Annotated in this window: 59 protein-coding genes, 2 pseudogenes and 2 riboswitches (2 of these 63 only partly in view); of the genes and pseudogenes, 47 read left to right on the forward strand and 14 right to left on the reverse strand. The window is 36.2% G+C overall.

The features are described 5' to 3' along the window. From R4Z10_RS03625 to R4Z10_RS03665, 9 genes are all read left to right on the forward strand, one after another. On the forward strand, positions 1–212 hold the 3' end of the coding sequence (locus R4Z10_RS03625; RefSeq protein ID WP_338471870.1) for a GntR family transcriptional regulator. Its footprint begins 505 nt before the window's first position; only the last 212 of its 717 coding nucleotides appear in the window; its start codon lies off the left edge, out of view; it ends in the stop codon at positions 210–212. Positions 213–453: 241 nt separating this feature from the next. Continuing rightward, positions 454–1,089, forward strand: coding sequence for a bifunctional 2-keto-4-hydroxyglutarate aldolase/2-keto-3-deoxy-6-phosphogluconate aldolase (locus tag R4Z10_RS03630; RefSeq protein WP_338473154.1), 636 nt, complete (start codon positions 454–456; stop codon positions 1,087–1,089). A 59-nt stretch (positions 1,090–1,148) separates the two neighbouring features. Further along, positions 1,149–2,567 (forward strand): glucuronate isomerase, encoded by a 1,419-nt coding sequence (gene uxaC, locus R4Z10_RS03635; protein ID WP_338471871.1) that lies wholly within the window; start codon positions 1,149–1,151, stop codon positions 2,565–2,567. Positions 2,568–2,584: 17 nt separating this feature from the next. Beyond that, a complete protein-coding gene (gene uxuA, locus R4Z10_RS03640) occupies positions 2,585–3,631 on the forward strand; it encodes a mannonate dehydratase (protein WP_338471872.1) in 1,047 nt (348 codons plus the stop codon). Positions 3,632–3,669: 38 nt separating this feature from the next. Further along, positions 3,670–4,524, forward strand: a complete 855-nt coding sequence (locus tag R4Z10_RS03645) for an SDR family oxidoreductase (protein ID WP_338471873.1) — start codon at positions 3,670–3,672, stop codon at positions 4,522–4,524. Between the two features lie 151 nt (positions 4,525–4,675). Continuing rightward, the gene (locus R4Z10_RS03650; protein WP_338471874.1) at positions 4,676–5,518 is read left to right on the forward strand and encodes an HAD hydrolase-like protein; all 843 of its coding nucleotides are present in this window, start codon (positions 4,676–4,678) and stop codon (positions 5,516–5,518) included. Positions 5,519–5,536: 18 nt separating this feature from the next. Then, on the forward strand, positions 5,537–7,285 hold the full coding sequence (locus R4Z10_RS03655; RefSeq protein ID WP_338471875.1) for a glycoside hydrolase family 3 N-terminal domain-containing protein: 1,749 nt from the start codon (positions 5,537–5,539) through the stop codon (positions 7,283–7,285). 333 nt (positions 7,286–7,618) lie between these two features. After that, on the forward strand, positions 7,619–8,260 hold the full coding sequence (locus R4Z10_RS03660) for an FMN-dependent NADH-azoreductase (RefSeq protein ID WP_338471876.1): 642 nt from the start codon (positions 7,619–7,621) through the stop codon (positions 8,258–8,260). 243 nt (positions 8,261–8,503) lie between these two features. Then, complete coding sequence (locus R4Z10_RS03665; protein ID WP_338471877.1) at positions 8,504–9,844, forward strand: amino acid permease; 1,341 nt, start codon at positions 8,504–8,506, stop codon at positions 9,842–9,844. Between the two features lie 146 nt (positions 9,845–9,990). Here the strand turns inward: R4Z10_RS03665 and R4Z10_RS03670 are convergent, their stop codons facing one another. Next, a complete protein-coding gene (locus R4Z10_RS03670; protein WP_338471878.1) occupies positions 9,991–11,238 on the reverse strand; it encodes a DUF445 domain-containing protein in 1,248 nt (415 codons plus the stop codon). A 690-nt stretch (positions 11,239–11,928) separates the two neighbouring features. Between R4Z10_RS03670 and R4Z10_RS03675 the strand changes: the two genes are divergently transcribed. The 8 genes and pseudogenes from R4Z10_RS03675 to R4Z10_RS03710 all read left to right on the forward strand — a co-directional run bounded on the left by R4Z10_RS03675 (position 11,929) and on the right by R4Z10_RS03710 (position 18,620). After that, positions 11,929–13,173: a hypothetical protein gene (locus R4Z10_RS03675; RefSeq protein WP_338471879.1), complete on the forward strand. Its 1,245-nt coding sequence runs from the start codon at positions 11,929–11,931 to the stop codon at positions 13,171–13,173. A gap of 53 nt (positions 13,174–13,226) precedes the next feature. Further along, on the forward strand, positions 13,227–13,529 hold the full coding sequence (locus R4Z10_RS03680) for a zinc ribbon domain-containing protein (protein ID WP_338471880.1): 303 nt from the start codon (positions 13,227–13,229) through the stop codon (positions 13,527–13,529). Between the two features lie 724 nt (positions 13,530–14,253). Then, positions 14,254–14,724 carry a PDC sensor domain-containing protein gene (locus R4Z10_RS03685; RefSeq protein ID WP_338471881.1) on the forward strand — a complete coding sequence of 157 codons (471 nt, stop codon included), beginning with the start codon at positions 14,254–14,256 and terminating at the stop codon, positions 14,722–14,724. Positions 14,725–14,870: 146 nt separating this feature from the next. After that, positions 14,871–15,601: pseudogene (locus R4Z10_RS03690) on the forward strand (GGDEF domain-containing protein). 124 nt (positions 15,602–15,725) lie between these two features. Then, the gene (locus R4Z10_RS03695; protein WP_338471882.1) at positions 15,726–16,025 is read left to right on the forward strand and encodes a HesB/YadR/YfhF family protein; all 300 of its coding nucleotides are present in this window, start codon (positions 15,726–15,728) and stop codon (positions 16,023–16,025) included. Between the two features lie 253 nt (positions 16,026–16,278). Further along, a complete protein-coding gene (locus R4Z10_RS03700) occupies positions 16,279–16,506 on the forward strand; it encodes a DUF1450 domain-containing protein (RefSeq protein WP_338473155.1) in 228 nt (75 codons plus the stop codon). A 182-nt stretch (positions 16,507–16,688) separates the two neighbouring features. After that, positions 16,689–17,654 (forward strand): rhodanese-related sulfurtransferase, encoded by a 966-nt coding sequence (locus R4Z10_RS03705; protein WP_338471883.1) that lies wholly within the window; start codon positions 16,689–16,691, stop codon positions 17,652–17,654. 354 nt (positions 17,655–18,008) lie between these two features. Continuing rightward, positions 18,009–18,620 (forward strand): superoxide dismutase, encoded by a 612-nt coding sequence (locus R4Z10_RS03710; RefSeq protein ID WP_338471884.1) that lies wholly within the window; start codon positions 18,009–18,011, stop codon positions 18,618–18,620. A gap of 221 nt (positions 18,621–18,841) precedes the next feature. Here R4Z10_RS03710 and R4Z10_RS03715 read toward each other — a convergent pair whose 3' ends face one another. From R4Z10_RS03715 to R4Z10_RS03725, 3 genes and pseudogenes are all read right to left on the reverse strand, one after another. Beyond that, positions 18,842–19,471 (reverse strand): metalloregulator ArsR/SmtB family transcription factor, encoded by a 630-nt coding sequence (locus R4Z10_RS03715; protein WP_338471885.1) that lies wholly within the window; start codon positions 19,469–19,471, stop codon positions 18,842–18,844. Between the two features lie 171 nt (positions 19,472–19,642). Further along, a pseudogene (locus R4Z10_RS03720) lies at positions 19,643–19,783 on the reverse strand (DUF350 domain-containing protein); the annotation flags it as partial. A gap of 120 nt (positions 19,784–19,903) precedes the next feature. Next, positions 19,904–20,101, reverse strand: coding sequence for an IDEAL domain-containing protein (locus R4Z10_RS03725; protein ID WP_338471886.1), 198 nt, complete (start codon positions 20,099–20,101; stop codon positions 19,904–19,906). Positions 20,102–20,851: 750 nt separating this feature from the next. Between R4Z10_RS03725 and R4Z10_RS03730 the strand changes: the two genes are divergently transcribed. From R4Z10_RS03730 to R4Z10_RS03745, 4 genes are all read left to right on the forward strand, one after another. Continuing rightward, positions 20,852–21,802, forward strand: coding sequence for an ABC transporter permease (locus R4Z10_RS03730; RefSeq protein WP_338471887.1), 951 nt, complete (start codon positions 20,852–20,854; stop codon positions 21,800–21,802). Further along, complete coding sequence (locus R4Z10_RS03735; RefSeq protein WP_338471888.1) at positions 21,795–22,739, forward strand: iron chelate uptake ABC transporter family permease subunit; 945 nt, start codon at positions 21,795–21,797, stop codon at positions 22,737–22,739. The genes R4Z10_RS03730 and R4Z10_RS03735 overlap by 8 nt, the downstream gene beginning before the upstream one ends. A gap of 17 nt (positions 22,740–22,756) precedes the next feature. Next, the gene (locus R4Z10_RS03740) at positions 22,757–23,515 is read left to right on the forward strand and encodes an ABC transporter ATP-binding protein (RefSeq protein ID WP_338471889.1); all 759 of its coding nucleotides are present in this window, start codon (positions 22,757–22,759) and stop codon (positions 23,513–23,515) included. Positions 23,516–23,784: 269 nt separating this feature from the next. Further along, positions 23,785–24,741, forward strand: coding sequence for a siderophore ABC transporter substrate-binding protein (locus R4Z10_RS03745; protein WP_338471890.1), 957 nt, complete (start codon positions 23,785–23,787; stop codon positions 24,739–24,741). 197 nt (positions 24,742–24,938) lie between these two features. Here the strand turns inward: R4Z10_RS03745 and R4Z10_RS03750 are convergent, their stop codons facing one another. Next, on the reverse strand, positions 24,939–25,463 hold the full coding sequence (locus tag R4Z10_RS03750) for a QueT transporter family protein (RefSeq protein WP_338471891.1): 525 nt from the start codon (positions 25,461–25,463) through the stop codon (positions 24,939–24,941). A gap of 7 nt (positions 25,464–25,470) precedes the next feature. Next, a riboswitch (PreQ1 riboswitch) is annotated at positions 25,471–25,515 on the reverse strand. A gap of 390 nt (positions 25,516–25,905) precedes the next feature. Here R4Z10_RS03750 and R4Z10_RS03755 point away from each other — a divergent pair. Further along, on the forward strand, positions 25,906–26,715 hold the full coding sequence (locus tag R4Z10_RS03755) for a TerC family protein (RefSeq protein ID WP_338471892.1): 810 nt from the start codon (positions 25,906–25,908) through the stop codon (positions 26,713–26,715). A gap of 545 nt (positions 26,716–27,260) precedes the next feature. Here R4Z10_RS03755 and R4Z10_RS03760 read toward each other — a convergent pair. The 3 genes from R4Z10_RS03760 to R4Z10_RS03770 all read right to left on the reverse strand — a co-directional run bounded on the left by R4Z10_RS03760 (position 27,261) and on the right by R4Z10_RS03770 (position 29,718). Then, positions 27,261–27,998 carry an ABC transporter ATP-binding protein gene (locus R4Z10_RS03760; RefSeq protein ID WP_338471893.1) on the reverse strand — a complete coding sequence of 246 codons (738 nt, stop codon included), beginning with the start codon at positions 27,996–27,998 and terminating at the stop codon, positions 27,261–27,263. Then, on the reverse strand, positions 27,998–28,693 hold the full coding sequence (locus tag R4Z10_RS03765; RefSeq protein WP_338471894.1) for an ABC transporter permease: 696 nt from the start codon (positions 28,691–28,693) through the stop codon (positions 27,998–28,000). Before R4Z10_RS03765 ends, R4Z10_RS03760 begins: the two co-directional genes overlap by 1 nt. Before the next feature lie 113 nt (positions 28,694–28,806). Next, a complete protein-coding gene (locus tag R4Z10_RS03770; RefSeq protein WP_338471895.1) occupies positions 28,807–29,718 on the reverse strand; it encodes a substrate-binding domain-containing protein in 912 nt (303 codons plus the stop codon). A gap of 221 nt (positions 29,719–29,939) precedes the next feature. On the opposite strand from R4Z10_RS03770, the gene rodA reads away from it, so the two are divergent. Beyond that, a complete protein-coding gene (gene rodA, locus R4Z10_RS03775; RefSeq protein ID WP_338471896.1) occupies positions 29,940–31,112 on the forward strand; it encodes a rod shape-determining protein RodA in 1,173 nt (390 codons plus the stop codon). A gap of 95 nt (positions 31,113–31,207) precedes the next feature. On the opposite strand, the gene R4Z10_RS03780 is transcribed toward rodA, so the two are convergent. The 3 genes from R4Z10_RS03780 to R4Z10_RS03790 are packed head-to-tail and all read right to left on the reverse strand — an operon-like array spanning position 31,208 to position 32,040. Next, a complete protein-coding gene (locus R4Z10_RS03780) occupies positions 31,208–31,552 on the reverse strand; it encodes a spore coat protein (RefSeq protein WP_338473156.1) in 345 nt (114 codons plus the stop codon). Positions 31,553–31,596: 44 nt separating this feature from the next. After that, entirely contained in the window at positions 31,597–31,896 is a 300-nt protein-coding gene (locus R4Z10_RS03785; RefSeq protein ID WP_338471897.1) for a hypothetical protein, read from the reverse strand. A gap of 12 nt (positions 31,897–31,908) precedes the next feature. Further along, positions 31,909–32,040, reverse strand: a complete 132-nt coding sequence (locus R4Z10_RS03790; RefSeq protein WP_338471898.1) for a YuzL family protein — start codon at positions 32,038–32,040, stop codon at positions 31,909–31,911. Positions 32,041–32,265: 225 nt separating this feature from the next. Between R4Z10_RS03790 and R4Z10_RS03795 the strand changes: the two genes are divergently transcribed. The 21 genes from R4Z10_RS03795 to yunB all read left to right on the forward strand — a co-directional run bounded on the left by R4Z10_RS03795 (position 32,266) and on the right by yunB (position 54,052). Then, complete coding sequence (locus R4Z10_RS03795) at positions 32,266–34,650, forward strand: 3-hydroxyacyl-CoA dehydrogenase NAD-binding domain-containing protein (RefSeq protein ID WP_338471899.1); 2,385 nt, start codon at positions 32,266–32,268, stop codon at positions 34,648–34,650. A 43-nt stretch (positions 34,651–34,693) separates the two neighbouring features. After that, the gene (locus tag R4Z10_RS03800; protein WP_338471900.1) at positions 34,694–35,869 is read left to right on the forward strand and encodes an acetyl-CoA C-acetyltransferase; all 1,176 of its coding nucleotides are present in this window, start codon (positions 34,694–34,696) and stop codon (positions 35,867–35,869) included. Between the two features lie 55 nt (positions 35,870–35,924). Then, positions 35,925–37,709, forward strand: a complete 1,785-nt coding sequence (locus tag R4Z10_RS03805; RefSeq protein ID WP_338471901.1) for an acyl-CoA dehydrogenase family protein — start codon at positions 35,925–35,927, stop codon at positions 37,707–37,709. 150 nt (positions 37,710–37,859) lie between these two features. After that, the gene (locus R4Z10_RS03810; RefSeq protein WP_338471902.1) at positions 37,860–38,216 is read left to right on the forward strand and encodes an arsenate reductase family protein; all 357 of its coding nucleotides are present in this window, start codon (positions 37,860–37,862) and stop codon (positions 38,214–38,216) included. 43 nt (positions 38,217–38,259) lie between these two features. Next, a complete protein-coding gene (gcvH, locus tag R4Z10_RS03815; RefSeq protein WP_338471903.1) occupies positions 38,260–38,640 on the forward strand; it encodes a glycine cleavage system protein GcvH in 381 nt (126 codons plus the stop codon). A 77-nt stretch (positions 38,641–38,717) separates the two neighbouring features. After that, a complete protein-coding gene (locus R4Z10_RS03820; protein WP_338471904.1) occupies positions 38,718–39,086 on the forward strand; it encodes a toprim domain-containing protein in 369 nt (122 codons plus the stop codon). After that, positions 39,079–39,393, forward strand: a complete 315-nt coding sequence (locus R4Z10_RS03825) for a thioredoxin family protein (RefSeq protein ID WP_338471905.1) — start codon at positions 39,079–39,081, stop codon at positions 39,391–39,393. Before R4Z10_RS03820 ends, R4Z10_RS03825 begins: the two co-directional genes overlap by 8 nt. Positions 39,394–39,565: 172 nt before the next feature. Continuing rightward, positions 39,566–39,934, forward strand: a complete 369-nt coding sequence (locus R4Z10_RS03830) for a hypothetical protein (RefSeq protein ID WP_338471906.1) — start codon at positions 39,566–39,568, stop codon at positions 39,932–39,934. A 110-nt stretch (positions 39,935–40,044) separates the two neighbouring features. Next, positions 40,045–41,343, forward strand: coding sequence for an O-acetylhomoserine aminocarboxypropyltransferase/cysteine synthase family protein (locus R4Z10_RS03835; protein ID WP_338471907.1), 1,299 nt, complete (start codon positions 40,045–40,047; stop codon positions 41,341–41,343). 116 nt (positions 41,344–41,459) lie between these two features. Continuing rightward, a riboswitch (SAM riboswitch) is annotated at positions 41,460–41,567 on the forward strand. A 113-nt stretch (positions 41,568–41,680) separates the two neighbouring features. Further along, positions 41,681–42,706 carry a methionine ABC transporter ATP-binding protein gene (locus R4Z10_RS03840; protein WP_338471908.1) on the forward strand — a complete coding sequence of 342 codons (1,026 nt, stop codon included), beginning with the start codon at positions 41,681–41,683 and terminating at the stop codon, positions 42,704–42,706. Beyond that, positions 42,699–43,367: a methionine ABC transporter permease gene (locus tag R4Z10_RS03845; RefSeq protein WP_338471909.1), complete on the forward strand. Its 669-nt coding sequence runs from the start codon at positions 42,699–42,701 to the stop codon at positions 43,365–43,367. The genes R4Z10_RS03840 and R4Z10_RS03845 overlap by 8 nt, the downstream gene beginning before the upstream one ends. 15 nt (positions 43,368–43,382) lie before the next feature. Then, positions 43,383–44,222, forward strand: a complete 840-nt coding sequence (locus R4Z10_RS03850; protein WP_338471910.1) for a MetQ/NlpA family ABC transporter substrate-binding protein — start codon at positions 43,383–43,385, stop codon at positions 44,220–44,222. A 361-nt stretch (positions 44,223–44,583) separates the two neighbouring features. Further along, the gene (gene sufC / locus R4Z10_RS03855) at positions 44,584–45,369 is read left to right on the forward strand and encodes a Fe-S cluster assembly ATPase SufC (protein WP_338471911.1); all 786 of its coding nucleotides are present in this window, start codon (positions 44,584–44,586) and stop codon (positions 45,367–45,369) included. 17 nt (positions 45,370–45,386) lie between these two features. Continuing rightward, on the forward strand, positions 45,387–46,697 hold the full coding sequence (gene sufD / locus R4Z10_RS03860) for a Fe-S cluster assembly protein SufD (RefSeq protein WP_338471912.1): 1,311 nt from the start codon (positions 45,387–45,389) through the stop codon (positions 46,695–46,697). Next, positions 46,697–47,926: a cysteine desulfurase gene (locus tag R4Z10_RS03865; RefSeq protein ID WP_338471913.1), complete on the forward strand. Its 1,230-nt coding sequence runs from the start codon at positions 46,697–46,699 to the stop codon at positions 47,924–47,926. The genes sufD and R4Z10_RS03865 overlap by 1 nt, the downstream gene beginning before the upstream one ends. Next, positions 47,916–48,368 (forward strand): Fe-S cluster assembly sulfur transfer protein SufU, encoded by a 453-nt coding sequence (gene sufU / locus R4Z10_RS03870; protein WP_338471914.1) that lies wholly within the window; start codon positions 47,916–47,918, stop codon positions 48,366–48,368. The genes R4Z10_RS03865 and sufU overlap by 11 nt, the downstream gene beginning before the upstream one ends. A gap of 69 nt (positions 48,369–48,437) precedes the next feature. After that, positions 48,438–49,835 carry a Fe-S cluster assembly protein SufB gene (gene sufB / locus R4Z10_RS03875; RefSeq protein ID WP_338471915.1) on the forward strand — a complete coding sequence of 466 codons (1,398 nt, stop codon included), beginning with the start codon at positions 48,438–48,440 and terminating at the stop codon, positions 49,833–49,835. A gap of 650 nt (positions 49,836–50,485) precedes the next feature. Continuing rightward, positions 50,486–51,304 carry a sulfite exporter TauE/SafE family protein gene (locus tag R4Z10_RS03880; RefSeq protein WP_338471916.1) on the forward strand — a complete coding sequence of 273 codons (819 nt, stop codon included), beginning with the start codon at positions 50,486–50,488 and terminating at the stop codon, positions 51,302–51,304. Positions 51,305–51,371: 67 nt separating this feature from the next. Continuing rightward, complete coding sequence (locus tag R4Z10_RS03885) at positions 51,372–52,742, forward strand: bifunctional UDP-sugar hydrolase/5'-nucleotidase (RefSeq protein ID WP_338471917.1); 1,371 nt, start codon at positions 51,372–51,374, stop codon at positions 52,740–52,742. Between the two features lie 70 nt (positions 52,743–52,812). Further along, complete coding sequence (locus R4Z10_RS03890) at positions 52,813–53,115, forward strand: DUF1805 domain-containing protein (RefSeq protein WP_338473157.1); 303 nt, start codon at positions 52,813–52,815, stop codon at positions 53,113–53,115. A gap of 163 nt (positions 53,116–53,278) precedes the next feature. Further along, on the forward strand, positions 53,279–54,052 hold the full coding sequence (yunB, locus tag R4Z10_RS03895; protein ID WP_338471918.1) for a sporulation protein YunB: 774 nt from the start codon (positions 53,279–53,281) through the stop codon (positions 54,050–54,052). A 60-nt stretch (positions 54,053–54,112) separates the two neighbouring features. Here yunB and R4Z10_RS03900 read toward each other — a convergent pair whose 3' ends face one another. After that, positions 54,113–55,108: a M23 family metallopeptidase gene (locus tag R4Z10_RS03900; RefSeq protein WP_338471919.1), complete on the reverse strand. Its 996-nt coding sequence runs from the start codon at positions 55,106–55,108 to the stop codon at positions 54,113–54,115. Positions 55,109–55,301: 193 nt separating this feature from the next. Here R4Z10_RS03900 and lipA point away from each other — a divergent pair, with 193 nt between their 5' ends. Continuing rightward, a complete protein-coding gene (gene lipA / locus R4Z10_RS03905; protein ID WP_338471920.1) occupies positions 55,302–56,222 on the forward strand; it encodes a lipoyl synthase in 921 nt (306 codons plus the stop codon). 114 nt (positions 56,223–56,336) lie between these two features. Beyond that, positions 56,337–56,612, forward strand: a complete 276-nt coding sequence (locus R4Z10_RS03910) for a YutD family protein (protein ID WP_338471921.1) — start codon at positions 56,337–56,339, stop codon at positions 56,610–56,612. 25 nt (positions 56,613–56,637) lie between these two features. On the opposite strand, the gene R4Z10_RS03915 is transcribed toward R4Z10_RS03910, so the two are convergent. Together R4Z10_RS03915 and R4Z10_RS03920 are read right to left on the reverse strand one after the other, a co-directional pair. Next, entirely contained in the window at positions 56,638–56,913 is a 276-nt protein-coding gene (locus R4Z10_RS03915) for a cytosolic protein (protein WP_338471922.1), read from the reverse strand. Between the two features lie 91 nt (positions 56,914–57,004). Beyond that, complete coding sequence (locus tag R4Z10_RS03920; RefSeq protein ID WP_338471923.1) at positions 57,005–57,271, reverse strand: DUF3055 domain-containing protein; 267 nt, start codon at positions 57,269–57,271, stop codon at positions 57,005–57,007. 281 nt (positions 57,272–57,552) lie between these two features. Between R4Z10_RS03920 and R4Z10_RS03925 the strand changes: the two genes are divergently transcribed. Then, positions 57,553–57,671, forward strand: the 5' portion of a protein-coding gene (locus tag R4Z10_RS03925) for a DUF86 domain-containing protein (RefSeq protein ID WP_338471924.1). 322 nt of this gene lie beyond the right edge of the window; only the first 119 of its 441 coding nucleotides appear in the window; its start codon is at positions 57,553–57,555; its stop codon lies beyond the right edge, outside the window.

Here is a 57,671-nt window from a genome sequence, read left to right on the forward strand (position 1 = left end):
TTCTTTCCGAAATGCAGCATCATTTTGATGAGGCGATTATACAACACGGAAAAATTGTTGAAATTCTTGAAAATAAAGATTGTGAACAAGTTGAGGAAATTGTTAGACAACATATTATCGAACCGATCAAATTATGGGACGAATTTATTCAGGATAACAGCCCTTATCATAATTATTTTAAACAACCTGATCAAAAACCAGCATTCTTTTAGGATGCTGGTTTTTAAATTTTACGAAGTTGTGTCAATTAGTAAATTTTATCAGTACACACTTGAAATACCAATATAGGCATGCTAGTATACAAGTATACAAGAAACATTTTCATAAATATCTTTTTAAAAGGTTATTTGTATATATCGTATAAATCAGCAGTTTTTAACCAACCTAATATCATAAATATGAAAAAATTATCCTTAAGAAGCTTTTAATTATATTTACGAGGTGAAGTAAATGTTGCAAAAATTTGAAGTGTTAAATGAAATACATAAGGGATATCTAGTTGCCGTTATTCGTGGAAAAAATAAAGAAGATGCAGTAGAAATTTCTAAACAAGCTTATCAAGGTGGAATTCGCTCTTTAGAAGTAACGTTCTCAACACCTGGCGCTGAAGAAGCAATCGCAGAATTGGTACGAATTGGCGATTCTAACATGATTGTTGGGGCAGGAACAGTATTAGATGGAGAGACAGCAAGGATCGCGATTATGAAAGGGGCTCGTTATATTGTAAGTCCTCATTTTAGTCCTGAGATTGCAACGGTCTGTAACCGTTATGCTATTCCTTATTTACCAGGCTGTGGTTCAGTTACAGAGATTATGCATGCGTTAGAATCTGGGGTTGATGTTGTAAAGCTATTCCCTGGTAGCTTAATGGGCCCAGGATTTATTAAAGATGTAAAAGGTCCGATTCCACATGTTGAAATCATGCCTTCCGGTGGAGTAAGTATTGATAATATTGATAAGTGGGTAAACAATGGTGCATTTGCAGTTGGAATTGGCAGTGCATTAACAAAAGGTGTTACCAATGGCGATTACAGTTCTGTCCAACAAGTCGCTAGAACATTTGCTGATAAATTAGCTTCTATTAAATAGAGCTTTATAAGCAGCACCTAAAAAATGTTAATCCAAAGTAAATAGGAGGGGAAGGCGTTATGAGTCCATTTATTCATGATAATTTTATGCTGAATAACCAAACAGCAGTGGATTTATATCATACATATGCAAAAAAAATGCATATCTATGATTATCACTGCCACCTATCACCAAAAGAGATTGCAGAAAACCGTAAATTTAACAATATTACAGAACTATGGCTAGAAGGCGACCATTATAAATGGAGAGCCATGAGAGCACATGGAATTGATGAGAAATATATTACTGGTGATGCTGACCCTAAAGAAAAATTTAAAGCTTGGGCTAAAACGGTTCCATATACCCTTGGAAATGCATTGTATCACTGGACCCACATTGAGTTAAAAAAATACTTTGGGATTGAAGAATTACTAAATGAAAACAGTTGGGAACAAATCTGGGACCGTTGTAATGAATTGTTGAAACAGGATGATTATTCTGTTCGGGAAATTATAAAACGTTCAAATGTGAAGGTTATTGGAACAACCGATGATCCGACTGATGATCTTCAGTATCATGAACAAATTGCTCAGTTATCAGACTTTCCAGTAAAAGTGCTTCCGTCATTTCGTCCTGATAAAGGGTTGGAAATCAATAAGGACACATTTGTTCCTTTTGTCGAAGCTCTTGAAAAAATTGCAAATAAATCTTTTCCAAGTTACTCAGACTATATTGGAGCCTTATTAGACAGAGTTCAATACTTCCATGAAAAAGGTTGTAGAATATCTGACCATGGCTTATCTGAAATTCCGTTTGCTGAATTCGAAGAAGCTGAATTAGATGGAATATATCAATCTGGCCGCAAAGGCAATCATGTAAGTTTAGAGGATGAAAATAAGTTTAAAACCGCTATTTTACTTTCACTTGCCAAAGCCTATAAAGAAAGACAGTGGACAATGCAAATTCATTTTGGAGCGATTCGTAATAACAATACGAAAATGTTCCAAAAATTGGGTCCTGATGCTGGTTTTGATTCCATTAGTGATCAAGGTGAAGTTGCACAACCATTAAATGCTTTATTAAATGCTTTTGAAATGCAGGATTCATTGCCTAGAACCATCGTTTACAATTTAAACCCCGTCTACAATGAACTGATTGGCACAACCATACAGAACTTCCAAAGTAATGAAGACGGAATCGCTGGTAAAATCCAATTTGGTTCTGGCTGGTGGTTTAATGATACAAAACCAGGAATGATCCGCCAGTTAACAGCCTTAGCTGATCAAGGGTTATTAATGCACTTTGTTGGGATGCTGACAGATTCACGGAGTTTTATCTCATATAGCAGACATGAATACTTCCGTCGAATTCTATGTAACTTAGTTGGAACATGGGTGGAAGATGGGGAGATTCCTAACGACCCATCATTGCTGCAACAACTAGTTGAAAACATTTGTTATTACAACGCTAAAAATTACTTCGCTATCGAAGTTGAATAATAAGGAGGAAATTAATTATGGAAATGAGTTTTCGTTGGTATGGAAAAACAGATTCGATTCCTTTGGAGTATATTCGTCAAATTCCAGGAATGAAAGGAATTGTAACAGCTATTTATGATATCCCGGTTGGGGAAGCTTGGCCGTTGGATAAAATTGAAGAGTTGAACAAAGCAGTAGAAGATGCTGGCTTACACATTTCAGTGATTGAAAGTGTTCCTGTTCATGAAGACATCAAAATCGGGTTGCCAACTCGTGATAAATACATTGAAAACTATAAAACAACTTTACGCAATCTAGGAAAAGTTGGTATCCCAGTTGTATGTTACAACTTTATGCCAATTTTCGACTGGACACGTACGGATTTAGAGTACCGTCTTCCAGATGGCTCGACTGCACTTATTTTTGAAGAAGAAGTAGCTAAGAAAATGGATCCTTTAACAGGTGAATTATCACTTCCAGGTTGGGATTCTAGCTATAAGAAAGAAGACTTACAACAATTATTTGATCACTATAAAAATGTAGATCATGAAAAGCTTTGGGAAAACCTAGAGTATTTCATTAAAGAAATCATTCCAGTAGCAGAAGAAGCTGGCATTAAAATGGCAATCCACCCAGATGATCCTCCGTATGATATCTTTGGATTACCACGTATTATCACGAACAAAGAGAACTTAGAAAGATTTATTAACCTATATGATAGTCCAAATAACGGGTTAACAATGTGTAGTGGATCTCTTGGTGCAGAACCTAAAAATGACTTCCCAGAAATGTTACGTTATTTCGGCAAGAAAGATCGCGTAAACTTTGTACATGCTCGTAACATTAAACTAACAGGCGGATTATCTTTTGAAGAAAGTGCGCATCCATCTGAATACGGTTCAATTGATATGTATGAGGTCATTAAATCAATGGCTGACTTCAACTATGAAGGCCCAATTCGCCCTGACCATGGAAGAATGATTTGGGGAGAAACGGGTAAACCAGGTTACGGATTATATGACCGTGCTTTAGGCGCAACATATCTATATGGACTATGGGAAGCAGAACAAAAAGGTAGAAAATAATTAAGTGAAATAAACCATTCCTTGAGGAGGATTTAAACATGGCAGTTCCATTTAAAGTGGATTTAACAGATAAAGTAGCTGTTGTAACTGGCGGCGGCGGTGTATTAGGTTCTTATTTTGCAAAAGCTTTAGCAGAATGTGGAGCAAAAGTAGCTGTTTTAGATCGTACCAAAGAATCAGCCGATATAGTGGCAGCTGAAATAAACGAGGCTGGCGGAAAAGCGATTGGTGTTGCAGGAAACGTATTAGATAAGGCAGCTCTAGAACAAGCTAGAGAAATCATTGTAAAAGAATTAGGTACAGTTGATATTCTTCTAAACGGTGCAGGTGGAAACAATCCAAAGGGTTCAACGGAAGATGAATTCTATAATGAAGAAGAAGTAAAACAAAATCCAGAATTGAAAACATTCTTTGATTTAGATCCTGAAGGGGTTGGATTTGTCTTTGACTTAAACTTCTTAGGAACATTGCTTCCATCCCAAGTTTTTGCGAAAGATATGATTGGTAAAAAAGGTGCAAACATCATTAACGTATCCTCAATGAATGCTTATACACCATTAACAAAAATTCCTGCTTATAGTGGGGCAAAGGCTGCTATCAGTAACTTTACACAATGGTTAGCGACTTACTTTGCAAAAACAGGCATTCGTGTAAATGCGATTGCACCAGGCTTCTTAGTAACAAAACAAAACGAAAAATTATTATTCAATGAAGATGGAACACCAACTGCTAGAACTGGAAAAATTATTAGCAGTACTCCAATGGAAAGATTCGGTGAGCCAGAAGAGTTAGTCGGTGGACTTCTTTACTTAGCCAGCGAAGATGCCGCAAGCTTCGTAACTGGTGTTGTTCTTCCAATTGATGGTGGATTCTCTTCTTATACAGGAGTTTAATTTCAATTTTATATTAATGAAGGCTGCTAATCCGAATGATATGGATTAGCAGCTTAATCAATTTTATATTTAAATTTACATATTTTTGTAAGGGTATTCAAACACTTTCTTGAAAAGCGAATAACAAATCCAATGAAAAGAGGGTTTTAAAATGAACGATAAGATAGAAAAATTTCAAAAAACAAAGGATTTTTTGATTTGTGTCGACTCTGATGGCTGTGCCATGGATACAATGGATGTCAAACATATCGAGGCATTTGGACCAGAGGCGGTAAATACTTGGGAACTCCATCAAATTAAGGATCGTTTCCTTAAAGTATGGAATGATATTAATTTATATACAAAAACGAGAGGAATCAACCGTTTTAAAGGGGTTGTCACTACTTTCGAAGCATTAGAAAAAGAAGGTATTGAAATGCCTGATATTTCTTCTTTTAAAAATTGGACTGAAACTACGAGTGAACTTTCTAATCCATCTCTTGAAAAAGCCATTGCAGAAACCAATGATGAGCAATTAAAGAAAGCGCTTGAATGGAGTCATGCAGTTAACCGTACGATTGAAGAAAAACTAGCTGGAAACGATAAGCCAGTTGAAGGTGCAAAGGAAGGTTTAGAAGCCGCCAATAATGTTGCCAACGTAGCCATCGTTTCGTCTGCTAACGGTGCAGCTGTGCTTGATGAATGGACGAGACATGACCTTTCTGTTCACGTTGATGTGATGCTCGGGCAGGAAGCTGGCACAAAAGCGTATTGCATCGGAGAAATGAAAAAGTTCGGCTTTGATGAAACACATGTATTAATGGTCGGCGATGCTCCTGGAGATTTAGCGGCTGCCGAGATAAATGGCGTTCTTTTTTATCCAATTTTAGTTGGGAAAGAAAAGTTCTCTTGGGATCGTTTCAAAAATGAAGCGATAGGGAAATTCCTTGATGGAAGCTTTGCAGGTGAATACCAACAAATGCTGACTGATGAATTTAATAACAACTTGAAATAAAATCAGGAGGGAATAACGATGATACAAAAAATCGCCAAAAATATCCCCATGCCAAAAGTAGATTTAAAAGCAAAACCATATAATCTATCTGATGAAGATATTGAATGGGTAAAAGATACAATTGCTGGCATGTCTGATGAAGAAAAAATTGGTCAGTTATTTATTAACCTATTTTTCTTTGGAGAAGATAAATTTAGTGGTAATAATTTTACAAACAAAGAACTTCTTGAAAAATATCACATTGGTGGAGCGCGTTACCAAGGTGGTACATCAGATCAGGTTCAAGATTTAATAAACAGCTTACAAAAGGATTCAAAAATTCCGTTACTAGTAGCTGCTAACTGTGATGCTGGCGGTAATGGTGCAATGAACGATGGTACATATGTAGCTGCAGCTGCAATGTGTGAAGCTTCAGGCGATGAACAGGTGTCTTATGATGCAGGTTATGTCAGTGGCCGTGAAGAACATGCAATTGGTGTTAACTGGAACTTTGATCCATGTGTGGATATTTTAAAAAACTGGAGAAACACAATTGTTAACACACGTGCTTATGGTACAAATGCTGAAACGGTTATAAAGCATACAAACTCCTATATTAAAGGTTTAACAGAAAGTAATATTGGTGTATGTATTAAACACTGGCCTGGTGATGGAACTGAAGAACGTGACCAACATTTAGTTATGGGTGTTAATGAATTATCTGTAGACGAATGGGAAGAATCTTTCGGTAAAGTATACCGTAATCATATTGAAAATGGTGTTCATTCTATTATGGCTGGCCATATTGCAGTACCCGAATACCAAAAAGCACTTGTTCCGGAATTAGAAGATCGTGATATTTTACCAGCTACACTGGCACCAGAATTAATTAATGGATTACTAAAAGGAAAATTAGGCTTTAATGGCTTAGTTCTTACAGATGCGACTCATATGTTAGGAATGACAGCAGCAATGAGACGTGAAGAGTATGTTCCGCAATCGATTGCAGCTGGCTGTGATATGTTCTTATTCTTTAACAATATTGATGAGGATTACAACTTTATGTTAAATGGATACAAAAATGGAATCATCACAGAAGAACGTCTTCAAGATGCGTTAGAAAGAATTTTGGGCCTTAAAGCTACCCTTGGCCTACACAAAGCACAAAAAGACGGCACAATATTCCGTACAAGAGATGATTTAAAAGTTGTTGGCTGTGACGATCACATTGAACGTGCAAAACAAGCGGCTGATAAAGGAATTACACTTGTGAAAAACACGTTAGATCAATTGCCAATTCGTCCAGAAACACATAAGCGCCTTCGTCTGTACTTCTTAGAAGGAGAAGTAGGAGGAATATATGAACCTAATGAAAAAACGCTAAAATTCATTGTTGAGGAATTAGAGCGACGCGGTTTTGAAGTGACAGTTAACGAAGGCAACTCTCGTGTTAAAGGCCCTACTTTAAAATACCGGGAAGAAGTCGATGCAGCCCTTATTTTTGCAGATGTAGTAGGTTATGGAGCTGAAAATAATTATCGTATTAGATGGAAAACTGCGATGTCTAACGAGGTACCTTGGTATGTACATGAGGTTCCAACTGTATTCATATCATTAAACTTCACAACCCATTTAACAGATGTACCAATGGTAAAATGCTATATTAATGCATACAAAGATGATGAAATTACAATCAAAGCTGTAATTGATAAAATCATGGGTGAATCAGAATTCAAAGGAACACCAAATGAAAATGTTTGGTGTGGTAAATGGGATACAAGACTTTAATAATTCTCAAAAAAAACGAAGGCTTTTTAAATAAGTCTTCGTTTTTCTGTCTAAATAATTGTATAAAGTCAGTTAATCAAGGCGGGTAATATAAGGTATAGATATGGCTGAAAAGAGACAGGGTTAATATCTAAATGGTGCGTTTGAAAAGATGCAGTTCTTGGGAGCTGCATCTTTTTTTATATCACAATAACAGTTACCAATTGAAATATATGATATTGATTTATTAAATGTAATAGAGGAATAAAGTACCATTGACCTTAACATAATATTAATATATCATTAATTCGAGATATTTATTATAAAGATAATAAAAAGGAGAGTAATATTATAATGAATGTACTAGTAGTAAAAGCAAACAATCGTCCTGCTACAGAAGCAGTTTCAAGTAAAATGTATGAAACATTTATGGAAGAAGTTAAAGGGGCAGATAACCTAAATGTAACAGTTTATGATGTATATGAAGAAGATACACCATACTTCGGACAAGAACTGTTTGACGCCTTTGCTAAAGTAGAAAAAGGCGAAGAATTAACAGATTACGAACAACGCTTATTAAATGCTAAACAAAAAGCGATGGACCTTCTTACTGCAACAGACTTAGTTGTCTTTGCATTCCCATTATGGAACTTAACGATTCCAGCTAAATTACAAACGTTTATTGATTATGTTTATGCAGCAGGATTTGCTTTTAAATATGATGAAAATGGTAACATGGTTCAATTAATGACTGATAAAAAAGCTATTTTATTAAGCGCACGTGGTGGCATTTATTCAACTCCAGAGGCTGCTCCAATGGAAATGGCTGCTACTTATATGCGTAATGTATTCGGTGGGGTTTTCGGAATGGAAATCATTGATGAAGTAATTATTGAAGGCCATGCTGCTGCACCAGACAAAGCTGATCAAATTGTTGCAGCAGGTTTAGAAAAAGTGAAAGAAGCAGCTCGCAAATTAGTTGCTGTTAAGGCATAATATCATATTGTGAAAAAATAGGGACAGAGCATATGCTCTGTCCCTATTTTTTTTAGCTTCTGCATAAATTTGTAAATTGACAGTTTACTAAAATATGATATTCTAGGATAGTGTTGCTTTAACGCTAAAAAGCGTTTAGGTCGCAAATTAGTCGGGGTAAATTTAATATAAAGTAGTGATTATATTGGATGTCTCTGTACGATCGGGGAAAAATAAACATAAATTATAGTAAGGTGTGAAATAATGTCTGAAAATCAACATGAGTTAAAAAGGGGATTAAAACCACGACATGTTCAATTCATCGCTTTAGCAGGGATGGTTGGAACCGGGATTTTCAAGGGAAGCTCTGACACATTAAATATGGCAGGCCCAAGTGTTGTCGTTGCATATATGATAGGGGGGCTGCTCTTATTTATTGTTATGGCGGCCTTAGGAGAGATGGCAACTGTTTATCCTAAATTAAATGTACAGACTCTTATTCATAAAGCTTTTGGCTTTCGTCCTTCCTTTATTATCGGATGGCTATATTGGATTAACTGGGTGGTCGTAACAGCGGTTGAATTAATTGCGGCCGGGAGCTTTCTACAGTACTGGTTTCCTCATATTCCGTTATGGGTTTTAAGTATTCTTTGTGCGGTAGTTATTATTACAATCAATTTATTTGAAGTTAAAAGCTATGGGGAAATGGAATTTTGGTTTGCAAGTATCAAGATATTTACATTAGTAGCCTTCATTATTTTGGGGGCCTTCATCCTAGTTGGTATCTTCCCAACAGATTCAAGTGCTTCATTTTCAAACTATACGGCATATGGCGGATTTTTCCCTAATGGGTTAGGTGGAATGTTCAGTGCCTTTTTAGTTGTAGTGTTTTCTTATGGTGGTGCTGAGTTAATCGGTGTTGCTGCGACAGAAACGAAGGATAGCGAAAAGGTTCTCCCGAAGGTTATTAAAACAACTGTGTTTCGAGTCATCATTTTTTACGTATTGCCAATTCTTATTATTTGTGGAATTATTCCGTGGAATCAAGTAAGTGGGCAAGAAAGTCCTTTTGTTCAAGTATTTACATTATCAGGGCTGTCAGGAGCGGCAAGTATTATGAACTTTGTTTTATTAACAGCCGTTTTATCAGCTGCCAATTCAGGCATTTATGCAACATCAAGAACTTTATATACAATGGCTAAAAATGGGGAAGCCCCTAAAGTCTTTTCGAAAATTACTACAAAAGGGATTCCGCTTAACGGTATTTTAGTTACAACTACCTTTATTTTAGCTGGTGTATTTTTGTCTTATTTAACACCAGATGAGGTGATTAGCTATTTAATGTCGATCCCTGGATTTACAGTCCTCATCATTTGGATCGGAATCTGCTTAGCCCAATTGAAGTTGCGTAAATCGTATTCAAGAAAACCGACGTTCCGAGTAAAATGGTTCCCATTCACTACTATATTCGGAGCATTATCACTTTCTGCTATCTTTATAGCATTTATATTTAACCAGAATAACATAATTGGGACTGTTGTATGTTTGACCGTTCTAATTGTATTAATTACACTTTCATTTCTTGTTAAAAAACCAATAAAATAAAGTAAAACTTCCGTCTGTGGGGGCTTTTCACCCCGGTGATGGAAAGGTTTAGGCAGAGCTTGTTGATCACATAGGCGTTGCCGTAAGCGTATTTAAATCTGATAAACAAAAAATGCCAGATACCTACTTAGGTACCTGGCATTTCTTTATCCAATAACTAGCTTCATCCCTGTTAGCAAGATTCCGATAACAAATCCACAGAATGCGCCATTCACACGAATCCATTGTAAGTCTTTGCCTATATTATTTTCAACTAAATCAATGAGAGTGTCATTGTCAAGTTTATTTAAGTTTTCTCTAACTAGGTCGCCTATTTTTGAATGATTTTCTTCTACAAGTAGGATAATTTGTTGTTGAATCCAATTATTGACTTCCGAACTTTTTTCCGATAGATGGTTTAATCCTTTCTCAAGCATAGGAATTGCCTTGGATTCCATAAATCCTGGATGTTCTACGATAGTCACAAGCTTTTCTTTAAGCTGTCCTAATTTGTCAGTAATCATATCGTCTGAGACCCAACCCTCAAAGAGTTCGTCTCTCCATTTTTCTACGGTACTAATTAAATTAGTTTGGTTCTCTATATCCTCTAACTCCCTATGTATAAAAGCCAGTATTGCTAATCGGTTTGGATTGCCCTCTATTTGTAGATTTCGTAAAACCCGAAGTAACAGCCCCTGTATCATTTGTCCTAGATTCTCTGCCGTTAGAAGGGTTTTTATCGATTTGAAGGCGAATTTCCGTAGACCACTTACTTCCATAGTATTTATTGCATTCATCGAAATTTTTCCAAGCTTCATCTCTGTTTGTTTGCTCTTTAGCCAGACTTCGGTTTTTGCCAATGCATAATCTAATGCTTTTTGATCCATTTTATCGAGAATAAATTGATCTCTTACAGTTTGTAGGGTGGGTACAACATCAACACGTGATAAAGTGAAGATAAGCTGTTTCTTGATAAAAGGAGTAATTTTTTCGATCTCTATGTTTTTTATTGCATTTGTAACTATATGGATAAGCCTTGTTTTAAAGGACTCTTTATGGATTTCTTTATTAATGATACCGACTAATCTATCTATAAATGGAATATCTTTTAACTTATTTTGGATACTTTCTTTAGAAAGCCACTCATTTCTGACGACACTAACAAGTCCTTCTGTCAGGCGCTGTCGGTTATTTGGCAGTAGCGCTGTATGGGGGATGGGAATTCCCAGTGGATGACGAAATAGGGCTGTAACAGCAAACCAATCGGCCAATCCACCAACAAGCCCTGCCTCAAACCCTCCATGTATTAAGCTAATCCAAACAGAATCTTGAAAAGGTGTCGTAGCTAAAAAACCTGCAGCCATAAATATAAGTGAATATGTGGCGATTCTTTTTGAACCTTTTGATTTGCTCATTCTGTTTCCTCTTCGTATAAAAAGATTTCAATGCTTTATTATAATCAAAGCATAAGTGTCATTTATTTTCAAATATCATCTTAATAACGAGTAATTTATTACTTCCCCATTTCTAACACTTCATTTGCTTGTATGTTATACAGTATCCTTCGTTTAGGATAACCGGCGAGAATCCTCCCTATTTCAATAGGGAGATGAATCGCCTTTTTTTAATTATTAACTATACATATAGTATAAAGAGTCGAACTGTTGTTCCTTATTTGATTATTGTGTATAATATATATGGAAAATAAATCCAGTAAAACAAATTTAACCCACGCTAGATCCTATGTGTATAACGTCAATTATCATATTGTTTGGTCCGTTAAATATCGAAGACAAGTATTAACTCTGGAAATTGAACACTACTTACAGGAGCTATTTCAAGGATTGCAGAAGATAAAGGTTTTGTTGTTTCAATGGTTGTTGGAGAACAAGATCATGTTCATGTTTTTTGCCTCCACACACCCAAATGTTTCTCATCTTACATCGATAAAATGTTGAAAGGGATTTCAGGTAAAAAATTGTTTCTGAACTATCCAGAGATAAAAGAACAGCTATGGAAAGGAAGGTTATGGAACAGTATTTTTTATCTTGAAACAGTCGGTTCTTAAATATATTGAAAAACAGAATAATAGGGGGGTGAGGGATATGGCAGAAACAAGGTCTGTATTTTTACATGGTAAACCCACCATTCATAAAATGAATCTGTTAAAAAACACTCAAAAAGAATACACAAATCTCATTAGTAAATTTATAAATAGGATGGGTCAAGATCCTACTTATCTACTAGATTTGTTAACTAACAATAAACAGTCACCAAAGGTAAGAAATCTGGAAAAAGAAGTACGTAAAAGTCATCAACTTGGTTCAGCGTATGGACAAAATGCAGTGGACATGGCCGTTAAAGAACTGCATAATCATGTCATTCGTATTCGGAATAAGGTTTACGGGTTTATCCAACAGCATCATCCAGAAATGGAGGTGTATATATCTTTTCTATCCTTATTGAATGCGACCGTTATGAAAGCGGATGAAATGGCGATGATTCAAGGTTTAATCGAGAAGGAAAATCAAAAAGAGAAACCTTCCAAATCCAAAGTTGATGATTATCAAAAGCTATTGATGAAGTTAAAGGCATTAAGTGAAGAAAAACGTGAGTATTATAAGGAAACAGTCGCAAATCTCTTTCTGGACAAGCTAAAATACATGAAATTGCCCTTTTTGGCAAAAAGTGTCACCCTTCAATTGGATACTCGCCTCTCAACATTAGAAAGGTCCCATTCCACAAAAGAAGATTTTATTGTATATGTAAAATTACTTGGAGAAAAAGACCGGGTAGCTTTTCCGGTAAGTACTTCAAGAAATGGATTACGCCGAATGAAACAGTATGATACAGGATCAATGACGATCAAGTTAACGGATCATGGAAAGGTTCGAATTGGAGTTCCATTTACGAAAAAAATTGAAACGAAGAAAATTCCCAAAAAGAACATCCTTTCCTTTGATGCGGGTATTACAGATTTAATCTTTACAAATACAGGAAATCCTTACGGTAGTTTTTGTGGAATGAGGCAGCTTTATGAAGAGGTCGTAGAAATAAAATTAGGTCATCGATCTTCCTTACGAAATAAAATGAGAGACTATCAAAAGGAATTAAAGAAAAGTACGAATCCCTATGAAAAGGTAAGGTTAAGAGAAAAAATCCAAAATATCGCTTGTTCACTTAGTGGGAAAAAGAAAAAGGACAAAGGCCCTCGTCAATATGCTCATCAAGCGGATTTACGTGTAAATGAGGCGGTTGGCTTATTTATAGAAGAAGCGAAAAGATCTCATTCCATTTGTGTATATGAAGACTTAGATATTACTGAGTTTGGACCGGGGAAGGAAAAATAACGAACGGGATAGTATGTGGGTCCGAGGCCAATTAACGAAAAAATTAATCTAAATTGAACTGGCTAGGCATTCCACATATTGCTGTAGATCCTGCTTATACTTCAAAAATGTGTCCTAAATGCTTCAATATTGATGATAAAAATCGTAAAGGGAAGTCTTTTGTTTGTACCGTGTGCAAACATGAAGATGACGCAGACCATAATGCGGCTGTCAATATTGGGCAACGCGCCTTTGATGATGAGGTTAAGAAGCTCTTTGAAAAGTACCCATATAATACCAATAAAAGGCACGCAGCACTAAAAGAATTATTTAAACAACGTCACCGTAGCTATATGAGTATTAAGCCAGTGGCTTAGATCCTTATATAGCCCAATGAACCTCTTACCCATTCATTGGGGGAAAATCTTCGAGTTCATCATTACTCATTTGTAATGCGCTGTCCGAAGGTGTATCAGCTAACGATCGGATGTGTAGGTCTGTTTTTTGACCGCATGTTTGAAAAGTTAAAAGATACTCGGTATTTCAATGCCGAGAGGTTCACCAACACTTAGCAAATCATTACTCTAGAAAATAATAAAATCAAAGCACGCTCTTTTTTTAGTAAGCTTAACGGGCAGTAGGACTCCAGCTCAAGACTCTAAGAAAAATATAAGAGGAGGATGAAAGAAACTCTGAAAGAAGTTTGACTTTTATTGAGAAATTCATCCGAAATTTTAAGTAAACCTATTTAACTTTGCTGCAGTTATTAAAATCTCTATGATGTGAAAAATTAGACTTAGCAAACAATTCTAAATTAATAGGTTAAAAGAACTATTAATAAAGTTAGTTATTTGATAGTCTTATAGTAGGATTATTCAAATTTAGCGCTAGAGAGGACTGCAAGGCATATGTTAAAAAAAAAGGGGTTAAACTTAGGTTTGCCATAAGCTTACTTGTTATCCTAACAGCATTTAGTATAACCGCAGTGATTGGTATTCTTCCATTTATGCATTAAAGCAAAACTTAACAGAAACCTATCTTGAAAATAATAATCAATATGCGAAAAAAATTGCCTCAAGTGCAGACAGTCTATTTTTCAGTATGCAAAAAAATATAAACTCTTTGGCTTACATTATTGGTCGTAAGGGTATTACTCAAGAAGAGTTGGAAAAGTGGCAAAAAAACAGCAATTACTTTAACTCGGTGTTTACTACAGATTCTAATGGAGTCGTACAATATATGTATCCGTTGGAAATGAATGGAAATATGAAACCTGGGACAAAAATACAATCAGATTTAATGAAACAAGCCTTGCAGAACAGACAGCCATTTATCTCGCATCCTTATTTAGCGCAAACGGGTAATCTAGTTTTACTAGTATCCGCTCCTATTTTCGATGAGAGCGGAAATTATCAAGGGGTTGTGGATGGAACTCTTTATTTAAAAAGTGATAATGCACTTAAAAAATTCTATACGATCATCAGTTTAAAGATGGGTCATCTGTTTTTGTGGTGGACAAATCAGGAAAGATTATTTATCATCCCAATGAAAGAAGGATCAATGAATCAATAGCAGATCATCCGCTAGTTCAAAGTGTAATGGATGGGAAAAATGGGGCCAGTCAAATTATTAACAGGATGGGAGTGGAGTATTTCTCCGGTTATGCCTCCATCGATTATACGGGTTGGGGAATCATTGTGCAAACACCTACATATATCATGAAAGAGCCCTTTCGAGAGTTAACGTTACGGGTAATCCTTCAATCCTTGCCGCTACTATTCATCATTCTAAGTATCGGAGGGTTAATCGCCAACAACCTTACCAAACCACTCAACCAGTTAGCTAGATTTGCTGAGAAAGCGATCAAAAAGGAAAAATCGATTCATTCCTTTAGTCAACTGAATAGCAAATCAAATATTTATGAAATCAACCAGCTTTATCACCATGTTTATAATTACCTAGTCTTATTAAACAAGCAAGTTCAGCGAGATGGATTAACAAATTTAGGCAATCGAAGGTCCTTTAATTTAATGATTAAAGAGTGGTTTGAGCACCAAGTTCCATTCACGATCATTTTATTGGATATTGATCATTTTAAAAAGGTGAATGATACATTTGGACACTTAGTAGGAGATGATGTGTTAAGGCATCTTTCTACTTTATTGCAAAATACATCAAGACAAGAAAATTTTTGTTTTCGGTATGGTGGAGAGGAATTTGTAATTATCACTAATGTTAAAAGTGAAGAAGATGCTTATAAAATTGCTGAACGCATAAGAATACAATTCGAGGAAACGCCTATCCAACAGGACAGAAGATCACCATTTCACTAGGGATTTCTTCTTATCGAGATGAAGACAAACAACCAGAAGATGTTGTGAAAAGAGCGGATTTGGCCCTATACCAATCCAAGTCAAATGGAAGAAACCAGAGCACTATTTTCTATTAAGTCTTCACAAACCCTTAAACTTTTTGAGATAAAAGCAAAAATAAGGAAGAAATCTTCACATAATGGTAAGATGACCGAGGAAAACTAACGAAATAAGTCATTTTCATCAAAGGGAGGACCATATATGAATATAACAGTTAGCCAAGAGGCGTTAAACTGGTTTAAAGAAGAAATAGGACTTAAAAAAGGGGACTATTTAAAGTTTTTTCCAAAGATTTATGGATCAAGTCCTGTCCAAGAATCATATGCATTAGGATTCGCTAAAGAAGACCCTATTGATATCATTGCTAGTACGGAAATAGAGGGGATGATTTTCTTTGTAGAATCAACGGACTTATGGTTCTTCAATGGACATGATCTTCAAGTAGAATATAATGAAAAAATTGATGAACTCGAGTTTACGTACACAATATCAAATAACTAATGCATTTACCTTGTGAACTAGTGAAATTTTATTCAACCAAACGTTACAAGGTATTACTTATGAACGCACTAAAGAGAATATATAGGCGAGATCGTATAAGGTTAAAAGATGCAGCCCTATCTTTATTAGAAGAAAGATGATAGAACGAGTCACTAATTTTCTTCGGTTTTTTTGGGGTAGGATGATATAGTAAAATGTCGGGACTATATGAATAAAGGGGGCCAAGAGTACCATTAGCGTTATTATTGTTGAAATATGTGAAAGTAATACAATAACAAAATTTGACTTGGAAACGATACTTGAATCTGAGTATCCTGAGGTCTCTGTACTTGAAACAGATTGCCTTTCTTTTTGTGGGATGTGTGCACGCAGTCCTTATGCCATGGTAAATGGAAAACGTATTTTTGCTAAAACCCCGGAAGAGTGCTTGGTAAAAATCAGAAAGCAAATACAAGAGGAATTGGCTTTTTATCATGGATAATTCACTTTGGTCCTTATGACTACAAAGTGAATTTTTTTATGTTACGTAAGCGGATTGATATAAACTTATCATTATACATTGAAAAATATATGTTATTAAACTATAATTATTTATACTTTTTTATATAAAAAGTATTAGGAAGATATTAATGAATGAATCTAAATTAGATAGGTGATTTTAAAATGAAACAATATAGAGTATTGCTGTATTATAAATATGTCCATATAGAAAACCCTGAAGAGTTTGCAAGTCAGCATTTAGCTTTTTGTAAAGAGATTGGTCTGAAGGGCAGAATTCTTGTGGCGGAAGAAGGGATTAATGGTACAGTATCTGGAACAGTGGAACAAACCGACGAGTATATAAAAAACATGAAGGCAGATTCACGTTTTTCAGATATCGTATTTAAAGTAGATGAAGCCGAAGGTCATGCATTCAAAAAGATGCATGTTCGTCCTCGAAAAGAAGTTGTTACCCTTCGTTTAGAAGATGATGTTAACCCAAATGAAACGACAGGTAAATACCTTGAACCAAAAGAATTCTATGAAGCCATGCAAGACGAGGATGCGGTCATTATAGATGCTAGAAATGATTATGAATATGATCTTGGTCATTTTAAAGGTGCTATTCGTCCTGATATTAAGGCCTTCCGTGAACTACCAGAATGGATTCGGGAAAATAAAGAACAGCTTGAGGGAAAGAAGATTCTTACTTATTGTACAGGCGGAATCCGGTGTGAAAAGTTTTCTGGCTGGTTAGTTAACGAGGGTTTTGAAGATGTTTCACAATTACATGGTGGAATCGTGACATATGGAAAGGACCCCGAAGTCCAAGGACGCCTGTGGGATGGTCAATGCTATGTATTTGATGAAAGAATTAGTGTTCCTGTAAACCAAGTTGAACATGTTATTGTTGGGAAGGATTATTTTACTGGGGAGCCTTGTGAACGATATGTGAACTGTGCAAATCCTGAGTGTAATAAACAAATTCTATGTTCGGAAGAGAATGAGCATAAATACCTTCGTGGATGCACACATGAATGTAGAGTGCACCCTCGTAACCTTTATGTGAAGGAACATGAATTAACACCACCAATAATAGAGGAAAAATTAAAAGCGATTGGAGAAGAATATTCTTTAGAATCGGTGTAATACTATTTAAGGGTCTGTAATAAAAGTTTTATGTCGCAGCCTTAAATGATAAAGTGAAACTTCCATCAGTGGGGGATCTTGCCCACTGAGGGTTAGGTTTAGGCCAGCTGCATGCTGATAACGCAGACATTGCCGTAGGGCGTATCTAGTCTGTGTTCAGCTTCTGGAGCTTTACGGGCTGTTGATCCCTACCTATCTTCTTTTATTGCATTTAGAATCTTGAGATGGGGAGCTTACTGGCCGTTAAGCCTGATAAAATTACTTTTATGCTTATTAGTTGAAAAAGTAAATGATATTAATTATAATTTAAATATAATTAAAAATTATAAGTTACATAACTAGGAGGAATTTATAATGGCTAAATACGAATTACCTGCATTACCTTACGCTGCAAATGCACTTGAACCACATTTTGATGAGCAAACAATGACAATCCACCATGATCGTCACCATGCTACATATGTGAATAACTTAAACGCTGCTCTTGAAGGACATGATGATCTTTCTAGCAAAACAATTGAAGAACTAGTTTCTAATTTAGATGCAGTTCCTGAAAACATCCGTACAGCTGTACGTAACAACGGTGGCGGACATGCTAACCACAGCTTATTCTGGGAAATTCTATCTCCAAATGGCGGAGGCGAACCAACTGGTGAAGTTGCAGCTGCTATTAACGAAGCATTCGGAAGCTATGATAAATTCAAAGAAGAATTCACTAAAGCAGCTACAACTCGTTTCGGTTCTGGCTGGGCTTGGTTAGTAGTAGATGGCGGAAAGGTAGCGATCACTAGTACACCAAACCAAGACACTCCATTAATGGAAGGCAAAACTCCAATCCTTGGCCTTGACGTTTGGGAGCATGCTTACTACTTAAAATATCAAAACAAACGCCCAGATTATATTTCTGCATTCTATAACCTAATTAACTGGGATGAAGTTAATAAGCGTTTCGCTGCTGCGAAATAATTTAAATCGATTCGGCATTCATCCCCCACTTGTAAAAGTGGGGGATGAATCATTTGCCCTTGGGGTCTAAAACTCCACTGGAATGCTCTATCTCCGGCGGATGTCTCAGATTTTTTAGGGGACTCATCGAGCGAGCTGAAAAATTCGGATGCAAATTCGACGAGTGAAATTAATCTAATAAAACCCACTAAGGATTTGTTTCCTAAGTGGGTTTTTGGTGTTTAAGGAAAAGAGATCAAAAATGTACAATGGTGATCTCCATCTGTTTTACAAGTGGTTCGTTCTATATTATCCGTTTTTAACACATTTCTTAATAATTGGGTTTCACATTGACAAGCGATTTTAAACTGATTGGCAACAGAGAGAATTGGACAATTATGTTCAATGACCTTATATGTATTCTGATCAACTTGGATCATGTCTGCCATATAGCCTTTTTCATTTTGAATATCTACGAGTTCTTTTACTTTATCAGGGATCGATTCGGATTTAATTTTTTGTGAATACTCATTCGTTAAGCGGTTTTCTCTTGTTTCGAACAATCCAATAACAGCTTCTTCCCCATATAGCTCTTTTAAATCATGTAGAAATTCGATCGTAATGCCTTCATAGTTTTTGGGAAATAGTTTTTCACCTATTTCTGTTAGAAAATAGACTTGCAAAGGTCTTCCTATTGGCTGTTTCATTTCTTTCGAGGAGATGAACCCATCCCTTTCCAGAGAACTTAGATGTTTACGGACGGCCATATGGGTGATGGTCAAGTAATCGCTAAGCTCGTTTACAGATAGAGACACCTTTTTTTTCAATAATTGAAGAATTTTATCCTTTGTTGATTTATTGGCGTATTCCATCTTTCACCCTCGTTTCTATTGGCCCATAATATACAAAAAGTAGTGCATAAAAGTTGCACTACTAATATCCCTTTTATTCAATATATTATATTATAAAGTATAAAAAATGAAAAGGATACATTAAGAGATGAAAAGACTCATCACAAGAAAGCTTATGATAAGTCCTTTGTTTTAATAGGTTAAACTACCTGCTGCAACTAAACCAACTGCAATTCCAGCGGCAAACAAACTGAAGCCAACTGCCATATTCCCTTCCTCTACCTTTTTCGCTAGATCGGTTTTTGGGGTTAAAATATATTCAATTAAAACATAAACACTTCGATCCTCATCTATTTCTGCAGAGTCCCGTTCCCACCCACTTATTAAAGAGTTTTCAATCCAAAACAATAAGAAACCCGATTTCATTTGAAATCGGGTATGTTCGTGCTAATCTTATTCAAGATATTTCTGTAATTCTTCCGTTAATCGTATAAATACTTCTTTATTTTTGGTTTCTAATGAATAGTCGATTTCCTTTAATAAGCGCTCTTTCTGAAAATCTCTCAGCGCCTTGTCTAGCACCATTTCGGCAAGTGTCGAATGATCAGTTACCATAGGATTTTGAGGGGCATTCAGATAATACTTTTTCATATGGAAATCAACTCCTTAACCTTTTTTCTATTATAACAATTGTTTTCTGATAATTCAAACACTTTTGCTCTAAATGTTTAATAATTATTTCTTCTATATTATATAAAGCTTTGCGAATGAATCTTGTTTTTGAAGAAGGTGCATACTATCTAAAATAATTTATCTGGTTTAACGGTGATTAAGTCTCCCACATAAAGGTTCCGATTACAATAGAGGATAGCTGGATGATCAGCTGCCCGTTAAACACAGAAAGTTGAACACAGATTAAATACACCTCTGGCAACGTCTACGTGACCAGCAAGCTATGACTTAAACCTTTCCGTCAGCAGGGCTAATAAAACATCCATTTATGGAAGTTTCACTTATTAGATACTTATGACTTTAAATATCTAATATTAGTAAATTTTGCTTACGGTACTATAAAAATATTTTATAATAGTGTGAATAAAATGAAAACGTTTTAAATTCTGTAACTTTTTTTTACTGGTTATGTATTGACACTCATTTATTTCATGGTAGAATTTTAAGTATAGAGCAAATGATAATCAATATCAGTTAATGTTTAATGAATGATTCCACTATATAATTATTGGAACAAATTTTTTTGAAACTAAATGATAATGAGTCTCAATTGCATTGATTATTTTTTTAATTATTAATGATAATGAATCTCAATTAATAAAAGATTAAGAGAATAATATTTTAGAGTTACATATGCCCAAGTCAAAAAAGAGAGTAAGGGACAGTCCTATGAAGAAAAGATACCTATTTATCGCACTCATTATATTATCTATTATATCGCTGTTTATTGGGTCAACAGATATTTCACCGCTCGATCTGTTTACGATGACTAGAGAGCAATCGATGATTTTCTGGAGTAGTAGAATACCACGCCTTGTCAGCATTATTACTGCAGGGGTGGCCATGAGTATAAGTGGACTCATCATGCAGCAGTTAAGTCACAATAAGTTTGTCTCTCCAACAACTGCAGGTACTGAAGACTCAGCTCGATTTGGAATTCTAATCACGATGATGTTTTTACCAGCAGCAAATCCAATAATAAAAATGGGATTATCGTTCACCTTTGCTTTACTAGGTACTTTTATCTTTATGAAGATTTTAGACAAGATTAAATTCAAGGATGCGGTATTTATACCTCTTGTAGGATTAATGTTTGGAAATATAATTAACTCCATTACTACTTTCTTTGCTTATAAAAATGATTTAATTCAAAATATGACATCTTGGCTACAAGGTAATTTCTCACTGATTGTGAAGGGTCAATATGAACTTATTTATATCAGTATCCCACTTGTTATCCTTTGTTATCTATTTGCAAATAAGTTTACAGTGGCTGGCATGGGAGAAGAATTTGCGATTAATCTAGGGCTTAATTATCGGACAATTGTCAACATCGGATTAGGACTTGTTGCAATGATGACTTCTGTTGTAATTTTAACCGCTGGAATGATTCCATTCTTAGGATTAATTATACCAAATATCGTCTCTATCTATGCGGGCGATCATCTACAAAAGAATTTGTCTCATACAGCTTTACTTGGAGCCGTTTTCATTTTGGCCTGTGATATATTTGGTCGACTAATCATTTACCCATATGAGATACCCATCGGTTTAACAGTCGGCGTTATCGGTAGTGCCATTTTCATTTATTTATTGTTTAGGAGAAGAGCTTATGCGTAATTGGACAAAAATAGGAATACTAACCATTGTAGCTATTGCTCTTATCGCCATTTTTCTGTTTACAGATGTTAGAGGATCTTGGGATTATGTTTTGGGAAAAAGAACGGAGAAAATATTCGCAATGGTGTTGACGGGTGCAGCAATTGCCTTTTCAACAATTGTTTTTCAAACCATTACGAATAATAAAATTTTAACACCAAGTATTATCGGGCTTGATCAATTGTATATGTTGATCCAAACTATTTTAGTCTTTGCTTATGGAGCGACACTTACAACCATGAGTAAAGGAATTAACTTCTTTATTTCAATAGGACTTATGATTGCATTTGTAGGAGTTCTCTATAAGATTATTTTTAAAAGAGAAGGAAATAATATTTACTTTCTCTTACTCGTAGGAATTATATTTGGAACCCTGTTTCAAAGTCTCTCAACATTTATGCAAGTATTGATCGATCCAAACGAATTCATGATGATCCAAGATAAGATGTTTGCCAGCTTTAACAATATTAACGCTGATTTACTATATATATCTACGATTGTTATTCTGGTGGTATCCTTGTATTTTCTACGATATTTCAAATATTTAGATGTATTAGCACTTGGCAAAGAACATGCGATTAATTTAGGGGTTGAATATGATAAAATCGTCAAACGTTTGTTGGTCGTAGTTGCCATTTTAATTTCAGTTTCAACCGCACTTGTGGGGCCAATTACGTTTCTTGGTTTATTAGTTGTTAATGTAACGTATCAATTATTTAAAACTTTTCGTCATTCGGTTTTGATCATTGGTTCAATCTTGATAAGTATTATCTCACTGGTCGGTGGTCAGTTTATTGTTGAAAGGATATTTACTTTTTCAACAACATTAAGTGTCATTGTTAACTTTATTGGCGGTGTCTACTTTATCTATCTTTTATTAAAACAAAGGAAAGCCTAAAAAAAGGGGAGAAAGATATGCTAAGTGTTAGAAATCTTACAAAACGTTTTGGAACAAAAAAAGTGGTCGATGGTGTAACAATGAAAGTTCAAAAGCAAAAAATCACCTCTTTTATTGGTCCAAACGGAGCCGGAAAAAGTACAGTTTTGTCAATGATCAGCCGTTTAATTTTGGCTGACGAAGGAATGGTTCATATTGATGATAAAGAATTATCATCTTGTAAAAACATTGAATTAGCAAAGAAAATCTCCATATTAAAACAATCCAACCATATAAATGTTCGTTTAACCGTAAGAGAGCTTGTTTCCTTTGGCCGTTTTCCTTACTCGCAAGGTAAACTTACAAAAGAAGATTGGAAATTTGTAGATGAAGCCATTAACTATATGGAACTTGAAGAAATGCAAGATAAATACTTAGATGAACTGAGCGGCGGGCAGCGTCAAAGAGCTTATATTGCGATGGTTATTGCGCAAGATACTGAATATATCCTGCTTGATGAACCATTAAACAATCTTGACATGAAACATTCGGTTCAAATTATGAAAGTATTGCGTAGACTTGTTGATGAACTTGGAAAAACAGTTGTTATTGTTATTCATGATATTAATTTTGCATCAGTTTATTCAGACTATATTGTCGCATTGAAAAATGGGAAAGTAGTCAAAGAAGGACCAACAGATGCAATCATGAAACCATCTGTTTTAAAAGATATATATGATATGGATATTGATATTCAACATGTTAATAATTGCAGAATTTGCGTTTATTATGCTTAAGTTTCATTTTCTTCCACTTTAAATGAGAACAATTATCACAGTGAATATAGAAGTGCGCACCCTTTTAAAAGGCTATATATCACCATGAAAGGTTGTTCTTTTATAAAGTGAGCAATGAATATATAAATCAAATCGCCTTGGCGTATTTGCGCTCAGACTTTATCGAGTTTACTTGTTAATACTGTAAAAATCTGTGGCTTCCGCCTGAGGCTTTAACATGATTCAACCAAATGATGTAAACTAAACTAAACTAATCTCTGAGGTGTAAGATGAAACATAAATTATCGTTTTTACTTTTAGCTTTATTTGTACTGTTTTTATCAGCATGTAATTCAAATTCAGATTCAGCATCAGAAAAAGAACCGTCCGAATCTACAGAAACTATTACCGTTAATCATCTTTTAGGAGAGACACCTGTAAAAGTGAATCCTGAAAGGGTTATTTCTTTTGACTTTGGTATTCTAGATACATTGGACACATTGGGAATTGATGTTGTTGGTGTTCCAAAAGCAGGCACGGTTCCTAGCTATCTTGAAAAGTATACAAGTGATGATTATGAAAGCGTAGGTTCGATTAAAGAACCCGATTTTGAAAAAATTAATGAACTTCAACCTGATTTAATTATTATTTCTGCTAGACAAGCTGAATTATATGAGGAATTTCAAGAAATTGCACCGACAATTTACTTAGGTATTGACGAAACAAATTATATGGCATCATTTAAAGAAAATACAGAGATAATTGGACAGATCTTTGAAAAAGAAGCAGAGGTAGAAGAAGAATTAGCTAAAGTGGCTGCAAGCGTTGAAGCCTTAAATGAAAAGGTATCAGGGCTTGATAAAAATGCGTTAGTTGTTTTAGCAAATGAAGGTACAGTAAGTGCATATGGACCATCTTCACGGTTTGGTGTAATCCATGACGTATTTGGTGTTAAGCCAGTTGATGAGAAGATTGATGTGTCAACACACGGAATGAGCGTGGACTTTGATTACATTTTTAAACAAAATCCAGACTACTTATTTGTAGTGGATCGTGGTGCAGTGGTAACAACAGGTGATGGTGGAAGTTCTGCAAAAGAAATCATCGAAAATGATATTATAAAAGAAACAAATGCTTATAAAGAAGGAAATATTGTATATCTTGATCCAAACTATTGGTATATTTCTGGTGGTGGATTAGTTTCTGTATCAGAAATGGTGAAGAGTATTGATGAAGCATTGCAATAATGAAAAAAGAAGAGTACATGACATTATTGAATGGATGAACTCTTCCTTTAAAAATATAGACTGAGAAAATGAGTGTTCGCAGCACTCATTTTCATTATAGGTTGAAAGTGAACACTTTACAAGTTTACACTATTAAGTATATAACAACAAAAAAGGCGCCAGATCTGTTTTGAAGGGATCTGGCGCCTTTTAATTAATTAGGCTAATTTTTGATTTTTTGGCGTAGTAACAGAAGGTTTGATCATTTTATTGAATTCTACACGTTTGTTTACGAAATACATGATGGGCGCACCAATAGCCATTACAACTAGCTCACCCGCAGCAGTCGTTAGCCAAGTAAATAGAAATGGAAACCCCAAGGCTAGTTTTAATTCAAAGGCAATGATAAACATCGTGAATGTGAAAACTAGGGTATTAAAGAACATTCTTTTCCAGATTCCTTTTATATATTTCATCGAAAAAATCGTAATTAATAAGGCGATCATCGATTGTCCGACTCCAAATATCAGATCATAAGGAACCATTGGCGAAAAGAATAGGTTTGCTAAAAAAACACCAAGAACGATCCCATAAATATATTTTTTATTAAAGACAATAAGATGATTAAACATCTCTGAAAGACGAAATTGCACATTTGTAAAACCGAATGGTTGAAATACAAAAGTAACCGCAATGTACAGTGCGGCCACAATTCCATTCACCGCCAGTGTCCTAATATTCATTTAACATCTCTCCTTAGTTTTTTATCGTGGGATGGTTTCGAACCACGTCTTGACTCAAACTATATTATTATATTATATATCATGCAAAATATCATCCTTATTTAACTGGAAATAATTCCTTAAAATAAAGCTTTTCGTTTTTCCTTGACATCGTCTAGTAAACTCTTTATTATAATCTTTATCAGAATAACACTTTCACCCAAAGGGGAGTAGCTTTTACAGCAAAGTCGTCATTACGGAGGAATTCTCCCGGCTTTGTTGGCAGCCGTCAAGGTTGTTAGCAAGACCTTTACCAATAGGTAGGGTCTGTAGGATTATGTGCTTTAGACCTTTACCTATTGGTAAAGGTCTTTATTTTTGTTATTAAGGAGGCATTGTTACAAATCCAATTAAGCTGCTAGCTTTAGAGTTTAATAAAAAAGGTGACCTTAGGAGGTTGAACATGGAGTTATCGTTATTAATGGAATATGGTTGGGTCTTATTAATTCTTATTGTATTGGAAGGTTTACTAGCAACAGATAATGCATTAGTATTAGCAATCATGGTTAGGCACCTTCCCGAAGAGCAACGTAAAAGAGCTTTATTTTATGGACTGGCGGGAGCGTTTGTTTTCCGATTTGCGTCTTTATTTCTAATATCTTTTCTTGTGGATATTTGGCAAGTTCAAGCAATCGGTGCCCTGTATCTTCTGTTCATGTGCTTTAACAACTTATTCAAACGGTTCGCTAAACCAAAAACAGTTGATGGTAATCACGGGAAAGAGGCCAAGCCTAAAAAGCAAAGTGGTTTCTGGATGACGGTATTCAAAGTAGAGGTAGCAGATATTGCCTTTGCTGTTGATTCCATTTTAGCCGCTGTCGCATTAGCTGTTACGCTTCCAGTCATTCCAAATGTTGGTGAAATTGGCGGTATGCATGCAGGACATTTCGTTGTCATTTTTGCCGGTGGTTTTATTGGTTTAATAATCATGCGTTTTGCGGCAAACTTATTCGTTAAGCTGCTGGCAAAACGACCAGGACTTGAAACTGCTGCCTTTTTAATTGTTGGATGGGTCGGAGTTAAACTAGCCGTCTTAACGCTTGGTCATCCGGATGTATCTATTATTCCAGAGTCATTCGTACACTCAACAACATGGAGTATTATTTTCTATGGTGTATTAGTTGCTATGGCTTTAGGTGGCTGGTTCCTGTCGAAAGATGTGAAACCAATTGAGGAGAAAAATGAAGAACATATAAAAAATGCCAATGCTTAACTTCATTCAGCAAATGTTTTTGTACCGATAGCTTGCGACAGGTACAGAAGTCTCCCACTTCTATAAGTGGTGGATGAATGCAATCTTTTGTCAATTCAGTGGGGATTCAAATCCCGGCTGAATGAAGTTAAAGCCTCCGGCGGATGTCTCGGATTTATTAAGGGTAATTTCTCGAGCAAGCTCGAGAAAAATCCGGACGCAAATTCGACGGGCGAATTTGATTGATAAGTAAGAAGGAAATCAGTGTCATGCTGATTTCCTTCTTTTGTATATATATTTGGTGGTTAAAGACTGAAAAAAACCTCCTATTATACTAGGAGGGAAAAAGGGGGATTTACATGTAAATATAGTATTCCCCGATTATGAAAAAAATATACGATTTTTTTAAAAAAATAGTGAAAGGCCTGTACCAAATATCCTTAGCTAACATATGTAATAGTAAGGACAACATAAGGTTGTCTATTCCTCAACCGATCCTCCATATTTTGGCCATACCATTGGGGTATGGCTTTTTTTACGGTAAACACAGTGTTAGGACAATTACATTACGTTGGTAATAAAGATTTCCATTCATTAATAAATGGGCTTGTTGCCTTATTTGGATGTTGAATGACTTCATTTGTATTTCCGTTTTGTTTCATTTCGCCATTCATTAATATAAATAATTGATCAGTTAAAGACTTCATTTCAAGTAAATCATGACTTACAAAAATGGCAGTTGTTCCAGTATTAGATAAGATGGATTTAAATTCCTGAATTAATTTCATTTTTGTGGGAAAATCAAGTGCTGAAAAAGGTTCGTCCAAACAAAGTAATTCAGGTTCTAGAATCATCGCTCGTGCTAAATTCACACGCTGAGCTTCCCCACCTGAAAGTTGGTGAGCATGTTTATTTGCAAGATGAGGAATATTAAAGGTTTGAAGCCAATAATATACTTTCTCCTTAATTTCCCTACGAGAGACCTTTCTAATTTTTAATCCAAGGGCAATATTATTAAATACGGAGGTATTAAGTAAAAGAGATTGTTGTAAGGCAATCGCAATTTTCCTTCTTTGCTCCAAAGTAACATGATTGGTGTTAATCTTTTCATCGCTGAAATATATATTGCCTTTTGAAGGTGAATCAAGAAGGGATAAAACTTTTAACAATGTACTTTTCCCAGCACCATTTGGACCCATGATTCCATATGTGACTCCTTTTTCAATAGTAAGTTCGGGAATGGATAGAATTTTCCTACCTGGAACGCTATACTCAATCTTTTCCAACCGAATGAATTCTGTCATTATATATGCCTCCTTTGTTGCAAGGCTGTTAAACAAAAAGTAATGAGAAAAGCAAGCGACATTAAAATGAAAGAAAGCGCAATTGCCACGTCAAAATTCCCTTTTGACACTTCCATCATAATTGAAGTGGTTAGAATTCGGGTTTCCCCTAAAATATTGCCTCCGACCATCATTGCTGCCCCGACCTCTGCTATTACCCGGCCAAAGCCTGCCATAATTGCAGCTAAAATGGCAATCTTCATTTCCTTTAATAATATCCATAGCATTTGGATTCTAGTAGCACCTAATGCTTTAATTTGCATTAGCAGTTTTTCGTCGATTTGCTGAAAAGAAGAAAAAGTGAGTCCGACCACAATCGGAAATGATACGAGAATTTGTGCGAGTACAATTGCAGTTGGTGTATATAATAATGCGTAGTCACCTAAGGGTCCTGATCTCCATAACAGCATCGTTATTGTTAATCCTGCAATAACTGGTGGTAGTCCCATTCCAATATTAAATAAGATGAGAATCAATTTCCTGCCTGGAAAGCGGAACAACCCTAGCAAGATTCCAATTGGAATTCCAAAAATCGTACTTATAAAAATGGCGGTAAAAGAAACGCGTAAGGTTAAGAGGGAAATTTCAAAAATCCCTGCATCCCCCGATGTTATTAATTCGAATGCCTTCAATAGTCCTTCCCAAATTAAATCCATTGTGATCATCCTTTATAACTGTTGCATCGAGACTCCGATATTATAAAGAATGGCTGGGGGAAAAAATCCCCCCAGCCACCTTTACATTTAAAAGTATATCATACAGAACTCTATTATTCTTCAGTATCAGGGAAGAATAAAGGCTCACCATATTCTTCTACACCAAATTCTTCAATGACCTTCAATGTCTCTTCGTTAACCATGAAATCAACAAAAGATTCACCAGCTGCAGCGTTTACTTTATCATGCTTCTCAGGGTTTACTTGCATAACGTGGTAGATGTTTAGTAATTCGTCATCCCCTTCCACTACAATGTTAAGGTTTGCTAAGTTATCCTTTTGCGCTAACCAAGTGGCTCTATCTGTTAATACATATCCATCTTTTTCATTACCAACCTTTAATGTAGCACCCATTCCTTGTCCTACTTGTTTATAGCTTTTGTTGTCAGTTGGAGTTAAACCAATAGCTGTCCAGATCGCTAATTCTTTCTTATGTGTACCGGAATCATCCCCACGAGAAACGAATACGGCATTTTTATCTAAAAGCTTTTGGAATGCTTCTGTAACTTTTAGTCCTTTAACAACTGCTGGATCTGCTGTTGGTCCAACAATAACGTAGTCATTGTACATTACTTTTTTCCGATTGATGGCATCTCCGCTTGCTACGATTTCTTCCTCAGCCTGTGGAGAGTGAACAAGCAAAGCATCCGCTTCACCTTTTGTTCCCATCTCTAACGCTTGACCAGTACCAACTGCAATGGTCTTAACATTAACATCCGTTTGTTCTTCAAATATTGGAATTAATACATCCAGTAAACCACTATCCTGGGTGCTAGTGGTCGTAGCTAGAATTAAATCTCCGGTTGCTGATGACTCATTTTTAGTTGCTTGTTTATTCGTTTCCGTTTCCTCAGTCGTTGTTCCATCATTTTGATTTTCCTCTGTATTATTGGCACCTCCACACGCTGCTAAAAATAATAATAAAACAGTTAGAATGCTTGTTAATAGTATACGGTTCCATTTCATAATGGTGCTCTCTCTCCCTTATCTATGTATTATTGATGTTCATAGATGACTTTTCCAAAATCAATCATAATAAAGTTAATTATAACCATTTATTCGGACAATGTTGTGATTTTAGTTATATATCAATATAATAAAGTATTGTATATCCTATTTTTATCGACAATATTCGACGTTCGTGTTGTATTAGAGAAATTTTACAACTAGATCGAGAGGGACGGAACATGACGACAAATAATCAATCTCAAACACGACTGGATTTTAGCTTGGTTCTTATTTTAATGTTGTTATGTCTTGCTAGTTGTATTGCAATTTACAGTGCGCAAACAACAGGGCAATATAATGAAAATTTCTTAGTAAAGCAAATTATTTGGTATATAGCAGGAACAATCATTATCGCTTCTGTCATTACGCTTGATTCGGAACAGCTCACCAAAATAAGTTGGTATTTGTATGGGATTGGTCTTGTTTTATTAGCGTTTTTGATTGTTGCACCCAATAGTATTGCACCTGTTATCAATGGAGCTAAAAGTTGGTATAAGGTTCCGGGATTAGGATCATTACAGCCATCCGAGTTTTTTAAAGTGTTTTTGATTTTAGCCCTTTCAAGGGTGATTGTTGAACATCATCATAAATACTTAATCAAAACAATTGAAACCGATTTATGGTTGTTAATTAAATTAGGGATTGTTACAATGGTGCCCATCTTATTAGTCATGCAGCAGCCTGATTTAGGAACATCTCTTGTCATGATTGCAATTATGCTCGGAATGGTTTTTATTTCAGGAATATCCTGGAAGATTTTAACAACCATTTTTGGAACTGCGCTTGTCCTTATAGGAACGATTTTTTATTTTATTCTTTGGCAGCCCGATGTGTTAGAGAAATATTTAGGGGTTAAGGAATATCAATTTGCTCGGATCTACTCTTGGATTGACCCGTATAATTATCAAGATTCGTCTGGATACCAACTGACACGATCATTACTAGCAATTGGTTCAGGCGAAACGTCTGGAAAAGGGTTTGGCACAAGGGAAGTTTATTTACCTGAAAGTCATTCAGACTTTATTTTCAGTGTTGTTGGAGAGGAATTCGGATTTATTGGTGCTAGTATTTTAATAAGTTTGTTTTTCATGCTCATTTATCACATAACGAAAGTGGGCATGGAAACAAAAAATAACTTTTATACATATATCTGTGTAGGAGTTATTAGTATGATCACTTTCCACGTTTTTGAAAATATTGGAATGACAATCGGGTTGTTGCCGATTACGGGGATCCCACTTCCTTTCATTAGTTATGGGGGAAGTTCATTAATGGGGAATATGCTAGCAATCGGGCTAATCTTTTCTATTCGTTATCACCAGAAACGGTATATGTTTGCTAAAGATGATTAAAAAAAGCCGCTTTCTTGTTGGAAAGCGGCTTTTTTTCTTGCAATAAGTGAGATTACATCGTTTGTTCGCCAAGTAAGTAGCTTAACAATTAACAACTATTGGATATTTTGTCCACCATATGGGAATTGAGTCGTTGTATAGTTGTAGAATTGTTTATGTTTTTGTTGTAGTGTTTGTTGATCTTCTGGTTCTAACTTGTACCAGCCTTTTTGGAACATGAGATTATAGAGATGTCTTTGCTGATTTTGAGTTTCAGTATAGATTTGTAATAGGTCTTGATATAATGCCTCATGGCTTGCTTCATTTAAAAAAGTATCATATCCATTTGTCATATATTTTTCAGTTGTTAATAAATCATTTAATAAATCACGGTCATTCATTTGTGGTGTTTTATTCAATTGTTGTGTTTTTGGATTTGCGATTGTTTGACTTTGGTTGATTTGATTTTGATTTTGATTCAAGATTAACACCTCCGTATATTGAATTACATTGTTGTCACATTAGGGCTTTTATATTGACCTTGTGATTCGGTTTGGTTTTGTGTATTTAAATGGTTAAGTATACGTTCATAATGACGTTGGTGCATTTGGCCGCAACGTTCCATTTCGGTTTTAAGTTCAGGATTTTGGCAATTTTGTGCATAAAAGTGAGCTTTTTTCATAGCAAGCAAATTCCAAGAAAGCATGTCCGAAATGTAGAGAGAATCTTTTGTAGTGATCACATCAGGTGGTTGCTGATAAATGATTTGTTGATTTTGGTTATTCATATTTTGTTGTTGTTGCATGGTTTGACCCCCTTATTTTTTATATTGATTGTTTTGACTGTTTACTTTTCCACCGCCATCTTCTTCAACGGTTGGACCAGCGTTCCCTTTAACGCTTGCCGCACTAACCCCAGCCTTTGAAGGATTCTTTTTGCCCTTTGCCACTTACAATCACCTCCAATATTAGTTTGTCCAGAACTGAAAAAAACATTGATTATCTATTTAATTTGATCGCAGTAAATGGAATGATTAGAAAAATCCCCAATATATTTGATATGAAGAGGAAAATTAACCTTCAAAACTGGGTCAATTTGAGGTCCAAAGATAATTGCACCAGAATCAACTGGAATTGCAACTATTATTAATTTTTGGAAAAAGGAGGAACTTTCATTGATCCAACCTATCCGAAAGGCAGCCGTTCTAGGCTCGGGTGTTATGGGGTCAGGAATTGCAGCGCATTTAGCAAATGTAGGAATTCAAACTTTACTTCTAGATATCGCTCCAACAAATTTGACAGACGCAGAAATTGAAAAAGGTCTGACCCTCCAGGATAAAACCGTTCGAAATCGTTTTAGTGAATCAGCCCTCCAAAAGTTGCTAAAGCAGAAACCCGCACCATTAACAACTCCAAAAAATCTCACTCTCATCCAAGCAGGGAATTTAGTTGATGATATTTCAAAATTAAAAGAGGTTGATTGGATTATTGAAGTAGTAGTTGAAAATTTAGAGGTAAAAAAACAAGTACTAGAAAAAGTCGATCAATATCGTAAAGAAGGTAGTATCGTTAGTTCAAATACATCGGGAATATCTATTGAGGCCATGGCAGCCGATCGCTCCAATGATTTTCAAAAACATTTTCTAGGAACTCATTTTTTTAATCCCCCTCGATATTTAAAATTACTTGAAGTCATTCCAACAAAAAGAACAGACCTAGAAGTGATCGAATACATGAAGAGATTTGCAGAGGATGTGCTAGGAAAAGGGGTAGTCATTGCGAAAGATACTCCTAACTTTATTGCAAATAGAATTGGAACATATGGACTTCTTGTAGCGGCTAACGAAATGCAAGCAGCTGGCGTAAGCGTTGGTGAAATCGACTCTGTGACAGGTCCTTTAATTGGACGACCAAAAAGTGCCACCTTTAGAACTTTAGATGTTGTGGGCCTTGATACATTTGCGTTTGTTGCTGAAAATGTTGCCAGAAAAACAAAAGGTAAAGAGAAACAGGTCTTTGATATTCCACCTTTTATGAAAAAAATGATTGAAAATGGTTGGTTAGGTAGTAAGTCAAAACAAGGATTTTACTTAAAAAAGGGCAATGAAATCCTTGAAATAGATCCTCGAACCTTAACTTATCAACCGAGAAAAAAGTTAAGATCTTCCTCTATCGACATGGTGAAAAGTGAAAAAAACCTCTCAAAAAAAATAAAATTGCTCATATATGCTAATGATCATGCAGGAAAGTTGTTATGGAATCTACTAACGCCTGTTTTAGTATATTCAGCGCAATTACTAGGTGAAATTTCTGACGATATTGTTTCGATTGACAGGGCAATGAAGTGGGGGTTTGGTTGGCAGCAAGGCCCCTTTGAAATATGGGATGCAATCGGGCTGGAAGAATCTTTGCAAAAGCTGGAAGAGTCAAATGTAGAAATTCCAGCGTGGTTAAAAGAAATGCTGACTTCTGGTTTTCGCACTTTTTATAAAGAAGAAAATGGCCAGCACTATTACTACCATCAAGGAGAGTATGTATGGCTTAAGGAAAACCCTAAAATTCTTAACTTAGCAAAAATCAAGTCACAAAAAGGCACAATTAAAAAAAATAGTGGTGCAAGTTTAATTGATATTGGGGATGGAGTAGCTTTATTGGAATTCCACTCGACCAACAACGCAATTGGATTAGATATTTTACAAATGATTAGTAGGTCTGTTGATGAAGTTGAGAAGAATTTTAAGGGGCTTGTCATTGGCAATCAAGGAAAAAACTTTTGTGTTGGAGCGAACCTCTTCATGATGCTGATGGAAGCTGAAGATGGAGAAACTTATGAACTGGATTTCATCATTCGAACGTTCCAAGAGACGATGATGAAAATAAAATATAGCTCTAAACCAGTAGTGGTTGCACCGTTTGGTATGACGGTTGGTGGAGGGGCAGAAGTCTGTTTGCCTGCCGCCCATATTCAAGCATCGATCGAAACATATATGGGTTTAGTTGAAACGGGTGTTGGATTGATTCCAGGTGGAGGAGGAAATAAAGAGCTCTATATTCGTCATTTAAAAGCGATACCTATTGGCTATGAAACCGATCTGCAAAAGGTAGCCAATAAGGTGTTCGAGCTTATTGCTCTTGCAAAGGTTTCCACTTCCGGTGTGGAAGCGCAGGAAAATCATTACCTTTACTTGTCTGATGCTGTTAGTGTAAACCCAGATCATTTACTTTACGATGCGAAACAGGCTGTACTAAGACTCTATCAAAAAGGCTATCATCCTCCAACGAGAGAACTGATTCCTGTTGTAGGGGAAACCGGTTATGCAACCCTTTTGCTTGCCGCAAAATCAATGAAGGATTCGGGTTATATTTCAGATTATGATTATACAATTGCTAAAAAGCTTGCATTTGTGATAGCGGGGGGATCTCTACCGTTTGGAACGAAGGTAGATGAACAATACTTGTTAAATTTAGAAAGAGAGGCGTTTTTAAGTTTAGTTACCGAACCAAAAACACTTGAACGGATGAGACATATGCTTTTAAAAGGAAAGCCGCTGCGTAATTAAATATATGCAAAAATTCACGGGAATAGGGAAGGGGGTTCAATAGATGAAAGAAGCCGTCATTGTTTCGGGGGCACGAACTCCAGTTGGCAAAGCCAAAAAAGGAACCTTGAAGGATGTAAGACCGGATGATTTAGGGGCACTTGTTGTAAAGGAAGCCATTAAGCGGGCTGGAAATTATGATGGAAATATCGACGATTTAATCATCGGTTGTGCAATGCCAGAAGCGGAACAAGGGATGAATATGGCCCGCAACATTGGAGCTCTAGCAGGGCTTCCCTATGCGGTTCCGGCAATAACGATCAATCGCTATTGTTCTTCAGGACTTCAAACGATTGCCTATGGGGCAGAAAAAATTATGTTGGGTGCTGCCGATACGATTATTGCTGGTGGTGCTGAATCAATGAGCCTTGTCCCTATGATGGGTCATGTTGTGCGTCCTAATCTTAAGTTGGCGGAACATGCTCCTCAATATTATATGAGTATGGGTCATACTGCTGAGGAAGTGGCTAAAAAATTTGAGATATCAAGAGAAGAACAGGATGACTTTGCGGTGTTAAGTCATCAAAAAGCAGCTGTTGCAATAAATAAAGGAATTTTTAATGAGGAAATCGTACCGGTTGATGTAAAAAATACATTTGTAGATCATAACCATCAGCAAGTCGAAAAGATTACTAAATTTAGTAAAGATGAAGGAGTACGGCCAGATGCAAGTAGGGAAAGTTTAGCTTCATTAAAACCTGCATTTTCAGTAAAAGGAACGGTAACTGCGGGAAATGCCTCGCAGATGAGTGACGGAGCTGCAGCTGTGATGATAATGGAAAAGGAAAAGGCTAGGTCCCTTGGTTTAAAACCATTGGCAAAGTTCAGGTCGTTTGCAGTAAGTGGAGTCCCTCCTGAAATTATGGGGATTGGTCCAGTTGCAGCGGTCCCCAGGGCACTAGAGTTAGCCCGTTTGCAATTATCGGATATTGGTTTGATTGAATTAAATGAGGCTTTTGCCTCGCAGGCTTTAGCTGTTATAAAAGAGCTTCAATTAGATGAAGAAAGAGTAAATGTAAATGGAGGGGCGATCGCGCTAGGTCATCCACTTGGTTGTACAGGAACTAAATTAACGTTATCCCTTATCCATGAGATGCATCGTCGTCAAATTCAATTTGGAATCGTGACGATGTGTATTGGAGGTGGAATGGGAGCGGCTGGTATTTTCGAGCTAATTTAAGGTGAATCTTTGATGAACTGTACTAAAAGATGTGGAAATAAAGGGGGAATATACAGTGGTTAGTGGGTCTGATTCATTGGTTAAAGGTGGCAGTTTTTTAATCAATGATATATCTTGTGAGCAAGTGGTGACACCAGAGGATTTTACTGATGAACAGAAAATGATTGCGAAAACAACGGAAGAGTTTGTTATTCATAAGGTCTTACCACATGTAGAACGATTAGAGAACCATGACTTTGATCTATCAGTTAAACTTCTAAAAGAAGCAGGCGAATTAGGTTTACTAAGTGCAGATGTTCAGGAGGAATATGGCGGTCTGGAACTAGACAAAATTAGTTCAGCTCTTATAACAGAAAAAATGGCTAGAGCAGGTGGATTTTCACTTTCCTATGGTGCCCATGTAGGGATTGGATCGTTGCCTATCGTGCTTTTCGGAAATGAAAACCAAAGGCAAAAGTATTTGCCCCAATTGGCTACAGGTGAAAAAATTGCGGCTTACGCACTAACAGAGCCGAGTTCAGGTTCTGATGCGCTTGCAGCGAAAACAACCGCTAAACTTAATCAAGAAGAAACACACTATATTTTAAATGGCGAAAAGCAATGGATTACTAACTCGGCTTTTGCCGATGTTTTTATCGTGTATGCGAAAATTGATGGTGAACATTTTTCTGCTTTTATTGTTGAACGAGAATTCCCTGGTGTATCGACTGGGCCAGAAGAAAAGAAAATGGGCATCAAAAGTTCATCAACGAGGACGTTAATTTTACAAGATGCCCTCATCCCAAAGGATAATCTACTCGGGGAAATTGGGAAAGGTCATGTCATTGCTTTTAACATATTGAATATAGGCCGTTATAAATTGGGGGTTGGAGCAGTTGGGGCCTCCAAACGAGCTCTAGATGTAACCATTCAATATACAAACCAGCGTCAGCAGTTTAAGACGCCGGTTTCAGAGTTCCCATTATCAAAGGAAAAGCTTGCAACAATGGCAGCATTTGTTTACGCTGCAGAAAGTTCAGTGTATCGAACAGTTGGACTTTATGAAGATCGATTGGGTAGACTGTCCCGACAAGAATTAAAAGATGGCCATTCAATTGCTAAAGCAATTTCTGAGTACGCCATTGAATGCTCCCTAAATAAAGTTTTTGCAACAGAAGCACTTGATTATATTGCTGATGAAGGTGTTCAGCTCCATGGCGGTTATGGGTTTATGTCCGAATATGAAATTGAGAGAATTTACCGGGACTCACGAATTAATCGGATTTTTGAAGGAACAAATGAAATAAACCGCTTATTAGTACCGGCTACCTTTTTGCGAAAAGCGCTAAAAGGGGAGTTGCCATTACTTGAAAAAGCGCAAAAGCTCCAAAGCGAACTAATGATGCTCGTTCCAGAAACACCAGGAGATGAGCCATTGGCCCAAGAAAAATATTTAGTCAAAAATGGCAAAAAGATAAGTCTTTTAATATTAGGGCTGGCCGCTCAGAAATATGGGAAAGCATTAGAGAGCGAGCAAGAGATTCTCGTTAATATTGCCGATATCATTTCAAATGTTTATGCGATGGAATCCGTTGTATTACGAACCGAAAAAGCGATTGGAAGAGTTGGAGCTGAAAAAACGAAGCAAAAGTTATTATATACCCAAATCTTCTGTCAAGAAGCATTTCAAAGAATTGAACAGGATGCTAAAGAAACATTGATTGGGGTTGAGCAAGGAGATTCATTAAGAATGATGCTTTCTGCTCTTCGAAAGTTTACTAGGTTTAATCCAAGAAATATCATCACATTAAAAAGAGATGCGGCAAGAGGATTAATTGATTCTGAACGCTATATAAACTAATTCTCTCTAACAGGCTGGCTTACTAAATAGAAAGTCAGCCGTTTTTTTGAGGTGAAATATATAAGAAGAATCGATATACTAGTTTCGAATCGATTAACCTTATGTTAAAATAACTTTAGGAATGGATAAGCTATTAAATGAGGTGATGGATTGGCACTTAAGTTTTATTGGTATCCTAAATGTGGTACATGTCGTAAAGCAAAAAAGTGGCTTGATGAGCATGAAATGCCCTATGAAGAAATACATATTGTTGAAACACCTCCAACACGTAATGAATTGGAGGCAATGTACAAAGCGAGCGGTTTAGAAATTAAGAAGTTTTTTAATACCAGTGGTCAAAAATATCGTGAAATGGGATTAAAAGACCGGGTAAAGGAAGCAACAGAAGATGAACTGCTCGACATTCTCTCTTCCGATGGAATGTTAATCAAGCGACCAATTGTTACAAATGGTGAAAAGGTCACCGTTGGATTTAAGGAAGAAGATTTTACAAATACTTGGCGTTAAGTTTATTTTAAACTTATACATATAAATTTTTGGAGGGAATTACATGAATACACCAAAAGAATTACGTTATTCTAAAGATCATGAGTGGATAAAAGTAGAAGGAAATAAAGTACGAGTGGGCATTACTGATTTTGCTCAATCTGAACTTGGTGATATCGTATTTGTTGAGTTGCCAGAGGTTGACGATGAAATTACTGCAGATGAATCATTTGGAAGTGTTGAATCAGTAAAAACAGTTTCCGAATTATATGCACCAATCAGTGGTAAAGTTGTTGCGGTTAATGAAAACCTTGATGATGATCCACAATTTGTGAATGAGTCACCATATGAGAATGGTTGGATTATTGAAGTGGAAGTAACTGATACTGCACAACTTGAACAGTTAATGACCGCTGAACAATATGAAGAAATGGTGAGCAAATAAGCATTAATCATGATAGTAGAAAGCGCCCACTCTGGCGCTTTCTGTATTTGGAACTGTGTTTAAACAAGGGAGAAAAAATGAGAAATTTAAATTCTGAAAAGATCATCATTGTAGAGGGGATTTCGGATCGTAATAAAATACAGAAGATCATTAAAGAGCCGGTAGAGATCATATGTACAAATGGAACGATTTCGTCTGCCACATTAGATGAATGGGGAGAAGTGTTGTTTGATTGTGATCTATATATATTAGTTGATTCGGATCTATCGGGAGAAAAATTACGACAGCGATTAAAAAGAGAGTTTCCAAATGCTGTTCATCTATATATTGATAAAATGTATCGTGAAGTTGCCAGTGCTCCCCATTTTCACTTAGCAACTATTTTGCTAACAGCTAATATTGATGTTCATAGTGAATATTTAGATCGAGGGAAGAGTTATGAATGAATGGAATCAGAAGAGAATAGAAAGTCTCATAAGGGAAGAAGGAACAGGGTGTGTTTATTTGTATACCCCTTTCTGTGGTACATGCCAAGTTGCTAGTAAAATGTTGTCAGTCGTTGAAGAAATGCTGCCACAGTTAACAATCGGGAAAATCAATTTAAATTATGAGCAGAGTTTAGCGCAGGAATGGCAGATTGAGAGTGTACCATGTCTAGTATTTATAAATAAAGGGAAGGTGGAAACTAAAATATACACCTTTCAATCGGTTCCTTATTTAATTGAAACAATAAAAACAACGTTGAGGCTATAACAGTGGGGTTGTCGATTTAGCTCTTTATTTATATATTTCTCGGGAAATATATTTGTAGAAATATGCAAAAATTTAATGGAATTTTCCGAAAATATACCCTTTAAATTTGCAGGAATCCAAACCGATCAAACGGAATATATATCATAAATGATTTCGATAGGTGGGATTCGATGTGATCGAGTTAGTCAATTTATGGGTGGAGCAAGTAAATCGGAAATTAACTCTAAGGACGCTGATTAAGAATCTTTGTTTTTCTTTTCAATTAAGGATTGAAAAGAGAGACATTATATTAGAAATAGACAAAGGTATGATTAACTTAGAGGCTACTCCTCGAGTTTTGCCTCAACCTAAAAGATTAGAAGGAAGCGAGGAATTATTTCTATCAATCATCTTGGGAGAGAAGAAATTACGGGAAGCCGTCAAAAGCAATGAAATTACAACAACGTTCTCATTTCGTGAACTTCTACTTATGGAAACTTTATTTTATCTAGGTAAGCCAGAGTTACTAAGCGAATTTGCGACAAAAACTAATTTATATTGACAATTAAATCGTTTGTGGTAAAATTTCACTATAAAATGAGTTGATTTACACAGTGAAATTTTTTTGGTTTTAATTCGTACTTTTCCGATGTGAAAAAAGGAGAGATAGTGATGTCAGATAAAAAATATCGTATTGAAACACTAAGTGTCCATGGTGGTCTTCAACCAGATCCAGTAACAGGTGCAAGAGCTGTACCTATTTACCAAAACAATGCTTATCAGTTTAAAAATACTGAGCATGCCGCCAATCTATTTGGATTAGCTGAGCCGGGTTATATTTATACACGGATACATAATCCAACAACAACTGTTTTTGAAGAAAGAGTCGCACTGCTTGAAGGTGGAATTGGCGCTTTAGCAGTTTCAAGTGGCATGGCTGCCATCACTCTAGCAATATTAAATATTGCTGAAAGTGGAGATGAAATTATTTCTGATGCAAACTTATACGGTGGTACTTATAATTTATTTGCTGTCACACTTCCTAAATATGGAATTAAGGTAAAGTTTGTTGATTCAGAAGACCCAGAGAATTTCCGTGCCGCCATTACAGATAAAACAAAAGCAATTTTCGCCGAAACAATTGGAAATCCTAGTCTAAAGGTGTTAGATATTGAAAAAGTTTCTAGTATTGCCCACGATGCTGGGATCCCGCTAATTATTGATAATACATTTGCAACACCATATTTATGCCGGCCGTTTGAATTTGGAGCGGATATTGTTGTTCACTCTGCGACAAAATGGTTATTAGGTAATGGAACATCAACAGGGGGAGTTATTGTTGACAGTGGTAAGTTTGACTGGAATTCACCTAAATTCCCGGGTTTAACAGAGCCAGATGAAAGTTATCATGGTCTTGTTTATTCAAGAGATGTTGGTGCAGCTGCATACATCACAAAAGCGCGTGTTCAATTATTACGTGATTTTGGCCCAGCATTAAGTCCGCAAAATGCTTTCCAATTTGTCTTAGGACTAGAAACATTACACTTAAGAATGAGGGAACATGTAGCAAATGCTGTGAAGGTAGTTGAATATTTAGAAAAGCATCCTGCTGTTAATTGGGTTCTATATCCTGGTAGTGAAAATAGCCCAGAAAAAGAGTTGGCAGCGAAGTATTTACCTAAAGGTGCTGGCTCAATAATCGTATTTGGAATTAAAGGCGGCAGAGAAGCAGGTGCAAAGGTCATTAATAGTGTCGAATTATTTGCCCATGTTGCCAATGTTGGGGATGCCAAAAGTTTAATTATCCATCCAGCAAGCACAACTCACCAACAATTAGATGCGGAAGGATTAAAAGCCGCAGGAGTCGGTGAGGATCTAATCAGATTATCGATTGGAATTGAAAATGTGGAGGATATTATTGAAGATTTAGAGCAAGCGATTGCAAAGGCCACAGGTTTAACGTCCCTTTAATCTAGGAATTAACAATATATTGAAATATGATTCGTCTAATTGACACCCTATATATAACGTGATACCATATCTTCTATGAATCTTTCGTAATAGTATATCGGAATAGGAATATATAACTCTTATCAAGAGAGGTGGAGGGATGTGCCCGATGAAGCCCGGCAACCGTCAATTTTTGTTGACATGGTGCCAAATCACACAAAGCAAAGGGCTTTGACAGATGGGAGAAAGGTCATTTGAAAATGCCTTTCTGCTCAGGTGAAGCAGAAAGGCATTTTATGTGCCATTATATGTATGTAGCGATGTACGAAATGTCTTTAAAAGAAGGTGAGCGGTCACGATGATTACAATCAAAAATGTACAAAAGATATTTTCTACCAGGCAAGGAAATGTTACAGCTGTCTCAGATGTGAATTTGGAAATTAATAACGGAGAAATTTTCGGGGTTATTGGATATAGTGGTGCAGGAAAAAGTACGTTAATTAGAATGTTGAACGGGCTTGAAATTCCAACCGATGGTACAGTAACGGTAGCGGACAAGCAAATATCTCATATAAAAGGTGGAGCATTAAGAGCGGCTCGCCAGGAAATCAGTATGATATTTCAACATTTCAATTTATTGTGGTCCAGAACTGTAAGAGAAAACATTGCTTTTCCGCTAGAAATTGCTGGAATCCCAAAGCAAAAAAGAAAACAACGAGTGGACGAACTAATTCAACTAGTTGGATTAGAAGGCAGAGAGGACTCTTATCCATCCCAGCTTAGTGGTGGGCAAAAACAACGGGTAGGAATTGCGAGGGCGCTTGCTAATAACCCTAAAGTGCTGCTCTGTGATGAAGCAACATCTGCTTTGGATCCGGAAACAACAGACTCTATTCTAGAATTGTTAGTTGATATTAATAAAAAATTAGGCTTAACAATTGTGTTAATTACTCATGAAATGCACGTTATTCGTAAAATATGCCATCGTGTAGCCGTTATGGAAAACGGTAAAGTTGTTGAAGTAGGACCTGTCTTGGAAGTATTTAAAGAACCAAAACAAACAATTACTAAACGCTTTGTCCAACAAGTAACAGAACCCGAAGAAACGAAGGAAACCATTCAACATTTACTTCAGAATATTCGTTCCGGAAAAGTGATTCAGCTCACATTTGTTGGCGAAGGAACGGAACAGCCATTAATGACTAATTTAATCCGAAATTTTGATGTGACTGTAAATATTCTTCAAGGAAAAATATCTCAAACACGAGAAGGTCAATATGGTTCTTTATTTATCCATATTGATGGAAAAGATGATGTTATAAATAATGCTCTTGACTTTATAGAATCCCAGCAAGTTGCTGTGGAGGTGGTTTCACATGCTTAACGGGTTGTTTCCAAATGTCAACTTAGACAAAGCTATTGATAAAACAATTGAGACCCTCTATATGACAGGATATTCACTTGTTTTTATCATTATAATTGGAATTGCTTTAGGTTTGTTACTGTTTTTAACATCAGACGGGAATCTTTGGCAAAATAAATTCATTAACTCGATTGTCGCAGCAATTGTAAATATATTTAGATCGATTCCCTTTGTAATATTAATTGTTCTATTAATTCCTTTCACAAAGGTCATAGTTGGTTCGATGATTGGAAAGGAAGCGGCTTTACCTGCGTTAATTATTGGGTCCGCACCATTTTATGCAAGAATGGTTGAAATAGGTTTGCGTGAAATTGATAAAGGGGTTATTGAGGCTGCTAGATCGATGGGAGCAAAAACGAGTACGATTATTTTTAAAGTGCTGCTTCCAGAGTCCATGCCAGCCATTGTATCGGGAATTACTGTCACAACCATTGCTCTTATAGGTTATACGGCTATTGCGGGCGTTATTGGTGCTGGTGGCTTAGGAGACTATGCATACTTAGATGGTTTTTCGCGAGGACAAAGTGATGTTACATTATTTGCTACAATCATTATTTTAATCATTGTATTTATTGTCCAATATCTTGGAGATACATTAACAAGAAAAATAGATAAAAGATAGGAAAGGGGAAAAATAATGAAAAAATTATTTTTACTATTATTTAGTGCTTTATTAGTATTAGTACTTGCGGCTTGCGGTAATTCTAATGAAGAAAATGCAAGTGAAGGTAGTGAAGGTACAAAATCAATTAAAATTGGAGCAACTAATGCACCACATGCTGAAATTCTTGAACAAGCTAAACCTTTATTGGAAGAGCAAGGAATTGAGTTAGATATTCAGACGTTTAGTAAATATGAATTAATTAATCCAGCTCTAAATGATGGAGATCTAGATGCGAACTTTTTCCAACATATCCCTTATTTAAATACAGAAGTAACGGAAAAAGGTTATGAGATTGTTAATGCTGGCGGCGTTCATATTGAGCCGATTGGAATTTATTCTAAAAAATTTAAAACTAAAGAAGAGATTGAAGATGGGGCTACAGTAATAATGAGCAGTAGTGTCCCTGATCACGGACGTATTTTAGCCTTGTTTGAAGCAGAAGGATTAATTACACTAAAAGATGGTATTGATAAAACAGCAGCAACTTTAGAGGATATCGTTGAAAATCCAAAAAACTTAAAGTTTGAATATGATTATGCTCCTGATATTCTTCCGTCAGTTTATAATAACGATGAGGGTGACCTAGTTGTTATTAACTCCAATTATGCGATACAAAATGGGATCAATCCAATTGAAGATTCACTTGTAATTGAATCAGGGGAAAACAATCCATACGTAAATGTAATTGCTGTGAAAGAAGGCAATGAAGACAAAGAGGAAATTAAAGCACTTATAGACGTGTTGAATTCCCAAGAAGTTAAAGATTTTATTCTTGAAAAATATGAAGGAGCAGTACTTCCTGCTACCGAATAACGAATTAAAGCCATGGTTTCATAAAGAATCCATGGCTTTAATTCATATTACTTTAAAAATTCGATACCAATAAGTACAATAGGATAGGCATTCTCATTTTTGTTTAAAATACAAAAGGACCATATGAAGTATTCTATATTAGAAAAAATTAACTAGATTTGGAAGGGATACTAGTATTAAAACCATTCTCAATAAGGGTTAAATGGACTTTCTAAACATTTTTGTTTTGAAAGCTTGTAATTACTGCATAACGGTTGCTAAGAATTCAGTTTTGGTATAAGATTGAGTGAGAACTAAATGAGAATAGAAATGCCGGTTCATACCGACAAGATATAATTATTACTTTGGAGGGCATAAAATTATGGCAGGATCTGTACTAACGATCAAAGATTTACACGTTTCAATAGAGGAAAAGGAAATATTAAAAGGTGTGGACCTAGAGATAAAAGGTGGGGAAATCCACGCGATTATGGGACCAAACGGAACTGGGAAGTCGACTTTGTCTTCTGCAATTATGGGGCACCCAAAATACGAGGTAACAAAAGGGAACGTAACTTTAGATGGAAAAGAAGTTCTAGAAATGGAAGTAGATGAGCGAGCACGTGAAGGTCTATTCCTTGCAATGCAATATCCAAGTGAAATCAGTGGAGTAACAAATGCGGATTTCTTACGTTCAGCGATTAACAGTCGTCGTGGAGAAGGAAATGAAATTTCTTTAATGAAGTTTATTAAAGAAATGGATAAGAAAATGGATTCCCTTGAAATGGATCCAGACATGGCACAACGTTATTTAAACGAAGGATTTTCAGGTGGAGAGAAAAAACGTAATGAAATTCTTCAATTAATGATGATTCAACCTAAATTTGCAATCTTAGACGAAATTGACTCTGGTCTTGATATTGATGCATTAAAGGTTGTTGCTAATGGAATTAACGACATGCGTGGAGAGAATTTCGGTTGTCTGTTAATTACGCACTATCAACGTTTATTAGATTATATTACTCCTGACTTTGTGCATGTAATGATGCAAGGTCGAATTGTGAAATCTGGCGGTCCTGAACTTGCTCAAAGATTAGAAGCAGAAGGATATGATTGGATTAAGCAAGAACTAGGAATCGAAGACGAAACAGTTGGTCAAGAAGCGTAAGTTAGGAGGATTTAGTTATGACGACAGAATTAATAAATTCTTTTGGGAAAGAGTATATTAGCTCTTTTTCCAAAGAAATGGGCGAACCTGCCTGGTTAACAGAGTTAAGAATAAATGCCTTTGAGACTGCGGAGAATACCCCACTACCATTCGTTGATAAAACGAATATTGATAAGTGGAACTTCACGCAATTTGAGAAGCATATTGTAAAAAGTGAAGATTTCTCAAGTTTTGATCATCTTCCTGAAGAAGTGAAAGCATTAATTAATGTGAGTGAAAGCAATCAGTCACTATATATCCAAAGGAATAACCGTCCGACTCTCCTTTCACTTACAAAAGAGATGCAAGATAAGGGTGTTATTTTTACTGATATCTTTACAGCGGCAAGAGAGCACGGAGAATTATTACAAAAATATTTAATGAAAGATTGTGTGAAGGTTGATGAGAATAAATTAACGGCCTTACATGCAGCTTTTGTTAATGGTGGCGTATTCCTTTATATTCCGAAGAATGTTGAATTGACAGAACCAATTCAAGCCGTTTTCCTGCATGATGACGCGGAAGCTAATTTATTCAATCATGTATTAATTGTAGCGGAAGCTAACAGCTCAGTTACTTATGTTGAAAACTATATTTCTACTGTTGCAAGTACAGGCAACGTATTCAACCTTGTAACTGAAGTCATTGCAAATGATAATGCAAAAGTACAATATGGAGCGGTTGATAATCTTTCTGAAGGGGTAACCACTTATGTAAATCGCCGTGGAAACGCTGCAAGAGATGCTAAAATCGGTTGGTCACTAGGAATGATGAATGAAGGAAACACGGTTTCAGACAATACAACGAATCTTCTAGGTGATGGTTCATACGGGGATGCCAAAGCCGTTGTAGTTGGAACAGGTGAGCAAATTCAAAACTTTACTACAAAGATCACCCATTTTGGACGAAACTCAGCTGCAAATATTTTAAGTCGTGGTGTATTACAAGAAGGTTCTACGGCGATTTTTAATGGAATTGGAAAAATCGAACATGGTGCTTCAAAATCAGATGCACAGCAGGAATCTCGACTTTTAATGTTAAGTGAAAAGGCTCGTGGAGACGCAAACCCAATTTTATTAATAGATGAAGATGATGTTACTGCAGGACATGCTGCATCTGTGGGTCGTGTTGATCAAAGTCAGTTATATTACTTAATGAGTCGCGGAATTTCTAAAAAAGAAGCAGAACGACTTATCATTCACGGATTCTTAGCTCCTGTTGTGAATGAATTACCAATTGAAGGAGTTAAACAGCAGCTCGTTGAAGTGATTGAAAGGAAAGTAAAATAATGAATATCAATGAGATTCGGAAACAATTTCCAATTTTACATCAAGAAGTCAACGGGCATCCGCTAGTTTATCTTGACAGTGCTGCAACATCTCAAAAGCCCGTTCAGGTGATAGAAGCTATTTCAAATTATTATCGTCAAGATAATTCCAATGTCCATCGTGGTGTTCACACTCTTGGTACAAGAGCAACAGATTCTTTTGAAGGGGCACGCGAAAAGGTACGGAAATTTATTAATGCGAAGTCCATTCAGGAAATCATTTATACAAGAGGGACAACAACAGCGCTAAATCTAGTCGCTTCTAGTTATGGGGCAGCAAATTTGCGTGAAGGTGATGAAATTATTATTTCCTATATGGAGCACCATAGTAATTTGATCCCATGGCAACAAGTTGCTAAGCAAACTGGTGCAACATTAAAATATTTTCCGCTGCAAGAGGATGGAACATTATCTCTCGATGATGTTCGTGCAACGATTACACCTAATACGAAGCTAGTTGCATTAACCATGGTTTCAAATGTTCTAGGTACGATGAACCCGATTAAAGAAATTGCACAAATTGCTCATCAAAATGGAGCTGTTATTGTTGTTGATGCTGCTCAAGGTGCACCACATATGAGCATTGATGTTCAGGATCTGGATGTGGATTTTCTCGCTTTTTCTGGTCATAAAATGTGCGCGCCGACAGGTATTGGTGTTCTTTATGGAAAAAAACAATTGCTTGAAAACATGGATCCCATTGAATTTGGCGGTGAAATGATTGATTTTGTAGGACTTTATGAGTCTACATGGAAAGAACTGCCATGGAAGTTTGAGGGTGGAACTCCGATTATTGCTGGTGCAATTGGTTTAGGAGCGGCAATCGACTTTTTACAAGAAATTGGATTAGATAATATTCTAGATCATGAGCACAAATTAGCGGCTTATGCTTTAGAAAAAATGGCAACAGTTGAAGGCTTAACGATTTACGGTCCAGCAGAAGCGAATCAGCGCGCTGGTGTAATTACATTTAATCTTTCAGATGTTCATCCACATGATGTTGCAACAGTTCTTGATGCAGAAGGAATCGCTGTAAGGGCTGGACACCATTGTGCACAACCATTAATGAAATGGTTAGACGTGTCAGCAACAGCTAGAGCTAGTTTCTATCTGTACAATACAGAAGAAGACATTGATAAATTTGTGGAAGGACTTGTGAAAACAAAGGAGTATTTTAGCGATGTCTTCTAATAATCTAGATGTCCTTTATCGACAAGTCATAATGGATCATTATAAAAATCCACGAAATAAAGGTGTTATTGAAGATGATAGTCTGACGATCAACATGAATAATCCAACATGTGGAGATCGGATTCAATTAACACTTAAAGTAGAAAATGACAAAGTAGTAGATGCCAAATTTACAGGGGAAGGCTGCTCGATTTCGATGTCATCCGCTTCTATGATGACAGATGCGATTAAAGGCAGACCGATTGAAGAAGCCTTGAAATTAGCTCATATTTTTTCAGAAATGGTTCAAGGGAAAGATCCAGACGCTCTTCTTGATGATGAGGATCTTGATCTTGGGGATATTGAAGCACTATCAGGTGTCTGCAAATTCCCAGCAAGGATTAAGTGTGCTACATTAGCATGGAAGGCAATGGAGAAAGCACTTCACGAGGAAGAAAAGTAATCAACTTCGGTGTTTGGCACCGGATAACATTTGCGATGGTTAATCGCTTATTAAAGGGGGAAAACGACGATGGCAAAAAAAGCGCCAGAAATCGGTGATTATAAATATGGTTTTCACGATAAAGACGTCTCCATTTTCCGGTCAGAACGCGGATTAACAAAGGAAATTGTAGAAGAAATTTCAAAAATGAAAGAAGAGCCACAGTGGATGCTCGACTTCCGTTTGAAATCATTGGATATTTTTTACAGCAAGCCAATGCCGCAATGGGGTGGGGATTTAGCATCATTAAATTTTGATGAAATCACTTACTATGTAAAACCATCTGAGCAAGCTGAAAGATCTTGGGATGAAGTACCAGAAGAAATCAAGCAAACATTTGATAAGCTAGGAATTCCTGAAGCTGAACAAAAGTATTTAGCAGGAGTTTCTGCTCAATACGAATCAGAAGTAGTTTACCATAATATGAAGGAAGACTTAGAGGAACAAGGGATTGTCTTTAAGGATACAGACTCAGCTTTAAAAGAAAATGAGGATATTTTCCGTGAGCACTGGGCAAAAGTTATCCCACCAACTGATAATAAATTTGCTGCGTTAAACTCAGCGGTTTGGTCTGGTGGTTCCTTTATCTATGTTCCAAAAGGAATTAAAGTGGACACTCCACTCCAAGCGTATTTCCGCATCAACTCTGAAAACATGGGACAATTTGAACGTACATTAATCATTGTTGATGAAGGGGCATCTGTTCACTATGTTGAAGGATGTACAGCACCTGTTTATACGACTAACTCTCTGCATAGTGCAGTTGTTGAAATTGTCATTAAAAAGGATGCTTACTGCCGTTATACAACGATTCAAAACTGGGCGAACAATGTGTTCAACCTTGTGACAAAGCGTGCGGTATGTGAAGAGAACGCAACAATGGAATGGATCGATGGGAATATTGGTTCTAAATTAACAATGAAGTACCCAGCGGTCATTTTAAAAGGTGAAGGTGCTCGTGGTTTAACTCTTTCAATCGCGATTGCTGGTAAGGGACAAAACCAAGACACTGGTGCAAAAATGATTCACTTAGCTCCAAACACATCTTCCACTATTGTATCGAAATCAATTTCTAAGCATGGTGGAAATGTAACATACCGTGGTATCGTGAAATTTGGCCGAAATGCTGAAGGTGCACGTGCAAACATTGAATGTGACACATTAATTATGGATAATGAATCCACCTCAGATACGATCCCTTATAATGAGGTAATGAATGATAATATCTCACTTGAGCATGAAGCAAAGGTTTCGAAGGTTTCTGAAGAACAACTATTCTATTTAATGAGCCGTGGTATTTCAGAGCAAGAGGCAACAGAAATGATTGTAATGGGCTTCATTGAGCCATTTACAAAAGAACTTCCGATGGAATATGCTGTTGAAATGAATAGACTTATCAAGTTCGAAATGGAAGGTTCGATCGGTTAAATACGGGAAAACCGTTTGCTATTATAGCAAACGGTTTTTTCTTTTAGGAACTATTTTGTTAATGAACGTCATAATTAGATTTGTGAAGAAAAAAGGTGGAGAAATAAACGGAGTTAGTGACTCATAAGTGGTATGAAGACCCAAAACAGAAGCTCAAAAGAGACAAAGTTGTCTTCATAAGGGGTATGAAGACCAAAACAGAAGCTCGAAATTGAGAAAGTTGTCTTCATAAGGGGTATAAAGACCAAAACAGAAGCTCGAAATTGAGAAAGTTGTCTTCATAAGGGGCATGAAGGCCAAAACAGAAGCTCAAAATTGAGAAAGTTGTCTTCATAAGGGGTATGAAGATCAAAACAGAAGCTCGAAATTGAGAAAGTTGTCTTCATAAGGGGTATGAAGACCAAAACAGAAGCTCGAAAGAGACAAAGTTGTCTTCATAAGGGGTATGAAGACCAAAACAGAAGCTCAAAATTGAGAAAGGTTTCTTCATAAAAGTTATGAAAGCCAAAACAGAAAAGCAAGGAAAAAAACGTTCTTAAAGTGGGGAAATGATAACAAGTTTATCTTCATTTACAAATAGAAGTAAATTAGCTAATCTTGAAACAAGATGACATTATAGTTGGATTACTCCGATAGAAGGTGAGCTTATAATGGAATATATTGTATTACTTATAATCGGACTTTTAGCTGGTACAATCGGAAGCCTTGTTGGGTTGGGTGGGGGAATTGTAATTGTTCCTGCTTTACTATATTTAGGGACAACCGGTTTTTTGACGGAAGCAACACCCCAAATTGCAGCAGGAACTTCCCTTTTGGTGATTATCTTCACAGGACTATCCTCTTCCATTTCTTATTACAAGCAAAAAAGGGTGGATATTAAGACAGGACTTATTTTATTTATTGGTGGAGGTCCAGGAGGGATGGTAGGAGCCTGGGTTAATAAACAATTAAATGCTGATCATTTTTCTTTAGGATTTGGACTATTTATGATTTTTATTTCCATTGTTTTAATGTATAAGGATAAGCTCCCACCATTAAAAAGAACGAGTGAAAGAGGAGTTTGGCGCACATTTATAGATCCAGATGGAAAGGAATATACTTATGGTTTTCAACCAGTGATTGCCATACCAATCGCTTTTATTGTAGGGTTCTTGGGAGGATTACTTGGTATTGGTGGCGGTGCATTAATGGTACCATCATTAATCTTATTATTTCACTTTCCGGCTCATATTGCCGTAGCTACTTCCATGCTATTGCTATTTTTCACATCGCTAACAAGTTCTATTACGCATATATGGTTAGGACATATCATTTGGTTATATGCGCTAGCACTGATTCCAGGCGCATGGCTAGGAGGAACACTTGGGGCTAAGATCAATCAAAAATTACCGAGTAAAGCGATTATCATTTTACTGAGGTTAGTTCTAATTATTGTTGGAATACGCTTAATCATTGACGGTTTAATTTAAGGAGTTTTGTCCTCAATTATGTTACTATGGATGGATAAAAATATTGATTAGAAGGGATTGGCGATTGATGGGTGAAGTGATCCATATTTATCATACGAACGATTTACATAGCCATTTTGATCATTGGCCTCGTATTCAATCGTTTTTACAAAATAGGAAAAAATGGCATCAAGAACATGGAGAGTCTTGTTTTTTGTTTGATATAGGAGATCATGCTGATCGTTGGCATCCTCTAACAGAAGCGACAATGGGTCAGGAAAACACCCGTTTACTAAATGAAACAGGAATTCAGGCCGTTACAATTGGTAATAATGAAGGAATCACATTTCCACATGATGGCTTGGATCACTTATACGATCATCGTCAATTCGATGTTTTAGTGGCAAATTTATTCAAGCTGGATGGAAATCATCCCTCATGGATAAAAGAACATGCCATTTACGAAACAACTACAGGGATTAAAGTTGGGGTTACTGGGTTAACGGCAAACTATGAGCATCTTTATAGGTTATTAGGTTGGAAGGTTATCGATCCCATTGAGACCCTTAAAGTTCAGATTGCCCAATTGAAGGATAAGTGTGACATTATTGTACTTCTATCACATCTCGGAATTCATGAGGATGAAATGATCGGTCGGGAGTTTCCTGATATTGATGTTGTAATTGGTGGTCATACCCATCATATTTTGCATGAGGGGAAAATGGTAAATAACTCGCTATTGACATGTGCTGGTAAATACGGAATGTATGTGGGACATATTCGCCTATCATTTGATAATGGAAAACTACTTGAGAAAAAGGCATGGTTATATAGTACGAATGAATTACCTGTTGTACAAGATGAAAAAAATATCGTGAAGAATCTTTATCGCAAGGGAAAAGCAATGCTTTCACAGAATGTTGTATCTTTAAATCATCCGTTTATGTCGAAAGAGGAAATTGCGGTACTTTTATGTGAAGCGACGAAAGAATGGTGTCAGGCAGATTGTGCGCTAATTAATGAGGGACTAATTCTTGAGGATTTTCAATCAGGAATACTTACTAAATTTGAGTTATTAAAAAATTGTCCTCATCCAATTAATCCATGTGTAGTCGAGCTTACAGGATCAGAACTTAAAGAAGTCCTGATTCAATCATTGGATGAGAAGTGGAAGGAAATGCAAATTATTGGCCTGGGATTTCGAGGAAAAGTGATGGGGAAAATGATTTACAGTGGAATTGAAGTTCAAAAGGGACCACATTCTTATCAATTTTTTATCGATGGAGTATTACTGCAACCCAATGTAACATATAAAATTGCTATTCCTGATATGTTTACATTCGGGCGCTTTTTTCCATCAATTTTTAGAGCAAAAAATAAACATTACTTTTTACCGGAATTTATGAGGCATTTATTAGAATGGAAATTGGGGGAAACAGAAAAACAATCTGTCCACTAAGACACGTGATGTCCCTTTTCTTCATATGATAACTATGAATAGAGAGAAGGAAAGGAGCGTCATAACAAAGATGATTGATGTAACTCCCATCGACATAAATGGAAACACTTTTCTTAGTATATCTGTCCAATTGCCAAAAACGAATTTACTTGTGGTGACCAGTGATAAAGGCTATATCATGTGTGGAGCTCTTGATGTCTCACTTCTAAATGAAAAGCTAAAAGATCGGAAAGTCATTGCGGGTAGAGCGACTGGTGTTAAAACAATCGAACAGCTTTTAGAGGCACCATTAGAATCAGTAACTTACGAAGCGGAAGCACTAGGAATTTATAAAGGCATGATCGGCAAAGAAGCCATGCTTAAAATGATATAAATTATTCAGTGCCAGGTAATCTCCAGTTTTGGAAGGTTCCTGGCATTGTTTTTTGTGATATGACTTTTACCATCAGATTGTATAGCTTTCATATTATTTTTCTAAAGTTTTTAGCGTTAGTCCCCCTCTTAAAGCATACATATACTTGTGGGGGGGGATTTTTTTGCCTAAGCTTAAATTTCGAAAATCGATGTTTAACAAAAGAAAAATTGCCAAAAAAGGGCCACTTCCTTTTCGATATGTATTGCTACTTACGTTTGTGTTTTTTATTTTTTCAACAGCGATCGGTTTCTGGATTGTTGATAAGGAACTCGAGCCTGTGTTAATGGCTTATGCGAAGTCTGAATCTGTCAATTTAGCCACACTCGTTATAAATGACGCCGTGGAACAGCAACTAAAAGAAAAATCAGACGACACTTTATTTAGTTCAATTCCTAATTCAGATGAAGTTAATAATATTCAATTAGATGCGGAAGGCATCTTAAGAAGACAAACGGATATTGAGAGAAGAATATTGGAAAATTTAAAAAAGGCGGAAGAAGGAGAGTTGTCAATTCTACATTCCCAAGAAAATATGGATGTAGGAACAGACGGGAAACATGGGAATGGAATTCATTTCAATGTGCCATTAGGACGGGTGACTGATAACGCTTTGCTTGCTAATCTTGGGCCTGATGTTCCAGTAGAGTTTTCTGTTATCGGGGATGTACAGTCAGACATTAAAACAAAAGTTGTTGAGTTTGGAATCAATGGAGGGGTTATTGAAGTATCCATGGAAGTTGAAATTCAAGTTGAGGTGATTATGCCATTCTCGGCAGATTCCACAGTTGTAACAAGGAACATTCCAATCGGAATGGGTGTTTTCCGAGGCGATGTCCCACAATTTTACAACGGAAGTGGTAAAACGAATCCATCCATTCAATTGCCTAAAGACTGATACAAAATTCAATAATTCATAATGTAAGGTATCTCCCGAATAGTGGAAGATACCTTACATCTATTTTTTATGGAGTTGCTGCCTTTCTTGCCTTTCCCATAATTTGAGATGTGGGAATGGATCAAATGACCACTCAGTACGTCCATTATCTTTGTAAATTCCATAATGAAGATGGGGCGGAAATTTACCAGAAGTTCCGGGTGGCCCATATCCGGAAGCACCAACACTTCCGATGATTTGCCCTGGTTCTACAATTTGCCCTTTATGTAGATCTTTAGCAAAGCCATTTAAATGAGCAAAGTAATGGTAGTTGTTGTTAATATCACGGATTCCAACCCTCCAACCGCCATATTTATTCCAACCCTTCATTTCAACAATTCCATAGGAAGTAGCTTTAACTGGGACCCCATAGTTTGCAAATATATCTGTTCCTTCATGAATTCTTCGTCCACCCCAACCTCTTGCATCCCCCCAAGTGTTTTTATAACTATAGTTACTTCTTAGTGGAAGTGGAAATGCATGTTTTTCTAAATTTAGATGTCCAAAATGTTTATAAATTTTAGCTTTATCAAGTATGATCCCAACGGTTTTATCCCTATTATAATAATCCCAAAGTGCTAATTTCACATAATCATGATTGGTTCCATAGTTCAGAATATAATTAGCCATTGAATAAATGACATCAAAGTCATTAGAAAGGGAAGCTATTCCATCTTGATCTCCATCGGTTCCCATTCCTTGAAAAAATTGAATGGAAAACGGGTTTTCATCTGTTATATCTGGATTTAAAAGGCCGACCCATTTTTCAGGTGGAATATAAATACCTGTGATTCCTTCTGCTTTTGGCAAATCCTTGCGAGACTGCCGCACATTTCGTTCATACTGATCAATAGCAGCAAGGTAATACCAGGGAATATTTGTCAAGGATTCAACGCTTTGATACAATTCCATTCTTTTTGTAAAAATGTCATTTTGATCACTTTCTGCTGCCTTTGCAATTGGACCGTTAAAGAGAAGCACCATCAATGAGACGATACACAGCATAACTCGGCGCATACAAAATCCTCCCTTCTATTAGTATCTACCCCATTAGTTTGTGAAAGGGAAAGGAATTCATAAATGATAATTTTTGGTAAAACATAATTAAACAATTGGATTGTAGTTTTTCATGTCAATATGGTAAAGTGAAAGGGATGGATACTTCTTACATTCACCAGGTTTAGTTTACAGAAAGGGTTGGAGTGAAAAAATGAGTAAAAAACAAGGAACATATGAGCGTAAACCGGAATGGTTAAAAATAAAGCTTAACACGAATGATAGTTACACAGGCTTAAAAGGTTTAATGCGAGAAAAGAAATTACATACAGTTTGTGAAGAAGCACGCTGTCCAAATATTCATGAATGCTGGGCTGAAAGAAGAACTGCTACATTTATGATTCTTGGTGATACATGCACACGGGCTTGTCGTTTCTGTGCGGTTAAGACAGGTCTTCCAACGGAGTTTGATTTGGCGGAACCAGAAAGAGTTGCAGACTCTGTTGTTACGATGAATTTAAAACATGTTGTTATTACAATGGTGTCACGTGACGATTTAAAAGATGGCGGTTCAGGTGTGTTAGCTGAAACGATCCGTGCGATCCGTCGAAAAAATCCGTTTACTTCAATCGAGGTTTTACCATCTGATATGGGCGGTGTTTTCGAAAATATTAAAACAATAATGGATGCAAAGCCAGATATCTTGAATCATAATATTGAAACTGTTGAAAGATTAACCCCGAGAGTTAGAGCAAGAGCTACTTACGAGCGTTCTTTGGAAGTTTTAAGGAGAGCAAAAGAGTTGCAACCACAAATTCCAACTAAATCAAGTTTAATGATTGGACTTGGAGAAACAAAAGAAGAAATTCTTGCGACTATGGATGATCTGCGGGCAAATAATGTAGATATTATGACTATCGGACAATATCTGCAACCAACTAAAAAACATTTACCAGTTATTAAATATTACCATCCTGATGAGTTTAAAGAGTTGAAAGAAATTGCAATGGAAAAAGGCTTTAGTCACTGTGAGTCAGGTCCACTTGTACGTTCTTCTTATCACGCTGATGAACAAGTTAATGAAGCAGCAAAACATATGCAGCAGCTTGGTGAAACTGAATTAAAAAACGCATAAGCCAACTCTCATGACTTCACTTCTTGAGTAATTAATTAGTACAAGGCACTTGCGCTTTTTATCATTCTATGGCTAAATTTTTTTAAGGAGTTTTTTACTTCGAGAGGTGAAAACATGGTATGTATTGAGAGTAGTTGTTATGAAATTGTGGAGGAAAGAGGTAATGGCTATAATGAAGAAGCCTTCCTTCATCGTTACAGCGAAATTTTAACGAAGTATGATTATATTGTCGGAGATTGGGGTTATGGACAACTTCGATTAAAAGGCTTCTTTGACGATCAAAATCCTAAGGGCACATACGATTCCAAAATTAGTACAGTTTCAGAATACTTGTATGAATTCTGTAACTTTGGCTGTGCCTATTTCATTCTAAAGAAAATTAAAAAGTAAAAAAGCTGCTTTTATCGCAGCTTTTTTATTTGTCATAGGGTGGTTGCTCTGATTGTTCTGGGTCGTCATGTGGTGGGTGAGCGCCATCCATTTGTCTTGGTAGATCTTCATGAAGAGATTTATTTTCATAATTAAAAGCACTGTAACGCCGCTGTCCTTCTTTCCATTCAGTACTTTTATTTTCAACTGGTTCATAGGCCCGAAATGGTGAGCCATAAGGACCATCCGGAAATTCCTCTGGAATTAAATAATTGTTTAGTTTTTCCACATTAGAAAAATTAGTATAGCGGTCTTTCCCCATTAAAAATCACCTCATGAACAGTATTCGTTACCAATCAGCGAAATATCCATCGGTTTTGGGAACTTAAGTGGTACTAGTAGGGAAATGAAAATTATACTAGTTCCGATAAAAAAGCAGATAGCTCTGCTGCGTCTTCTTCATTCATGTCAAAAGCATGCTCGATATAACCTTCTTCTTGTAAATCATCAGGACCAATAATTGCAAATCGACCGCCCTGAATATTTAACACAATTACTTTTCCATAATAGCGGTCACTTTGAATAATCGCTAAATCAAACCGGTTATTATCATTCATAAAGCTGACAAATCTTGTTTTTGTCTCTACAGTATCGTCATATAGAAAAAAGCGTTCAGACATGTTTTATCTCCCCTATTCAATTATAAATATGATCTCCTCCTATCTTAACAAAAATAGCCATAATACTGAATTTTTAACGAACATTAATAGATTTTAACTAAATTATGGTACAATAAGCATAGGAAAATCCCAATAACAAATCGAACGATGAAGACAATAATGTTCGGCTTATATGATAAGCTGATTATTAATACGGAAATGTTACAACTCCAAGTATGGGAAATGCGTCCCTATAATTGTAATTGTGTTCACTAAGTTCAGATGAAAGGATGTTATAGGTTATGTATTTTGTTGATCGTGATAAAATTGAAGATAAACTTAGGTTTATTGATCATCAAGTTGGTTTATTCCAAGCTCAACAACAATGGAACACAGATTTTGAAAAAGCCGCATTGGAACG

This window comes from Niallia sp. XMNu-256 (assembly GCF_036670015.1).
Taxonomy (GTDB): Bacteria; Bacillota; Bacilli; order Bacillales; family Cytobacillaceae; genus Bacillus_BD.

Coding starts and splice junctions, on each gene's coding strand:
- uxaC (WP_338471871.1), top strand. CDS start 1,149: ATGAGTCCATTTATTCATGATAATTTTATGCTGAATAACCAAACAGCA.
- uxuA (WP_338471872.1), top strand. CDS start 2,585: ATGGAAATGAGTTTTCGTTGGTATGGAAAAACAGATTCGATTCCTTTG.
- R4Z10_RS03645 (WP_338471873.1), top strand. CDS start 3,670: ATGGCAGTTCCATTTAAAGTGGATTTAACAGATAAAGTAGCTGTTGTA.
- R4Z10_RS03650 (WP_338471874.1), top strand. CDS start 4,676: ATGAACGATAAGATAGAAAAATTTCAAAAAACAAAGGATTTTTTGATT.
- R4Z10_RS03655 (WP_338471875.1), top strand. CDS start 5,537: ATGATACAAAAAATCGCCAAAAATATCCCCATGCCAAAAGTAGATTTA.
- R4Z10_RS03660 (WP_338471876.1), top strand. CDS start 7,619: ATGAATGTACTAGTAGTAAAAGCAAACAATCGTCCTGCTACAGAAGCA.
- R4Z10_RS03665 (WP_338471877.1), top strand. CDS start 8,504: ATGTCTGAAAATCAACATGAGTTAAAAAGGGGATTAAAACCACGACAT.
- R4Z10_RS03670 (WP_338471878.1), bottom strand. CDS start 11,238: ATGAGCAAATCAAAAGGTTCAAAAAGAATCGCCACATATTCACTTATA.
- R4Z10_RS03675 (WP_338471879.1), top strand. CDS start 11,929: ATGGCAGAAACAAGGTCTGTATTTTTACATGGTAAACCCACCATTCAT.
- R4Z10_RS03685 (WP_338471881.1), top strand. CDS start 14,254: ATGCAAAAAAATATAAACTCTTTGGCTTACATTATTGGTCGTAAGGGT.
- R4Z10_RS03695 (WP_338471882.1), top strand. CDS start 15,726: ATGAATATAACAGTTAGCCAAGAGGCGTTAAACTGGTTTAAAGAAGAA.
- R4Z10_RS03705 (WP_338471883.1), top strand. CDS start 16,689: ATGAAACAATATAGAGTATTGCTGTATTATAAATATGTCCATATAGAA.
- R4Z10_RS03710 (WP_338471884.1), top strand. CDS start 18,009: ATGGCTAAATACGAATTACCTGCATTACCTTACGCTGCAAATGCACTT.
- R4Z10_RS03715 (WP_338471885.1), bottom strand. CDS start 19,471: ATGGAATACGCCAATAAATCAACAAAGGATAAAATTCTTCAATTATTG.
- R4Z10_RS03725 (WP_338471886.1), bottom strand. CDS start 20,101: ATGAAAAAGTATTATCTGAATGCCCCTCAAAATCCTATGGTAACTGAT.
- R4Z10_RS03730 (WP_338471887.1), top strand. CDS start 20,852: ATGAAGAAAAGATACCTATTTATCGCACTCATTATATTATCTATTATA.
- R4Z10_RS03735 (WP_338471888.1), top strand. CDS start 21,795: ATGCGTAATTGGACAAAAATAGGAATACTAACCATTGTAGCTATTGCT.
- R4Z10_RS03740 (WP_338471889.1), top strand. CDS start 22,757: ATGCTAAGTGTTAGAAATCTTACAAAACGTTTTGGAACAAAAAAAGTG.
- R4Z10_RS03745 (WP_338471890.1), top strand. CDS start 23,785: ATGAAACATAAATTATCGTTTTTACTTTTAGCTTTATTTGTACTGTTT.
- R4Z10_RS03750 (WP_338471891.1), bottom strand. CDS start 25,463: ATGAATATTAGGACACTGGCGGTGAATGGAATTGTGGCCGCACTGTAC.
- R4Z10_RS03755 (WP_338471892.1), top strand. CDS start 25,906: ATGGAGTTATCGTTATTAATGGAATATGGTTGGGTCTTATTAATTCTT.
- R4Z10_RS03760 (WP_338471893.1), bottom strand. CDS start 27,998: ATGACAGAATTCATTCGGTTGGAAAAGATTGAGTATAGCGTTCCAGGT.
- R4Z10_RS03765 (WP_338471894.1), bottom strand. CDS start 28,693: ATGGATTTAATTTGGGAAGGACTATTGAAGGCATTCGAATTAATAACA.
- R4Z10_RS03770 (WP_338471895.1), bottom strand. CDS start 29,718: ATGAAATGGAACCGTATACTATTAACAAGCATTCTAACTGTTTTATTA.
- rodA (WP_338471896.1), top strand. CDS start 29,940: ATGACGACAAATAATCAATCTCAAACACGACTGGATTTTAGCTTGGTT.
- R4Z10_RS03785 (WP_338471897.1), bottom strand. CDS start 31,896: ATGCAACAACAACAAAATATGAATAACCAAAATCAACAAATCATTTAT.
- R4Z10_RS03800 (WP_338471900.1), top strand. CDS start 34,694: ATGAAAGAAGCCGTCATTGTTTCGGGGGCACGAACTCCAGTTGGCAAA.
- gcvH (WP_338471903.1), top strand. CDS start 38,260: ATGAATACACCAAAAGAATTACGTTATTCTAAAGATCATGAGTGGATA.
- R4Z10_RS03820 (WP_338471904.1), top strand. CDS start 38,718: ATGAGAAATTTAAATTCTGAAAAGATCATCATTGTAGAGGGGATTTCG.
- R4Z10_RS03825 (WP_338471905.1), top strand. CDS start 39,079: ATGAATGAATGGAATCAGAAGAGAATAGAAAGTCTCATAAGGGAAGAA.
- R4Z10_RS03835 (WP_338471907.1), top strand. CDS start 40,045: ATGTCAGATAAAAAATATCGTATTGAAACACTAAGTGTCCATGGTGGT.
- R4Z10_RS03840 (WP_338471908.1), top strand. CDS start 41,681: ATGATTACAATCAAAAATGTACAAAAGATATTTTCTACCAGGCAAGGA.
- R4Z10_RS03845 (WP_338471909.1), top strand. CDS start 42,699: ATGCTTAACGGGTTGTTTCCAAATGTCAACTTAGACAAAGCTATTGAT.
- R4Z10_RS03850 (WP_338471910.1), top strand. CDS start 43,383: ATGAAAAAATTATTTTTACTATTATTTAGTGCTTTATTAGTATTAGTA.
- sufC (WP_338471911.1), top strand. CDS start 44,584: ATGGCAGGATCTGTACTAACGATCAAAGATTTACACGTTTCAATAGAG.
- sufD (WP_338471912.1), top strand. CDS start 45,387: ATGACGACAGAATTAATAAATTCTTTTGGGAAAGAGTATATTAGCTCT.
- R4Z10_RS03865 (WP_338471913.1), top strand. CDS start 46,697: ATGAATATCAATGAGATTCGGAAACAATTTCCAATTTTACATCAAGAA.
- sufU (WP_338471914.1), top strand. CDS start 47,916: ATGTCTTCTAATAATCTAGATGTCCTTTATCGACAAGTCATAATGGAT.
- sufB (WP_338471915.1), top strand. CDS start 48,438: ATGGCAAAAAAAGCGCCAGAAATCGGTGATTATAAATATGGTTTTCAC.
- R4Z10_RS03880 (WP_338471916.1), top strand. CDS start 50,486: ATGGAATATATTGTATTACTTATAATCGGACTTTTAGCTGGTACAATC.
- R4Z10_RS03885 (WP_338471917.1), top strand. CDS start 51,372: ATGGGTGAAGTGATCCATATTTATCATACGAACGATTTACATAGCCAT.
- R4Z10_RS03890 (WP_338473157.1), top strand. CDS start 52,813: ATGATTGATGTAACTCCCATCGACATAAATGGAAACACTTTTCTTAGT.
- R4Z10_RS03900 (WP_338471919.1), bottom strand. CDS start 55,108: ATGCGCCGAGTTATGCTGTGTATCGTCTCATTGATGGTGCTTCTCTTT.
- lipA (WP_338471920.1), top strand. CDS start 55,302: ATGAGTAAAAAACAAGGAACATATGAGCGTAAACCGGAATGGTTAAAA.
- R4Z10_RS03910 (WP_338471921.1), top strand. CDS start 56,337: ATGGTATGTATTGAGAGTAGTTGTTATGAAATTGTGGAGGAAAGAGGT.
- R4Z10_RS03915 (WP_338471922.1), bottom strand. CDS start 56,913: ATGGGGAAAGACCGCTATACTAATTTTTCTAATGTGGAAAAACTAAAC.
- R4Z10_RS03920 (WP_338471923.1), bottom strand. CDS start 57,271: ATGTCTGAACGCTTTTTTCTATATGACGATACTGTAGAGACAAAAACA.